53 protein-coding genes and 1 tRNA gene (2 of these 54 running past the window's edge) are annotated in these 57671 nt (G+C 43.7%); 22 read left to right on the forward strand and 32 right to left on the reverse strand.

The annotated features are described in order from the left end of the window. The 4 genes from AC060N_RS15070 to AC060N_RS15085 form a co-directional block, all read right to left on the reverse strand. Positions 1 to 264, reverse strand: partial view of an MATE family efflux transporter gene (locus AC060N_RS15070; protein WP_479524550.1) — the 5' end (the start) only. It extends 1062 nt beyond the left edge of the window; only the first 264 of its 1326 coding nucleotides appear in the window; the start codon lies at positions 262 to 264; its stop codon lies off the left edge, out of view. Between the two features lie 93 nt (positions 265 to 357). Next, positions 358 to 1731 (reverse strand): TolC family protein, encoded by a 1374-nt coding sequence (locus AC060N_RS15075; protein WP_479524551.1) that lies wholly within the window; start codon positions 1729 to 1731, stop codon positions 358 to 360. Between the two features lie 11 nt (positions 1732 to 1742). Further along, the gene (locus AC060N_RS15080; RefSeq protein WP_479524552.1) at positions 1743 to 4901 is read right to left on the reverse strand and encodes an efflux RND transporter permease subunit; all 3159 of its coding nucleotides are present in this window, start codon (positions 4899 to 4901) and stop codon (positions 1743 to 1745) included. 3 nt (positions 4902 to 4904) lie between these two features. Beyond that, positions 4905 to 6023 (reverse strand): efflux RND transporter periplasmic adaptor subunit, encoded by a 1119-nt coding sequence (locus AC060N_RS15085; protein WP_479524553.1) that lies wholly within the window; start codon positions 6021 to 6023, stop codon positions 4905 to 4907. 175 nt (positions 6024 to 6198) lie between these two features. On the opposite strand from AC060N_RS15085, the gene AC060N_RS15090 reads away from it, so the two are divergent. Beyond that, on the forward strand, positions 6199 to 7107 hold the full coding sequence (locus tag AC060N_RS15090; RefSeq protein ID WP_479524554.1) for a helix-turn-helix domain-containing protein: 909 nt from the start codon (positions 6199 to 6201) through the stop codon (positions 7105 to 7107). A 327-nt stretch (positions 7108 to 7434) separates the two neighbouring features. Here AC060N_RS15090 and AC060N_RS15095 read toward each other — a convergent pair whose 3' ends face one another. The 5 genes from AC060N_RS15095 to AC060N_RS15115 all read right to left on the reverse strand — a co-directional run bounded on the left by AC060N_RS15095 (position 7435) and on the right by AC060N_RS15115 (position 10277). After that, positions 7435 to 7719: a helix-turn-helix domain-containing protein gene (locus AC060N_RS15095; RefSeq protein ID WP_479524555.1), complete on the reverse strand. Its 285-nt coding sequence runs from the start codon at positions 7717 to 7719 to the stop codon at positions 7435 to 7437. Between the two features lie 83 nt (positions 7720 to 7802). Further along, positions 7803 to 8183: an RteC domain-containing protein gene (locus tag AC060N_RS15100; protein ID WP_479524556.1), complete on the reverse strand. Its 381-nt coding sequence runs from the start codon at positions 8181 to 8183 to the stop codon at positions 7803 to 7805. Continuing rightward, a complete protein-coding gene (locus tag AC060N_RS15105) occupies positions 8183 to 8428 on the reverse strand; it encodes a hypothetical protein (protein ID WP_479524557.1) in 246 nt (81 codons plus the stop codon). Before AC060N_RS15105 ends, AC060N_RS15100 begins: the two co-directional genes overlap by 1 nt. Positions 8429 to 8730: 302 nt before the next feature. Next, positions 8731 to 9942: an IS256 family transposase gene (locus AC060N_RS15110; RefSeq protein ID WP_479524558.1), complete on the reverse strand. Its 1212-nt coding sequence runs from the start codon at positions 9940 to 9942 to the stop codon at positions 8731 to 8733. Between the two features lie 200 nt (positions 9943 to 10142). Continuing rightward, positions 10143 to 10277, reverse strand: a complete 135-nt coding sequence (locus AC060N_RS15115; RefSeq protein ID WP_479524559.1) for a hypothetical protein — start codon at positions 10275 to 10277, stop codon at positions 10143 to 10145. Between the two features lie 343 nt (positions 10278 to 10620). Here AC060N_RS15115 and AC060N_RS15120 point away from each other — a divergent pair, with 343 nt between their 5' ends. The 3 genes from AC060N_RS15120 to AC060N_RS15130 all read left to right on the forward strand — a co-directional run bounded on the left by AC060N_RS15120 (position 10621) and on the right by AC060N_RS15130 (position 13691). Beyond that, entirely contained in the window at positions 10621 to 10971 is a 351-nt protein-coding gene (locus tag AC060N_RS15120; protein ID WP_479524560.1) for a hypothetical protein, read from the forward strand. Positions 10972 to 10989: 18 nt separating this feature from the next. After that, positions 10990 to 11373 (forward strand): hypothetical protein, encoded by a 384-nt coding sequence (locus tag AC060N_RS15125; protein ID WP_479524561.1) that lies wholly within the window; start codon positions 10990 to 10992, stop codon positions 11371 to 11373. Between the two features lie 716 nt (positions 11374 to 12089). Continuing rightward, the gene (locus tag AC060N_RS15130; protein ID WP_479524562.1) at positions 12090 to 13691 is read left to right on the forward strand and encodes a recombinase family protein; all 1602 of its coding nucleotides are present in this window, start codon (positions 12090 to 12092) and stop codon (positions 13689 to 13691) included. On the opposite strand, the gene AC060N_RS15135 is transcribed toward AC060N_RS15130, so the two are convergent. The 3 genes from AC060N_RS15135 to AC060N_RS15145 form a co-directional block, all read right to left on the reverse strand. Beyond that, a tRNA-Arg gene (locus AC060N_RS15135) sits at positions 13657 to 13730 on the reverse strand. The genes AC060N_RS15130 and AC060N_RS15135 overlap by 35 nt on opposite strands. 116 nt (positions 13731 to 13846) lie before the next feature. Further along, positions 13847 to 14146, reverse strand: a complete 300-nt coding sequence (locus AC060N_RS15140; RefSeq protein WP_479524563.1) for an MTH1187 family thiamine-binding protein — start codon at positions 14144 to 14146, stop codon at positions 13847 to 13849. Next, positions 14130 to 14951 (reverse strand): hypothetical protein, encoded by an 822-nt coding sequence (locus AC060N_RS15145; protein ID WP_479524564.1) that lies wholly within the window; start codon positions 14949 to 14951, stop codon positions 14130 to 14132. Before AC060N_RS15145 ends, AC060N_RS15140 begins: the two co-directional genes overlap by 17 nt. An 87-nt stretch (positions 14952 to 15038) precedes the next feature. Between AC060N_RS15145 and feoB the strand changes: the two genes are divergently transcribed. Both feoB and AC060N_RS15155 read left to right on the forward strand, forming a co-directional pair. Then, on the forward strand, positions 15039 to 17543 hold the full coding sequence (feoB, locus tag AC060N_RS15150; protein WP_479524565.1) for a ferrous iron transport protein B: 2505 nt from the start codon (positions 15039 to 15041) through the stop codon (positions 17541 to 17543). 9 nt (positions 17544 to 17552) lie between these two features. Beyond that, positions 17553 to 17756, forward strand: a complete 204-nt coding sequence (locus tag AC060N_RS15155; RefSeq protein ID WP_479524566.1) for a hypothetical protein — start codon at positions 17553 to 17555, stop codon at positions 17754 to 17756. Positions 17757 to 17811: 55 nt separating this feature from the next. Here AC060N_RS15155 and AC060N_RS15160 read toward each other — a convergent pair whose 3' ends face one another. Next, positions 17812 to 18975, reverse strand: a complete 1164-nt coding sequence (locus tag AC060N_RS15160; RefSeq protein WP_479524567.1) for an iron-containing alcohol dehydrogenase — start codon at positions 18973 to 18975, stop codon at positions 17812 to 17814. 220 nt (positions 18976 to 19195) lie between these two features. Between AC060N_RS15160 and AC060N_RS15165 the strand changes: the two genes are divergently transcribed. Both AC060N_RS15165 and AC060N_RS15170 read left to right on the forward strand, forming a co-directional pair. Then, positions 19196 to 19807, forward strand: a complete 612-nt coding sequence (locus tag AC060N_RS15165; protein ID WP_479524568.1) for a hypothetical protein — start codon at positions 19196 to 19198, stop codon at positions 19805 to 19807. 75 nt (positions 19808 to 19882) lie between these two features. After that, complete coding sequence (locus AC060N_RS15170; protein WP_479524569.1) at positions 19883 to 20617, forward strand: head GIN domain-containing protein; 735 nt, start codon at positions 19883 to 19885, stop codon at positions 20615 to 20617. A gap of 50 nt (positions 20618 to 20667) precedes the next feature. Here the strand turns inward: AC060N_RS15170 and AC060N_RS15175 are convergent, their stop codons facing one another. Then, positions 20668 to 21669, reverse strand: coding sequence for an ornithine carbamoyltransferase (locus tag AC060N_RS15175; RefSeq protein WP_479524570.1), 1002 nt, complete (start codon positions 21667 to 21669; stop codon positions 20668 to 20670). Positions 21670 to 21765: 96 nt separating this feature from the next. Beyond that, a complete protein-coding gene (locus AC060N_RS15180; protein WP_479524571.1) occupies positions 21766 to 22722 on the reverse strand; it encodes a carbamate kinase in 957 nt (318 codons plus the stop codon). A 312-nt stretch (positions 22723 to 23034) separates the two neighbouring features. Here AC060N_RS15180 and AC060N_RS15185 point away from each other — a divergent pair, with 312 nt between their 5' ends. Next, a complete protein-coding gene (locus tag AC060N_RS15185; RefSeq protein WP_479524572.1) occupies positions 23035 to 25479 on the forward strand; it encodes an FtsK/SpoIIIE family DNA translocase in 2445 nt (814 codons plus the stop codon). 42 nt (positions 25480 to 25521) lie between these two features. Continuing rightward, entirely contained in the window at positions 25522 to 26172 is a 651-nt protein-coding gene (gene lolA1, locus AC060N_RS15190) for an outer membrane lipoprotein periplasmic chaperone LolA1 (protein ID WP_170108897.1), read from the forward strand. A 79-nt stretch (positions 26173 to 26251) separates the two neighbouring features. Here the strand turns inward: lolA1 and pyk are convergent, their stop codons facing one another. Continuing rightward, entirely contained in the window at positions 26252 to 27697 is a 1446-nt protein-coding gene (pyk, locus tag AC060N_RS15195) for a pyruvate kinase (protein WP_479524573.1), read from the reverse strand. A gap of 205 nt (positions 27698 to 27902) precedes the next feature. After that, positions 27903 to 28319: a type II 3-dehydroquinate dehydratase gene (aroQ, locus tag AC060N_RS15200; protein ID WP_479524574.1), complete on the reverse strand. Its 417-nt coding sequence runs from the start codon at positions 28317 to 28319 to the stop codon at positions 27903 to 27905. A 164-nt stretch (positions 28320 to 28483) separates the two neighbouring features. On the opposite strand from aroQ, the gene xerD reads away from it, so the two are divergent. Both xerD and pckA read left to right on the forward strand, forming a co-directional pair. After that, the gene (xerD, locus tag AC060N_RS15205) at positions 28484 to 29383 is read left to right on the forward strand and encodes a site-specific tyrosine recombinase XerD (RefSeq protein ID WP_106541707.1); all 900 of its coding nucleotides are present in this window, start codon (positions 28484 to 28486) and stop codon (positions 29381 to 29383) included. A 274-nt stretch (positions 29384 to 29657) separates the two neighbouring features. Beyond that, positions 29658 to 31277, forward strand: coding sequence for a phosphoenolpyruvate carboxykinase (ATP) (gene pckA / locus AC060N_RS15210; RefSeq protein WP_153639905.1), 1620 nt, complete (start codon positions 29658 to 29660; stop codon positions 31275 to 31277). Between the two features lie 51 nt (positions 31278 to 31328). Here pckA and AC060N_RS15215 read toward each other — a convergent pair whose 3' ends face one another. After that, positions 31329 to 32195 carry a TIGR01777 family oxidoreductase gene (locus tag AC060N_RS15215; protein WP_106541709.1) on the reverse strand — a complete coding sequence of 289 codons (867 nt, stop codon included), beginning with the start codon at positions 32193 to 32195 and terminating at the stop codon, positions 31329 to 31331. A gap of 234 nt (positions 32196 to 32429) precedes the next feature. On the opposite strand from AC060N_RS15215, the gene AC060N_RS15220 reads away from it, so the two are divergent. Beyond that, on the forward strand, positions 32430 to 34871 hold the full coding sequence (locus AC060N_RS15220; protein ID WP_479524575.1) for a penicillin-binding protein 1A: 2442 nt from the start codon (positions 32430 to 32432) through the stop codon (positions 34869 to 34871). 263 nt (positions 34872 to 35134) lie between these two features. Here AC060N_RS15220 and AC060N_RS15225 read toward each other — a convergent pair whose 3' ends face one another. From AC060N_RS15225 to folP, 4 genes are all read right to left on the reverse strand, one after another. Then, on the reverse strand, positions 35135 to 36568 hold the full coding sequence (locus AC060N_RS15225) for a glycoside hydrolase family 125 protein (RefSeq protein ID WP_479524576.1): 1434 nt from the start codon (positions 36566 to 36568) through the stop codon (positions 35135 to 35137). A gap of 98 nt (positions 36569 to 36666) precedes the next feature. Further along, the gene (locus tag AC060N_RS15230) at positions 36667 to 37791 is read right to left on the reverse strand and encodes a mechanosensitive ion channel family protein (protein WP_463228524.1); all 1125 of its coding nucleotides are present in this window, start codon (positions 37789 to 37791) and stop codon (positions 36667 to 36669) included. Further along, positions 37781 to 38563, reverse strand: a complete 783-nt coding sequence (cdaA, locus tag AC060N_RS15235; RefSeq protein WP_106541714.1) for a diadenylate cyclase CdaA — start codon at positions 38561 to 38563, stop codon at positions 37781 to 37783. The genes AC060N_RS15230 and cdaA overlap by 11 nt, the downstream gene beginning before the upstream one ends. After that, positions 38560 to 39438: a dihydropteroate synthase gene (gene folP, locus AC060N_RS15240; protein WP_479524577.1), complete on the reverse strand. Its 879-nt coding sequence runs from the start codon at positions 39436 to 39438 to the stop codon at positions 38560 to 38562. The genes cdaA and folP overlap by 4 nt, the downstream gene beginning before the upstream one ends. Before the next feature lie 144 nt (positions 39439 to 39582). Here folP and AC060N_RS15245 point away from each other — a divergent pair, with 144 nt between their 5' ends. The 5 genes from AC060N_RS15245 (at position 39583) to prmA (ending at position 45911) form a co-directional block, all read left to right on the forward strand. After that, entirely contained in the window at positions 39583 to 40125 is a 543-nt protein-coding gene (locus AC060N_RS15245; RefSeq protein WP_479524578.1) for a DUF1599 domain-containing protein, read from the forward strand. Then, positions 40122 to 41282 (forward strand): BT_3928 family protein, encoded by a 1161-nt coding sequence (locus AC060N_RS15250; RefSeq protein ID WP_479524579.1) that lies wholly within the window; start codon positions 40122 to 40124, stop codon positions 41280 to 41282. Before AC060N_RS15245 ends, AC060N_RS15250 begins: the two co-directional genes overlap by 4 nt. Positions 41283 to 41381: 99 nt before the next feature. Beyond that, positions 41382 to 42140, forward strand: a complete 759-nt coding sequence (tpiA, locus tag AC060N_RS15255; protein WP_479524580.1) for a triose-phosphate isomerase — start codon at positions 41382 to 41384, stop codon at positions 42138 to 42140. Positions 42141 to 42306: 166 nt separating this feature from the next. Further along, positions 42307 to 45024, forward strand: coding sequence for a DUF5686 and carboxypeptidase regulatory-like domain-containing protein (locus AC060N_RS15260; RefSeq protein WP_479524581.1), 2718 nt, complete (start codon positions 42307 to 42309; stop codon positions 45022 to 45024). 50 nt (positions 45025 to 45074) lie between these two features. Further along, the gene (gene prmA / locus AC060N_RS15265; protein WP_479524582.1) at positions 45075 to 45911 is read left to right on the forward strand and encodes a 50S ribosomal protein L11 methyltransferase; all 837 of its coding nucleotides are present in this window, start codon (positions 45075 to 45077) and stop codon (positions 45909 to 45911) included. Here prmA and AC060N_RS15270 read toward each other — a convergent pair. Together AC060N_RS15270 and AC060N_RS15275 are read right to left on the reverse strand one after the other, a co-directional pair. Next, positions 45901 to 46410, reverse strand: a complete 510-nt coding sequence (locus AC060N_RS15270) for a metallophosphoesterase family protein (protein ID WP_479524583.1) — start codon at positions 46408 to 46410, stop codon at positions 45901 to 45903. The two genes, prmA and AC060N_RS15270, sit on opposite strands and share 11 nt — an antisense overlap. Positions 46411 to 46443: 33 nt before the next feature. Then, positions 46444 to 46860 (reverse strand): hypothetical protein, encoded by a 417-nt coding sequence (locus AC060N_RS15275; RefSeq protein WP_479524584.1) that lies wholly within the window; start codon positions 46858 to 46860, stop codon positions 46444 to 46446. A gap of 332 nt (positions 46861 to 47192) precedes the next feature. On the opposite strand from AC060N_RS15275, the gene AC060N_RS15280 reads away from it, so the two are divergent. Genes AC060N_RS15280 through AC060N_RS15290 form a run of 3 tightly spaced genes read left to right on the forward strand, consistent with a single transcriptional unit; the run spans position 47193 to position 49112 of the window. Beyond that, positions 47193 to 47690 (forward strand): SixA phosphatase family protein, encoded by a 498-nt coding sequence (locus tag AC060N_RS15280; protein WP_479524585.1) that lies wholly within the window; start codon positions 47193 to 47195, stop codon positions 47688 to 47690. A 31-nt stretch (positions 47691 to 47721) separates the two neighbouring features. Beyond that, complete coding sequence (locus AC060N_RS15285; protein WP_479524586.1) at positions 47722 to 48429, forward strand: 16S rRNA (uracil(1498)-N(3))-methyltransferase; 708 nt, start codon at positions 47722 to 47724, stop codon at positions 48427 to 48429. A 2-nt stretch (positions 48430 to 48431) separates the two neighbouring features. Further along, complete coding sequence (locus AC060N_RS15290; protein WP_479524587.1) at positions 48432 to 49112, forward strand: DUF4159 domain-containing protein; 681 nt, start codon at positions 48432 to 48434, stop codon at positions 49110 to 49112. A 35-nt stretch (positions 49113 to 49147) separates the two neighbouring features. Here AC060N_RS15290 and AC060N_RS15295 read toward each other — a convergent pair whose 3' ends face one another. From AC060N_RS15295 to AC060N_RS15330, 8 genes are all read right to left on the reverse strand, one after another. Further along, positions 49148 to 49750, reverse strand: a complete 603-nt coding sequence (locus AC060N_RS15295) for an NAD(P)H-dependent oxidoreductase (protein WP_479524588.1) — start codon at positions 49748 to 49750, stop codon at positions 49148 to 49150. A gap of 208 nt (positions 49751 to 49958) precedes the next feature. Beyond that, positions 49959 to 50414 carry a hypothetical protein gene (locus AC060N_RS15300; RefSeq protein ID WP_479524589.1) on the reverse strand — a complete coding sequence of 152 codons (456 nt, stop codon included), beginning with the start codon at positions 50412 to 50414 and terminating at the stop codon, positions 49959 to 49961. Positions 50415 to 50755: 341 nt separating this feature from the next. Further along, positions 50756 to 52414 (reverse strand): diphosphate--fructose-6-phosphate 1-phosphotransferase, encoded by a 1659-nt coding sequence (locus AC060N_RS15305; protein WP_463237454.1) that lies wholly within the window; start codon positions 52412 to 52414, stop codon positions 50756 to 50758. Positions 52415 to 52601: 187 nt separating this feature from the next. Continuing rightward, positions 52602 to 52811, reverse strand: a complete 210-nt coding sequence (locus AC060N_RS15310; RefSeq protein ID WP_463237456.1) for a zinc ribbon domain-containing protein — start codon at positions 52809 to 52811, stop codon at positions 52602 to 52604. After that, entirely contained in the window at positions 52798 to 53001 is a 204-nt protein-coding gene (locus tag AC060N_RS15315) for a type II toxin-antitoxin system antitoxin (protein ID WP_106541730.1), read from the reverse strand. The genes AC060N_RS15310 and AC060N_RS15315 overlap by 14 nt, the downstream gene beginning before the upstream one ends. Positions 53002 to 53010: 9 nt before the next feature. Beyond that, positions 53011 to 53856: an SPFH domain-containing protein gene (locus AC060N_RS15320; RefSeq protein ID WP_106541731.1), complete on the reverse strand. Its 846-nt coding sequence runs from the start codon at positions 53854 to 53856 to the stop codon at positions 53011 to 53013. A gap of 115 nt (positions 53857 to 53971) precedes the next feature. Next, complete coding sequence (locus tag AC060N_RS15325; RefSeq protein ID WP_479524590.1) at positions 53972 to 54208, reverse strand: hypothetical protein; 237 nt, start codon at positions 54206 to 54208, stop codon at positions 53972 to 53974. Between the two features lie 106 nt (positions 54209 to 54314). Then, on the reverse strand, positions 54315 to 54908 hold the full coding sequence (locus tag AC060N_RS15330) for an RNA polymerase sigma factor (RefSeq protein ID WP_106541733.1): 594 nt from the start codon (positions 54906 to 54908) through the stop codon (positions 54315 to 54317). Positions 54909 to 55069: 161 nt separating this feature from the next. On the opposite strand from AC060N_RS15330, the gene uvrA reads away from it, so the two are divergent. After that, on the forward strand, positions 55070 to 57671 hold the 5' portion of the coding sequence (uvrA, locus tag AC060N_RS15335) for an excinuclease ABC subunit UvrA (protein ID WP_479524591.1). The gene runs 203 nt beyond the window's last position; the window shows 2602 of its 2805 coding nt (coding positions 1–2602); the start codon lies at positions 55070 to 55072; its stop codon lies off the right edge, out of view.

Below are 57671 nucleotides of genomic sequence, written 5' to 3' on the forward strand. Positions count from 1 at the left end.
GGGGCGAGATTCACCTAAATATTTTGAGATTAAAACTCCTGTTCCACTGCCAAACAAGACGATGAAACCAAATTGAAAAAGAAACACCGGAAAAGTTAATGTCACCGCCGCTATACCCTCTGCTCCTACAAATTGCCCCACAAAAATACGGTCGACAATATTATAAAGCGCATTTATTAAAAGACCAAGAACTGCCGGTCCTGCATATACTAAAAGTAGCTTAGGAATAGAACTTTCCTTTAGGGAATATTGCATGGTACTCATGACTTACTGATTTTTACTAAGGCAATCATCCGTTTTCCCCTGAGTGAAGGAAACGGATGATTGACTTTTAACTAACTAACTGAATTAAAATATTTATTCTCTACCTCCACCCAATGCCTGGTACAATTTGATAATGGATTGAACCTGATCATACCAATCGTTTGTTTCAGATAATTGTGCATCCAGCAAATCTTCCTGAGCTGTTAGTACTTCCAAATATGTTGATGATGCTAGTTGAAATAACTCACGTGTATAGAGCACCGAACGTTCGAGCGCTTCCAGTTGTTTGCTACGATCTTCCTGTTTCTGTATAGCTGTAGAATATTGAAACAGAGCATTGCTCACTTCGCTCCCGGCATTCAACAGGCTCTGCTTAAAATCAAGTAAAGCTTCCTCCTGAAGAGACTTTGCTATTTTTAAATTTGCCTTATTTACCCCTTGATTAAGAATTGGAGCCGTTAACGAACCTATGGCACTGGATAAAATCTTCCGGGGATTGGCAATGATTCCGCCATTACTATTGGTCCACCCCGCAGAAGCACTTATAGTAATATTGGGGTAAAAAGCTGATCGCGCTACGTTGGTGTTATAGAAAGCTGTGGCTAAGGCCATTTCGTACTGTTTTATATCAGGGCGATTCGCTAACATTTGTAAAGGAACACCAACCGATATCTGCTCTGGAAGCTTTATGGTTTGCCACTCGCCCCGTTTTATAGCCTGAGGTGTTTGGCCTAAGGTGATGGAAAGGGCATTCTCCGTTTCACGTATCGACTGTTGTAAGTCGGAATAGTAGATTTTTAAGTCATAATAACTTGCTTCACTTTGCGAAATGGAAGCTTCGTTGGTCATGCCTACTTCTTTTAAAGCTCGCATTGATTCAATTCTGTCTTCCCAGCTTAAGATTGTTTTATCGGTAATATCCAGTTGCTTGTCGAGCATCAATAGGTAATAGTAACTATCTGCTATGCTGGCAATCAATTGAGTTTGGACGGCTTGTTTGTACGCCTGCCTTTGTTCCAAAGTCGTTTCCGCTCCTTTTTTCGTATTGCGTAAACCGCCAAACAAAGGGATCTGCCAGCTTGATGTGAGCGGCGATTCATAAGATTTTGTTGTGGATCCACCCTGATTGGATAATGTTCCTGTTGCCGAAAATGATAAATCGGGAGTATAAGCTAAGCGAGCCGAAGAAAGTGATGCCTCAGCTTGCTCTATACGAAGCAATGCCGTTTGTAAATCTACATTGGCTTCCAGGCCCTGTTCAATAAGCGCTTGTAATTGAGGGTCAGTAAATAGTTCCCGCCAGGGTAGGTTTCCTAAATTCACGCTATCCTCAGGCAATACAGCATCAACGGAACTTGTGTCGCGAAAGAGATTTTCTGTTGATACTTCTGGTGTTTCGAAGGTTTTATAGACCGAACAACTGCTTAGCAGTACGATGCTGATAAAAAATATGATTATCTTTTTCATTTTGTTTTTTCTTATTGTGTGATACTTGCGTTCCCTGTATCAGTTTGGCTAAATCCCTCATTCACAGGTTTAACTTTTTCCTGAATTTTTTGGAAGATTACAAACAAAGCAGGTGTGATAAATATTTGACAGATCATACCAATAAGCATTCCCCCAATAACACCTGTACCTAAAGAGCTATTTCCGTTGGCACCAACTCCACTTGCAAACATCATGGGTAATAATCCAACGATCAGCGTAAGCGAAGTCATCATAATAGGACGAAGACGAGCTGCTGCTGCTTCAATAGCGGCTTGCATAATCGATAATCCCTGTTGACGGCGTTCAATGGCATATTCCACAATTAAGATGGAGTTTTTAGCAATTAATCCAATCAACATGATAAGCGCTACTTGCAGATAAATGTTATTATCGACTCCCATTATATTGGCAAACAATAAACTTCCTGCTAATCCCATAGGAACGGAAAGTATGATAATGATGGGGAGTATGTAACTTTCGTATTGCATACTCAACAAAAGGTAGATAAACAGAAATACCAGACCCAAAACGTAGGCAGTAGAATTTGCACCGGTACTACTTTCTTCACGTGTCATTCCTGAAAATTCATAGCTGTAACCAGTGGGTAGCTCTTTTGCCAGTTCTTTGATAGCACTAATGGCTTCTCCAGAGCTGTAGTCACCGTCAGGCGAACCTGTTATACCAATTGAGGTGTACATATTAAAGCGGTTAATGTTATCAGGGCCATACGCTTTTCGAAGCGTTACAAATTGTGATATGGGCGCCATTTCCGTTCCGTTACGCACCATAATGTTATTCAAACTTTCGGTATTGGTACGATAATCCGGACTTGCCTGTATCATCACACGGTATAGTTTACCAAATCGGTTGAAATTAGAAGCATAAATACCACCATAATAACCTTCCAATGTAGATAAAATGACATCCGGACTGATTCCGGCGATTTTACATTTTTCCACATCCACATCGACCATATACTGCGGTGTCGATGCACTAAAAGAAGTACGTGCACTCTCTATTTCAGGACGTTCATTCAATTGTTGTATAAAATCCTTAGCGACCGTTTCAAAATCGGTTAAATCACCACCTGTTTTATCCTGTAACTTCAATTCAAAGCCATTGGTTACGCTATATCCTGCTACCATAGGAGGTGCTAAATACATCATGTTCCCATTTTTAACCACTTTGGCTGTTTCTCTGTATAGCTGGGCAATAATCTCATCTACACTTTCTCCATCGCCTCGTAAGTCCCAGTCTTTAAGTTTACACATTAAATTTCCATAGGTATTGCCGGAACCATCAAGAAGGCTATAACCATTACTTATGGAATACGATTCGATGGCAGGAATACCTTGTACTATCTCCGATATCTTTGCCATTTCTTTTGTAGTCTCTTCCAATGACGTTCCAACAGGCATTGCAAGAGCACCAAAAATAGTTCCCTGATCTTCGTTGGGAATTAAGCCGGTTGGAGTGGTCCGCAATAAAATCACAAAAGCAATAATTACGATGCCAACAAGCGATCCACTCATCAGTTTGTGAGCGGTAAAGAAGCCTACTCCTTTTTTATATTTATTCGTTAAACGTCTAAAGTTATCGTTAAAAGCGGTGTGAAAGCGTTGTGCAAAAGAAGTCTTCTTTTCGCCATCTTTACTCGTAGGTTTTAGCAATAGGGCACACAACGCAGGACTTAAGGTTAGTGCATTTATCCCCGAAATACCAATAGCAAAAGCCATGGTTAATCCCATCTGTTTAAAGAAAATACCTGTTGTTCCGCCCGTAAAGCTAACAGGGATAAAAATAGCCATCATCACTAAAGTGGATGTAACAACAGCACCGGATATCTCGCCCATTGCATCAATAGAAGCCTGACGCGCCGAGGTGTAGCCGGCATCTATTTTCGCCTGAACCGCTTCCACCACAATAATGGCATCATCGACCACCGTACCAATGGCAAGTACCATGGCACATAAGGTAAGCAAGTTAATACTAAAGCCGAATACCCACATCAGGAAAAACGAACCCACTAAGGCAACCGGAATGGCAATGGTAGGAATAAGTGTGGAACGGGTATTTTGCAGGAAGACATACGTGACCAGGATAACCAATAGAAAAGCTTCGAGCAGTGTTTTTACCACTTCCCAAATCGAAGCGTATAAAAAGTCGTTGGTATTCAACATGATAGCCGATTTTACACCATCGGGGAAATCTGCTTCTGCCTCTTTTAAGAAACTTGCAATACTATTGTTAATATCCATCGCATTGGAACCCGATGTTTGGAAAACCATACCAGTGACACCAGGATGTCCGTTTATATTGGACGTAACACTACTTGATAAACGTCCCAATTCTATGTTGGCAACATCTTTTAGATGAAGTACCTCCCCATCTTTGGTAGCCGAAATAACAATGTTTTCGAAATCTTCTTCACTTTGCAAACGACCTTTATACTTTAACACATACTGGAATGTTTGATTGCCTTGTTCGCCTAATTGTCCGGGAGCTGCTTCAATGTTTTGCTCGTCGAGTGCTGCTGTTATGTCGCTGGGCATAAGGTGATATTGTGCCATTACATCGGGCTTCAACCAGATACGCATGGAGTAGTTTGATCCTGTAATGAAAACATCACTAACGCCACTAATCCGTTTGATTTGTGGAATTAAATTGATATCGGCATAGTTCTCTAAAAACGAATAATCATATTGATCATTTTCGCTATAAAGACCAAAACCCATCAACATACTCGATTGACGTTTGCTGGTAGTTACCCCAATTTTGGTGACTTCAGAAGGTAATGATCCTTCAGCCTGGCTTACCTTATTTTGCACATTTATAGCGGCCATATCAGGATCGGTGCCCAGCTCAAAATAGACCAATATTGAGGCAGTTCCGGTATTGGTTGCCGTAGAGGTCATATAGGACATATTCTCTACACCATTGATTTCCTCCTCTAAAGGCGCAACCACGCTATTGAGCACGGTTTGCGCATTGGCTCCTGTATAAGTGGCCGATACCTGTATAGTTGGTGGTGCAATACTGGGATATTGGGTAATAGGTAGGGAAAATAAACCCAGCACCCCTAAAATGACAATGAAAACAGATATTGCTGAAGATAAAACAGGCCGAGTTATAAATTTATCAAATTTCATGATTTATAATGTATCAGATTTTATTTGAATAGTTGAACCACTGCTTAAGGAATTGATACCTTCAATTACGATTTTATCTCCTGCCGATAATCCTTTTGTTACAGCATACTGACTACCGTTGTTAAGTGGATAGATTTCAATTTCGATACTTGATACTTTCGAATTCTCATCTACGGTGTACACGAATATTTTGTCCTGAATCTCATAAGTGGCATTTTGTGGAATTAACAAGCAGCTATCGAGAGCATAAGGCAGAATAATAGAAGCTGTACCACCGCTACGTAAAATTCCATCTTCGTTGGGAAAGGCTGCCCGAATACTGGCAGCACCTGTCGTCTCATCAATGGTTCCGCTAATGGTTTCAATCGTTCCTAAATATCTGTAAATAACTCCATCGCTCATCTTCAATTGTACCTTAGGAAGACTTTTGATGATATTTACAGTTAAGTTATTCTCTTTAGCCAGAGTAAGAAGTTTTTTCTCTGTAAGAGAAAAGTTGGCATACATGGTCGTGAATTCCGAAACTGTTGTCATAGCATCAGACATTGTTGGGCTTACCAGGGCTCCAACACGATATGATATCTTCCCAATAACACCATCCGTAGGACTCGTTATGCGTGTGTAGGACAGATCTTTTTGAGCACTCACTAGTTCCGCCTTTGCTAAAGCGAGTTGAGCATTACAACTACCCAATTCGTTTTGTGCAAGCTCAAGTTCATAAGCGCTTATAATATTTCGTTCTGCTAAGGCTTTTTTATTTGCAGCTGTTAGCTTAGCTGTTGCTACATCAGCTTCTGCAACGGCAACATTGGCTTTCGCTACGTTTACAGCCTCTTCATATTGCACTTGATCGATCTGAAACAAAACCTGACCTTTCTTTACAACTGATCCTTCATCCACATTTACTTTAGTGATGAAACCCGTTATTTGCGGCCGAATATCAATGTCTTGCTTACCTTCAAGGGTCGCCGAAAAAGATTCGTAGAACTCCTGAGTACTTGCCTTAACTTCCATTACCGATAGTTCCGGAGTCTGCATCGCTCCATTATCTTGCTTTTGATTGCACGAAGCGAGTACAATTATGCCTAAACACAGTAAAATGATACCTCTTAATTTTCTCATTGGTGAATTCATATTTTTTGTTTTACCATTCTTATAACCAGGCTTGAATGAGCATGGGTACTTTTCTTATGGGACAAAATTAGCTCATAGAAATGGTAAATTATGAATTGTAAATTGGGTAAAAAAGATTACTATTTAGGTTTTTGCATTATATTTGAAAAAAGTTGGAGAGAAAATGAAGATATACGACAACATAAAGGGCTACTTTTTAAATATGGACAATGGATGTAACGATTATTCGAATCGCTTTTATATCCGCTCACTAAAAGAGGACAGCAGTAAAGGCCTGGAGCCTGATGAAATCTATTTTGAACCTCATAAAAGAGATTTTTTTGAAATAGGCGTTTTACTTCATAATACTGTGGAGATAAAAATTGGGGAACAAACCTTGCAAAAAATGAACAATAGTTTGGCTATTGTTTCACCTTATCAGACCATTAATTACGGAAAGAAACCACAAAAAGATGATGACGAAGGGTATATCATCCATTTTAAAGCTTCGTTATTTGAAACATTAAATAATTCGTACGATGTGCAAAATGAATACCCTTTTTTCAAGATTCACACACTGCCTTTATACCAATTGACAGATGATGATTTTGCCGAAATTTTAAGCATAACTAAAGAGATCTATCACGAGTCAAGAGCTGATAAAATGCATGATCTCGAAATAGTTCGATCTCTACTACTGATTCTATTGTATAAAATAAAACGAATCACCCGGAATAATGAAGGCATCATCAGTATGAACCGCTACGATGCGATTATGGCTAAATTCGAACAAGTTATTCATGCTAATAACTATACCTTCCTTGCAGTAAATGAATATGCGTCACGAATGAATATTAGCCCTATCTATTTGAGCGAATGTGTGAAAAAAGCGACAGGCAAGAGTGCGCAAAAAGTAATTATTGATTATAAAATTTTGTCAGCCAAAGCATTGCTTCACCAGAAAAATAGCTCGATAGCTGAAGTAGCTGATATTTTAGGTTTTAATGAAGTACCTAATTTCAATCAATTTTTTAAACGCAATACAGGAATCACTGCTACACAATTTCGTAAGAAACAAAAAATTGAATTGTAATGGTTTGTCTTTTTGCTATTGAAAAGCACGAACAAAATATTTTATAGAATAGATGAGTGAAAAAACAATCATTGCGAACGATTCATAAAAACTAAAAGCTTAAGCTTTTGAGAGAAGAATAGCTGGCCACGAACGCTCAAGGACTGGGCAAGCTTTTTACCGCCCATACCACCCTTGTTACAACTACGTTATCGAGCTCATAACTTGGTTCGACAAGATCAACCAACAGCGCCACATCCGGCTTTACTTTCAGCTAATATTACAAAATATGCTGTAAATACGATGAACAAGGAGTTTCAAAGAACATTAATTATAAATTAGTGCCCACTATTTGGTATAATCATCACTATCCTTTATAAAGTCATTTACCTGCTCCACCGTATAAAATGTTTTGCCACCAATTCTCAAATATTTCAAAATGCCTTTTGAGCGGTAGCGCTGAAGTGTGCGTTTATTGATATTCAGCAACTGACATAGGTCCTGGTTATCCATTAGTTTTAATTCTTTGCCCTTTGGGTCGGTCATAAACTTGTCCGTCTTTTGATGGAGCAATTCTATTTGCTCCAATATACGTTCCATGTAACTTTCAAAATTGTCCCTGTCAATATTCATGATTTGCGAGTTTTTGATTTTTCATTTCTCAAATTTGAATACTGTTGAAAAAACTAATGGGATACTTGCCGGCAAGTACCCCATTAATTTTCATCCAGAAGTTCCAGTTTATGATTAAATTCTGTCACCAGTTCATTCAGGAAAAAGGAGCGGGATTCCAAATGAATTACATTCGCCGACCTGGCAGTCAGCTTTTTAATTGTAGAATGGTAACCCGGAAGGGGGATGTTAAATGTATGGCTGAAAAAACCAACCAATTCTTTTATGGAAATCCTTCCATGGTTGATACTCATAGTAAGGTACAAGGCGTATATTAGCTCAAGAAGTGCCCGTTTGCTGGCAGTCCAGGTAAGAGGTACACCTTTGTAAATATTCAGGTTGTTGGTATTTATTCTATCCCCTTTCCTTAATTTTGTACATTCAATTTCCACTTCTACATAGTGTATAAGGTGGTCCAAGAACATTAATAGATCAGGAGCGGGCTTTTTTTTTCAACAATCACAGTTTCCTTAATCCATTCAACCGATAATTTAAGACGGCACCACTCCCGGTATTCTTCTGTCTGACTTCTGCCTGGTTGGCGAAAACATTCTATTAATCCTTCCCATTTGTCAATTAATTTTTCCATTTTCTGTGGCCGTACATCTTCTTTCTGAACAATTAAATCTACAACTTCATTTAAAAATAATTTTAGGGATTTGGTTTTCATGGTTTTGTATTTATAGGTTTTCATTAAGTTCACGGGGTATAAACTTTGCAGAATCATCAATGTTGTAGTTTTTTTAGTTAAATACAAAAAGCGTGCTAAACTTCTAATCCATGAAGTTTAATAAAAGGAGGTAGCTTTTAACATTATTGAAAGGTCATGTTAAATACTGTGGTATTGTATCTTTTGCACCTGCCATTGCCTGCGACAGCTTCACTCGGGTCTGTTCAATTAAGTGTGTCACTCCATAATTTTTCTTTTTCAAGGCCCTCCCAAAATCATAAGGGTTTTGGAAAAGAAAAATTTTATCTGGTGAATCGTTCATTAAAAATAATCGAAAATTGTGACTGAATGGGTCTCCATGCGAATATTGGTTTCTGCCAGTTGTCTTCCACGAACCGTTTTTGAATCAGGTACAATAACTTCATTAATGCCATGTCACTACTGAATACCCGCTTTGACTTTGTTACTTTTCTTAATCGTCCATGGAAGTTTTCAATGATATTCGTTGTATAAATAAGCGTTCTTATTTCAGGAGGATAGTGATAGAAATTGGATAATCGTTCCCAATTGACACGCCAGCTTTTGGTGCTGTAGGGATATTTATTTTCCCAACGTGCACAAAACTCTTCCAGGGCCTGTTGCGAAGCCTCTTTGCTGGGAGCTTTGTAAATCTTTTTCATATCACTGACTACTGCTCTGCTTTCCTTGTAAGGCACAAATCGCATGGTGTTTCGTACCTGGTGGATGACACAAAGCTGGACATCGGTCTGGGGAAAACTGGCTTCAATGGCTTCAGCAAATCCCTTTAAGTTGTCAATACAGGAAATAAAAATATCCTCAATGCCACGTGCCCGTAAATCAGATAATACGCCCAACCAGAAAGCTGAACCTTCACTCTGCCCCAAATACATGCCCAGAATGTCCTTAAATCCATCTCGGTTGGCACCAATGACACAATAGACTGCCTTGTTCTGAATGCGACCTTCATCCTTTGCTTTGAAATGAATGGCGTCAAGCCATACAATCGGATAAACCGGTTCCAGTGGTCTTTGCTGCCATTGATTGACATCCTCAATCACACGGTCTGTCACTGAGGTTATGGTCGCTTCCGAGGTCTCCAGTCCGTAGATCTCCTGGATGTGTTTACGGATATCGCTATAGCTTAGCCCTAACCCGTACATCGAGATAATTTTACGGTCCAACTCTTCATTTAAAACACGCTGCCGTTTTCTGACGATTTGAGGTGTGAAACTCCCGTTCCGATCTCGAGGAGTATGAATATCAACATTGCCCAGGCTCGTCTTTAACCGTTTTCCTATCTTGCCATTACGACGGTTCGCTTCCACTTCCTGTTCCAGGTGATGGTCCAGTTCTCCTTCAAGACTCGATTCAAGAATCCGCCTGATCAGTGGAGTAAATATGCCGCCTTCTCCAGAAAGAGGAGCGCCTGCCCGTAACCTTTCTACAGCATCTTTCTCGAACTCTTCAAAATTGAATGAATCATTTTCTTTCATGTTGTCAAATTATAATTTAATTCTAATCTGACACACTTAAATAAACAGTCTCCTTCACTCCGGTCTTTCGTCCCTCTTTCCCTTCATTCAACAGTTTCGGCATCCCGCGCAAGAGGGGCTCAGGTAATCGCCCCACTTGCTTTTTTCCTTCGCTTTATAATGTTTGATAAGGGCCAACCTGTGCCTTCGATAGCTTTATTTCAGGTATCTCTCCGATAATCATCGGAGTATTCCTTGCATTCAGCACTCTCCGGCACCCCACACAAGAGTAGCGGCTTCACTTCACTTTGGTCACCCCGCATCCTGACGGACTTCTCTTCGTTATGTTCTGCCACTACACTTGTTTTTACCGTCCCGCGCGAAGTAATTTTTCGGTAATGTTTCCTGGAATTTGCCAGGTGAATGTTTTATTCCATTCATTTTTTTAATTCTTTTTCCGACAGTAAAATTTAAACTTCCGCCTTTCCGTCGGTCATTGTCATTCCGGTGGCAAAGGTAACCCGTGTGCAGGGGCATACAAGTTCTGGCCTCCGGTTTTGCAAAAAATCTCCACCCGCCAACTGGCGGGTAGTATTTCCCGCAAAAAACTTGCATGCCCCCACACACTTACCTTTTTACGCCACCAAAACAACAACGACCGACACGATGGAAAGACGCATAACTTTAAATAACAGTACTATGAAAAAGAAAAATGGAAATAATTGTTTTGAAAATCCAACTAATGAAAAACAAAACTCCCTCTCCTCCAAAATCCGCATAGGTTTGGGTGGAGGTTCTCCGACATTTAAACATCAATTTGTGAAAATTAATGAGGCTGAATATGCCACCGATTTTGAGTTTTTCATACGGAACCAGGTTCATGTGGTACACCACATGGATAGGACAACATCCATTTGCAGTTGTTTGGAAAACCGGTGTTTCAAAAAGGACAACACTTCTCCTTTAGATGATGAGACCATTATGAATAGCCTGAACCAGGTTCATAGCGACATTATTGCTCTTAAATACGGCGGTGAACTTGTTTATTAACCATTTAATCCAATTATTATGATGTTACTCAAAGATTTACCGAAAGAATTCAGGGAAAACCATATCTTCAGGTACACCTGTGGAAATGTTGAGTACCAGTGTAAAGCCACCTACCTGCCCTTTGGTTTTCGCGAGGTATCCAAATATCAAGGAATGAAACTGGAAGAAATTTATACTCCCATTATACATCTTGAATGGGAAGCAAATAATACGGAGAAATCAATTTACCAGTCACATTTTATTATGGCGCATTCGGTGATTTGGTGGTTCAACAACCGGGACAGGACTGCATACGATGAAATGATAAACTATTCCGCTTTAGAGACCGGTTATCTAAACCGGGTAAAAGAGGAAAACCAGCGGCTAAACAGAGGTGTGCAGTTAAATATATTCAGTCATTGAGAAACCTTTAATCATGAAGAAGATACTTTATAACAGGATGTTGAGGATATGGGCTATAAGACTTTTCATAGTTTTTGCAGCTTCGCAGATAACAGGATTAGGGGTATGGTGTTGTTTTGCCGGGTATTTTGTTTTGATGTTTCTGTTTGAATTCTTTGTAAGGTTGGTATTTTCTTTTGCCGGACTTCTACTTATGATGATGTTATTGCTGACTTTCTTTATTGGATTACTGACACTTTAAGATATCATGTGAAGCGGGCTGTTGCCCGCTACTTTTTTCATGAGCCTGTGCGGGAAAAAAGTAGCAAAAAACCTTTGGGGAGTATCATTAAATGTAAAAAAAACAGCATCATCGTATAGACAAATGGGGACAAGGTTTGACATGTTAACACTTAATCTTCAGCGAGGTAGGATTATAAATAGGTTTGCCAGAGCTGGTATAAAAGCCGGTCTTGCAAGCCTATGCAGAAATCGGAAAACAGGAATATTGAAGAAGCAACCCAAAGGGTCAAAGAAAAGATGCCTTTGGAAAAAATCCGGCGCATAACCAAATACAGGGACTTGTCGCCTGAAGGCTATGAGCAGCTTATCAAAAATGCCGAAACCATTGCTTTGTTAATTCTCAGGACTCTCTTTTCAAAAAATAAAGAGCCGGAATAGCACAATTTTTGCTAACTTTCTTCATCCTTGATTTTATATATTCAATAATTGCCATCATGAACGATTTAAATCTGTTTAAGCAGTTTGCGCCACAAGTGCCAGATTCTTTTAAGGAAGGGAACAATGCAGTTATATATACACGGGTTTCATCGGCAGACCAGGAAGACAACACCAGCCTTGCATCTCAAAAAAAACATTGTGAGATGTATGCCAACAGGCGGGGACTGAACGTGGTGGGTTATTTTGGCGGCACTTACGAATCGGCCAAAACCGATGACCGCAAGGAGTTTAACCGGATGTTGACTTTTGTGAAACGTTCAAAAAACATAAACTATGTAATCGTTTATTCCTATGAACGTTTTTCGCGTTCAGGGATTAACGGGGCTTCGATTGCAGATGACCTGCTAAAACAATATGGTGTTATTACGTTGGCGACCACACAGGAACTTGACCCTACTACACCTTCTGGTTCATTTCAGCAAAAAATATTGTTCCTTTTTGGGCAGATGGATAATGAATTAAGACGAGACAAGGTGGTTACGGGAATGCGGGAATTGCTTATGAAAGGCTATTGGGTGTGGGCTGCTCCACGCGGTTACAATGATTTAAATAAAGGGAGGGCAACAGAGCGAAAACTTGTTGTTAATGAAGAAGGGAAAATTCTCAAAAAAGCCTTTGAATGGAAAGCTTATAATAAATTCTCTAATGTCGAAATAACAAGGCGTTTAAAAAAAATGGGGGTTGATATGTCCGAAAAGCGGTTAAATACTTTGTTTTTAAATACTTTCTATTGTGGCATTATCACCAGCAAGATGCTTCCCGGGCAGATAATTGAGGGGAAGCATGAACCGTTAATTTCAAGGGAATTGTTTCTGGCAGTTCATAATATTCGACAGGAAAACAGAAATCAGGGTTTTGTACACGATAAGGATAATGAAAACCTGCCGTTGAAAGTATTCACTAAATGCGATAGGTGCGGCAGCTATTTAACAGGTTACCTTGTGAAAAAGAAGGGGCTGTATTATTATAAATGTAATACCAAGGGATGTAAAGTCAACCGCAGTGCCAAAGCAATGCACGATATATTCGGGGCACTGTTGAAAACTTATAAAATCGGCATAGAAGAATTTGAACTCATAAAGCTTCAATTAGAGGAGCAAATGGCGGTCTTTTTTAAATCCCGGATAGAAGAAGCAAAATCGTTAAAAATCAAGTTGACAGAGACTCAAAGAAAATTGGAAGCCATTGAAGAACGTTTTGTTATTGGGGAAATTGACCGCAGCCTTTATGAAAAATTCCGTCCCAAATACGAAAAGGAATGCTTTGAGATTGAACAGGAACTTGGGAGAACAGGCGGATATAAATCGAACCTCGAAAAAGTGGTGAATTTTGCTGCGAAAGTATGTCTTAATCCATTGATAATATGGGAGAAATCAAATTTGACGGGAAAGAGGGTATTCCAGAATCTACTGTTTCCTGAAGGAATTATCTATAACCGTGAATTGGACCATTATCGAACCCCCAGGGTAAACTCATTTTTCTCCCCAATCCCACAATTGGCAAGGGGTTTGACAGTAAACAAAAAAGGGGATTTTATCAAAACTGACAAAATCCCCGCTTGGGTGAACCCGGAGGGATTCGAACCCCCAACCTCCTGATCCGTAGTCAGGTGCTCTATCCAGTTAAGCTACGGGTCCTTTTGTTTTTGAAAGCGGTGCAAATATAAAGAGTTTTCAATAAACACCGTTACTTTCGGAAGGCTTTTTTCGAAAAAAATCGCACTAATTCCGGTAGCCTTCCGAGGCTCAAAACTTTATGCACCGTCGTATTTGGCCATTTTGTCTTCTATCGTGACCGGTGTTTCGGCATTGCTTTGGATTTTCACGTACGCCAGCATATTTTCCGCACCAGCGGCATAGCAAGCCTCGTGTACTTTTTTAACGACATCCATCAATTGGTCGAAATCACCCTCCATAACCGTTTCGAACGGACAAACCCGGTATTTTACGCCCGATTCTTCAATAATTCGTATCGCTTCGTCCACCAGCGCGTAAGTATCTTTGTCCTCTGCCCGCGGCAATACCTGCAGAGCTAAGTTAATCTGCTTGTTCATTATCTTCTTCTTTAAGAATTTTATTTTCCAGAATATTCCTCAATTCATCGGCACTGAATTGCTTGACATTGGTGATAAGCATATCGGTACGGAGGAACCCGCCAATTTGATTACATTCCATGATGATATCGCGAAAGATATTTCGCAGCGGTTCCCGAATCGGAATCATCGCCGTAAGTGCAACAAATCCTGTATGAAATTCGATTGATTCGAGTTCCGAGTCATAATGATCGAGCGCGAACAGAATTTCTTTTTCGAGCAGTTCTTTCTGCCAGTCGGTAAAAGGTTGGTCTTCCAAAGCGAACAACGCTCCAAAATAACGGAACTTGTGCCCTCTTCCTCCCAAACCGGAAGAAATAAATACCGGACGTTCGCCCAGCAATGAGCTTTCGAGCCGAATGCGACTTTCCTGGAAAGCCAGTTCAGTCCAATCGGTCAAAACGTTTTTATTCTCCTCTTTAAAGCGCTCGATCAATCGCAATGCGTCAATTCGCTCGAGAGAAGCCAGCTGTACCAACAACTTCTGCTTTTGATCAACCGGTGTCGTATCAGCAAATAAATTTTCAGCCTGGTCCAATACTTCAGTCGCATCGAGTCCTTCCTTCGCTTCCCGCGATTGGCGGAAATATTCCTTCTGAAGTTCTATATCGATTTTCTTTTCCAGAATCCGGATATTATCCGGCACCTGGTGAAGCGCGTCCTGAATTTTTTCATAAAAACTCTCAAATTCCATTAGTCGACGATTCAGGTTCGGCGCGAAGTTGCAAAATATTCGCATATCCACCTCGAATATTACGGTTCTCATTCAGCTTTTTAACAAATAAGAAATATCTTTGCCATTATTTTTATTTGTACTAATTACAAAGTAACCGCGTAAAAATTAGCATCTTACATGCGTCTCTCAGAAGTCAGTGAAAACCATACTGTCGTTATTTCCAAGGTGATGGGTCACGGCGCTTTCCGCCGCAGGATAACGGAGATGGGTTTCGTGCGTGGAAAAGAGGTGAAAGTTTTAAAAAATGCTCCTCTTCGCGATCCGGTTGAATATGAGGTGATGGGATATCATGTTTCGCTTCGGCGTGAAGAAGCGCGGTTGATCGAAGTAGTGTCCCGCGAAGAAGCACTCCATTATATTGAACCGACCTATGATGGCACCATTGATTTGGAAACTCTGAAAACATCGGCTGGTGTTAAAGGAAAAGAAATAAACATTGCCTTAGCAGGAAATCCCAATTGCGGAAAAACATCGCTTTTCAACCGGGCTTCAGGAGCCAAAGAACATGTTGGGAACTATAGCGGAGTGACCATCGATGCAGCCAAAGCCAACCTGCACTGGAAAGGTTATTCACTTACCCTGATTGACCTTCCGGGAACGTACTCGCTGACTGCTTACACACCGGAAGAATTATATTCCCGTAAATACATCATCGACGAAACGCCGGACATCGTCGTTAACGTGGTGGACGCCTCCAACCTGGAGCGCAATCTCTATCTCACCACCCAGCTCATCGATATGGATATCAAAGTCGTGCTGGCATTGAACATGTACGACGAGCTGGAAGCCGGGGGCGCCAAACTGAAAATAGAAAGACTGGCCAAACTCCTCGGAATCCCCATTATTCCGACCATGGCCAACAAAGGCATCGGGATCGACAAGTTGCTCAACAAGGTGATTGACGTGTACGAAGAACGCGATCCCATTGTGCGGCATATCCATATTAATTACGGCGCTGAAATGGAGAAATCCATCAAAGCGTTGCAGAAGATCATTCGTGAAGGGAAGCCAGCACCGGCCCGGGCATCATCACGTTATTTGTCGTTGCGGCTTCTCGACAAAGATCCGGAAACCGCCAAAATCATCGACGATTTTCCGAATGCTGAACAAATAAATGCTACCGCGAAGAAAGAAATCGAGCGACTGGAAGAACGCATGGACGATGACAGTTCGCACCTGATTACCGATGCCAAATACGGTTTCATAGCCGGGGCATTAAAGGAAAGTTACAGTGAAGGGGTCCGAAGGCGCCATGCCATTACGGAACAGATAGACAAACTGGTTACACACAAATTCTACGGCTTTCCACTTTTCATGCTGTTCATGCTCGCCACTTTTACAGCTACCTTTACCCTGGGAGCTTACCCCATGGACTGGATTGACGCCGGTGTTTCGTGGCTTGGCGACCTGATTAGAAACGGGATGGCCAATGGAATGCTGAAAGATTTGCTCATCAACGGAATTATCAATGGTGTGGGCAGCGTGGTTGTCTTTCTGCCGAACATCCTTATTCTGTTCTTTTTTCTTTCCTTCATGGAAGACACGGGCTACATGGCCCGGGCAGCTTTCATCATGGACAAGCTGATGCACAAAATAGGCCTGCACGGACGTTCCTTCATTCCCATGGTCATGGGATTCGGCTGCAATGTCCCGGCCATCATGGCTACCCGAACACTTCGTAACCGGAATGACCGTTTGCTCACGATGCTGATCATTCCCTTCATGTCATGCTCAGCCCGGCTACCGGTATATATTGTACTCATCTCTGCCTTCTTTGGAAAATATCCGGGACTGGTCCTGATGGGACTTTATTTCCTGGGAATTCTGTTGGCGGTCGGAACAGCGAAACTTTTCAACCGGACCATTTTCAAACGAAAGGAGACACCTTTTGTCATGGAACTTCCTCCCTACCGGATGCCCACGCTAAAAAATACGTTGTTGCACATGTGGGAAAAGGGAAGTCAGTACCTGCGAAAAATCGGAGGCACCATTCTGGTCGCCGTGATTGCTATCTGGGCGCTGGAATATTTTCCCCGAACGAGTCCACAGGCGGAACACTTTGTCCAGCAAAAACAAGAGGCAACTCAGCTATACCAATCAAGGGTTGAAGCTAATCCCGAACAGAAAGATTTCCTGCTCAGTGAGCGAGACTCTGTTTTGCATCACCTGACTTTGGCCGAAGAATCATCGCGCATCGAGAATTCTTATATCGGCAGAATGGGGAAAGCCATCGAGCCGGCTATCCGACCACTGGGGTTTGACTGGCGAATGGGTGTGAGCTTGCTGGCCGGACTTCCTGCTAAAGAAATTGTCGTGAGTACCATGGCCATTCTGTTCCAGGTGAACGATGATCCGGAAAACACACATCTTTTGCAGGAAAAGTTGCAAACGGAAAGGTATACCTCTGGCCCAAAAACTGGAAAACCACTTTTTACTCCTCTTGTGGCCCTTTCGTTCCTGGTTTTTGTGCTGATTTATTTTCCGTGCATCGCTGTTATTGCAACGATCCGGAGAGAATCGGGAAGCTGGAAGTGGGCTATTCTTACCGTTGTCTACACAACAGGTGTGGCATGGTTTATGGCATTTATCGTGTATCAGTTGGGAACATTAATCACAGGATAAACAACACGTATGGCTCAAACACTGATAACCATCGTCATTATTGCAATTGCTGCTTATTTCATCATTAAAAAAGCAATTGAAACCATCCGCTATTTCCGAAAACCGGCACCCTGCCGGGGATGTGGAGGTTCCTGTAACACCTGTCCCATTACCGAATTTCCACATTCAGGCCACAATAAAAAGTCGTCATCAAAAAACCCGAAGAAAAAATAGAGCCGGAAACACAACTGCTCCCGGCCATAAATATTTTGAAGAAATAATCGTCTTTTTATAACTGGTGTTCCAGAATCTCAGCAACCTGGTCAGGTGAAATATCACCATGCTCACCGATTCCCATCATCCCACGATGTAAAAAGCGAGTTTTCACTTTCGTGATGAAATTGGCGTCAATATCGTAATCGCTCAAGCGAGTTTTGATACCTACCGATTCGAAGAACTTAACCGTCGCAGCTATGATTTGGTCGATTCGTTCGTCTTCGGTTCCTTCTGTAATGTTCCATACGCGGGCACCATACTGAAGAATTTTATCCTTCTTGTTACTTCGCTTGATGTGCATCAATCCCGGTAGGACAACCGCCAGGGTGCGGGCATGATCGACTCCGTGGAAAGCGGTAATTTCATGTCCGATGGCATGTGTCGCCCAATCCTGGGGAACGCCAACGCCAATCAGTCCGTTCAGCGCCATGGTTGCCGCCCACATGAAATTGGCTGCTGCGTTATAGTCGTTACGGTTCGCCAACACTTTCGGACCTTCTTCAATCAATGTCGTCAGAATAGATTCAGCAAAACGATCCTGAATCGGAGCATCGACCGGATAAGTCAGATACTGCTCCATCACATGCACAAACGCATCGACAACGCCATTTGCCACCTGTCGGTCGGGCAATGAGAAAACAACAGTCGGATCGAGGATGGAAAATTGCGGCATCACCAACGGCGAACCAAATGCCAGTTTTTCCTGTGTCTCAACTCTTGTCACAACCGAGTTTCCGTTCATTTCGGAACCGGTTGCCGGAAGCGTTAGAACAGAACCTAACGGTAGAGCTTTTAACAGAGGGAAGTCAGTTTTTCCTGTTAAGATTTCCCATGGATCTTCTCCCGGCCAAAGTGCACCGGCAGCAATAAATTTGGTTCCATCAAGAACAGAGCCACCGCCAACAGCCAACAGAAAATCAACTTTCTCCTTCTGCACAATTTCGATGGCTTTCATCAGGGTCTCGTAGTGTGGATTGGGCTCAATTCCACCAAATTCAATCACGTCCACTCCCTGAAGAGCTTCCTTCACCTGATCGTATACGCCATTCTTTTTAATGCTGCCTCCGCCGTATGTGAGCATCACCTTTTTGTCTTTGGGAACCAGTCCTTTGAGAGCACTTATCTCACCTTTACCAAAGACAATCCTCACCGGATTATAGAATTCAAAATTGTTCATAGTAATTTATTTAGTATTCGATATACTTATACATTGATTCGCGTAAGCGCAACAAAATTAATAATTGTGGGAAATCCATTTAAGTAATTATTACTTTCCCGCAGAAGTTTGATAGAAGAAGAACGAAGCTTTCTTTATCATTGCACTGTTTTTGATGTAAATTGCATAACAGAATGCTAGTCCAACAGTAACAAAAAACATTACATCATAAGGAAAGTTTATGCTGAAAACTGATAAAGTATTTGATCCCGAAAAAGTTGATTTCACCGAAAAAATGGCTGGTTTGTCCGACCATGAACTGATAATTGCTTTGCGTAAAAGGAATGACTATCACCCAAAAGCTGCAAAAGCGGCCATCACTGAGGCCATGCAACGCGGGATTATAAAAAGCGAAGATGATTTGGAAAGCGAAGAGTTCAAACCGATTCCCTTTAAGCGTTTTGGATTATTTGTGCGTGCAGAAAGTCAGAAGCAGGCAAGAGGAATTCTTTCGAGCCTGATTTTAATTTTATACGTTTTCTCACTGATTCCCTTCTTGTACGGCGGAATCGATATTGCTTCGGGCGACTACCTAATGGCTGCCAAGAGTGCCATTCTAGGAGCCTTTACTTTGTATTTCGCATACCGGACCTCGAAGACGGAGCAACCGGCCGATGCCGTGAAGTTGATCATTGCGTCAACACTAACCGCACTTTTCAGCATTTACCACTTCTGGTCGCAGCTGAGTGCGTTTGGCTACATGGAGATACTGGTCATTGTCGTGATTCTCGGACTCGTGCTATTTACCTCCATCAATGTCTGGCAGCTAACCAAACGACTTCGTTCGATGTAAATGCAAATTTATTTTTCGGTTACCCGGAAAACTTTATTTGACAGACTAAATATGAAACCATTAAAACCCAGACCAATGAAAAAAGAACTATTGTTTTTTCTCTTCCTGATCTTTTCACTCGCGTTTACCACCTCATGCAGCGCAGGTAAGCATGATAAAAACCCGGAGGACGGGAAAACACTCAACGTACAGGAGTTCAACTCCATTTCACTTAGAGGAGGTTTTACCGTAAGCCTTTCTCAGGGTGATAAGTCTGGCATTTCAGTTGAAGCACCCAACGCCTTGATGAACGAATTAAGAGTGACAGTCGATGATGGAGAACTGAAAATTGTCGACACCCGTTTTGAGCGCGGTGAGCACCACGACGACTGGGAAAACATGGCCAGAAGGATTCACCTCAACATCACCATAAAAAGTCTGGAGAATTTGAGAATCAGCGGCTACGTCAGTCTCAAGACAAAAGAGCCCTTGATGACAGACAATCTGAACATTGATATTGAAGGCGGTGGCCGGTTAAAGATGGATTTGGTAACCGAGAAACTGGGAATTGATATTGAAGGTGGCGTAAGTATGGAACTGGGAGGACAGGCGCGCTACCTGACAAGTCACATTGAAGGCGCCGGCAAGATTTCGGCCTATGATATGAAAGTGAACCGGGCAGACATTTCGATTAACGGAGCCGGTTATGCTTCGGTGAATGTAAGTGACCACTTGAAAGTAGACATGGATGGCGTTGGATGGGTTCGGTACAAAGGAGACCCAATGGTCGAAAAAAATGTAGATGGTGTAGGATTTGTCTCTAAAGAATAAAAAAAGCCGGGATATCTCCCGGCTTTTACTTTTAGCTTTCCACAAACATATTACTGACCCAGCGTTGCAACCATTATAGCTTTAATGGTATGCATCCGGTTTTCAGCCTCATCAAATACAATGGAAGCAGAACTTTCGAAAACGTCCTCGGTTACCTCCATTGCTTCTAATCCGAATTTCTGATAAATATCTTCACCTACTTTGGTTTCGCGGTTATGGAACGCCGGCAGACAGTGCAGGAATTTCACATTCGGGTTACCTGTCATCTTCAGCACTTCGCTGTTAACCTGGTAAGGTTTCAACAATTCAATCCGCTCTGCCCAAACTTCTTCGGGCTCACCCATCGATACCCAAACATCGGTGTACAGGAAGTCGCAATCTTTTACCGCTTCGGCAACATTGTCGGTTACGGTAATTTTCGCTCCTGTTTCCTTCGCTATTTCGCGGCAAACGTTCTGCAATTCCTCCGACGGTTGACTTGCTGCAGGCGCTGCCGCGCGGAAATCCATTCCCATTTTGGCAGCACCTACCATCAGTGAGTTTCCCATATTATTCCGGGCGTCACCGAGGTAAGCAAATTTCACTTGCGAAAGCGGCTTATCGCTATGCTCCATCATGGTCAGAAAATCAGCCAAAATCTGCGTCGGGTGAAATTCATTGGTCAAACCGTTCCAAACCGGTACGCCAGCGTATTTTCCCAACTCCTCAACGATATCCTGTCCGAAACCACGATATTCAATTCCGTCGTACATACGTCCCAACACTCGGGCAGTATCTTTCATCGACTCCTTGTGCCCAATCTGAGATCCGCTTGGGCCTAAATAAGTAACATTGGCTCCCTGATCGTGTGCAGCCACCTCGAAAGCACACCGCGTGCGGGTTGACGATTTTTCAAAAATGAGCGCAATGTTTTTCCCTTTCATGCGGGGCTGTTCGGTACCTGCATACTTGGCAGCTTTCAAGTCAGCCGACAATTTCAACAGATGCTTTATTTCTTCCGGAGTGAAATCGAGTAATTTCAGAAAATTCCGGTTACGTAAATTGAATGCCATTTTCTTGATGTTTTTATGATGCTATTAATGATTTACAAAATTGATAATTCTCGGCCGGTCCACCTAACTTTTATTTTTCGGTTAACCGGAAAAAGTTTAATCATCGTAGTGCATGGTAATTTTTGAACCGTATGATTTATCGGCCAACTTCTTTGCTTCTGTAATCACGGATTTTTTTCCGCCATTCTCCACGAAATTCAACGCAGCTCTGATTTTGGGAGCCATATTTCCCTCACCAAAGGTACCAGCTTCGAGATATTTCAACGTATCGGCGTGATCCAAAAATTCCAGTTTTTCCTGCGTGGGTAACCCGAAATCTTTGTATATGAAAGAAACATCGGTCAAGATGTACAACTCATCGGCACCAATACTGGAAGCCAGTGTAGCTGAAGCCAAATCTTTATCTACGACGGCATCAACCGTACGGCAATCCTTGTTCTCATCGAAATAAACCGGGATACCGCCACCACCGGCTGCAATCACAATATTTCCCTGTCGTGCCAGTGATTCGATCACCTCCTTATTCATTACCTGCTTGGGAAACGGCGATGATACCACACGGCGCCAACCGCCTTCTTTTTTCGGGCTCGGTTTGAATGCCCAACCTTTTTCTTCCTGCAGTTTTTTCGCCTGCTCTTCAGTATAAATCATGCCGACCCGCTTGGTTGGATCCTGAAACGCCGGATCATCCTTGTCCACTTCCACCATGCTAATCATGGAAATAATATTTCGCTGTATTCCATGTTTATTCAGCAAGTTTCTGAACATCCTTTCAATCATGTAACCTATTCCGCCCTGCGAATCCGCCACGCATACGTCCAATGGCATGGGAGCAACACCATACATTTGCTCTCCGGCGTCGTTCCGCAACAGGATATTTCCCACCTGCGGTCCGTTACCATGGGAAATTACCAGGTCGTACCCTTCCTTTAACAGGAAAACAAGATTCTCCAGCGTATCCATCGTATTGGCTTCCTGCTGCTCGATGGTACCTTTTTCATCTCCGCGGAGTAAGGCATTGCCACCCAGGGCCACCACTGCCAGTTTATTCATAGTTTTATGTTATTAATTTTTCTGAATTTTGCCCTAAATTAGTGAGTCGAAGCTCCTGTTCTCTCTACTAAGTTCATGCTTTGCAGCAACATTTGACAGTTTGAACGATTAAGAATCGGGGAAGCTACAAATCACAACATTCGGCACTGTAATTGCTTGCAAAAAGAAAGAAATTTAAACAGCGGGGAAAGATGATTTTCGTCACACTCCTTATTTGTTGTTCCGAAGAGGGCATATCACGCGTTAAAAATTTGGTTAAATTTGCAGAGCATTAGCATATTTTTCATTCAGATTTAAACCTTTATCAGGTAAATGGCCAGGAAAAAGACCTCAAATACTTCCAGAAAAAAAAATCAAAAATCCAACTTCAGGAACCGTCTGAGCAAACTCAGCAGCTGGGAACGAGTCGGTGGAATTCTCTCCATCGGACTGTTTTTCTTTGCGCTTTATTTGCTCATATCACTCATTTCCTTTCTCCTGTCGGGAGGAGCTGACCAAAGTCAGTTGAGCCTAACAGCCCGGGAAATTTTGACTAATCCCAATTTGAAAATTGAGAATGTAGGTGGAAAATGGGGAGCCAACATGGCCGACTGGTTCATTAACCGCGGTATTGGCCTCGCCTCTTTTGGCGTTGTCTACCTGCTGTTGATACTTGCCATCAAGCTGGGACGAATCCATAAAGTTTCGCTGTCGAGAAACTTTGGCTACGGAATATTTCTCATCATCTGGACATCGGTAGCTCTGGGTTATTTCATGGCGCCACTCTATGAGCAGTCGTACCTCTATCCGGGTGGTGCTTACGGTTTTTTCATCAGTCAATGGTTTAATTCCGTTATCGGGAATGTGGGAACCTTCTTCCTGTTGATGGCTACCATGTTAATCTGCATTATCATCGCTTTCGAGAATGCATGGCCGGTGATGCGCAAATGGATGACACGCGTGAAAAAGCAGCCGGCAACCGACGCCCCGCTCTCGGATGAGGAAGTTTATTCAGAGCCCAAGGCTCCCGTTATCAACGAAAAAGACGATGCCTTCGCTAAAGTTGTCGAAGAAGACGACGAAGTGGAGGTCGTGTATGCCGATGACAATAACAAAAAAGGAGATATTGAAATAGAGCTCGAACCTGAACCAGAAGAAGATTCGCAGCAGCAAAAAACAGAAGATAACAAGGAAGAAGGTCCGAAAGATCCAGAACTGGAAGTAGAGAAACGGAAAGAGGACGATGTGGTGGATTCCATTCAGCAGGATCTGTCAGAAGATTACGACCCGACACTCGATCTTTCCCGTTATGAGTTCCCTTCACTTGATTTACTGAAAGAGTGGTCGACCGGAAATCCACAGGTAACCAATGAAGAGTTGATTGCCAACAAAAACCGGATCGTTGAGACGCTGAAAAATTACAACATCGAGATCGTCAAAATCAAGGCAACCTCCGGTCCGACAATTACGTTGTACGAGATTGTTCCGGCTCCGGGAATCAGGATTTCCAAAATCAAAAACCTGGAGGATGACATTGCTCTGAGTCTGGCGGCACTGGGAATCCGCATTATTGCGCCTATTCCAGGAAAGGGAACCGTGGGTATTGAAGTTCCGAACCGGAAACCGGAAATTGTTTCCATGCGCTCCATTATCGCGTCGCGTACTTTCCAGGAATCGGAATACGAACTGCCTATCGCGTTAGGTAAAACCATCTCGAATGAAACCTATGCGGTTGATTTAACCAAGATGCCGCACATCCTGGTGGCAGGTGCTACCGGTCAGGGTAAATCGGTTGGTTTGAACGCTATCATTACTTCGCTGGTATACAAAAAACATCCGTCGCAGTTGAAGTTTGTTTTTGTCGACCCGAAAAAGGTGGAGTTGAACCTGTACTCGGTGATGGAGAAACATTACCTCGCGAAAATGCCGGGTGAAGATGATCCGATCATCACGGATGTACAGAAAGTGAAAAACACGCTGAACTCCCTGAATTTGGAAATGGATAACCGATACGACTTGTTGAAAAAAGCCCATGCCCGTAACATCAAGGAGTACAACCAAAAATTTATTTCGAGAAGATTAAACCCGGAAAAAGGTTTCCGGTACCTGCCCTATATTGTGGTCGTCATCGATGAGTTTGCCGATCTGATTATGACGGCCGGCAAAGAGATTGAATTGCCTATAGCACGGATTGCCCAATTGGCCCGGGCCGTTGGTATTCATATGATCATCGCAACGCAGCGGCCTTCGACCAATATTATTACCGGTGTCATCAAAGCCAACTTCCCGGCAAGGATTGCTTTCCGGGTAGCCTCGATGGTTGACTCCAGAACTATTCTCGATTCGCCCGGAGCCAACCAGCTGATCGGAAAAGGTGATATGCTGGTTTCTACCGGAAGCAGCCTCACACGTGTGCAGTGTGCTTTCGTTGATACCCCGGAGGTGGAATCGATTGTACATTTCATTGGTGAGCAGCCAGGTTATCCTACTGCCTTCCTGCTGCCGGAATACATGGATGAAAGTTCTGATGAACCGGGCGCAGTCGACTTAAAAAACCGCGATGATTTGTTCGATGAAGCCGCCAGGTTGGTCGTTTTGAACCAAACTGGCTCCACTTCGGCTATTCAACGGAAATTTTCTATTGGTTACAACCGGGCAGGCCGAATTATGGACCAACTGGAGGCTGCCGGCGTTGTAGGTCCCAACGAAGGAAGCAAAGCACGACAGGTATTATTACAGGACGAATATTCTTTGGAACAATTATTGAATAACCTTTAAAAAATAAAGCCCTTGTTAAGCGGGAGTACAAACATGAGTAGAATGAAAAATTTTACATTAACCGTCTTGCTCGTCATGACAACCAGCCTGCTGTTTGCTCAGCAGGATAACAAAGCGAAAGAAATCCTCGATAAGCTTTCGGCAACAACAAAAAGCTATAAGACCATTCAGATCGATTTTTCCTTTACCCTGGAAAACCAGCAGGAAGACATCAAAGAAACGAACAGTGGCTGGGTAGCTTTGAAAGGTGACAAATACCGGTTACATATGCCGGCTTTAGGTATGGATGTTTACTCGGATGGAAAAACCAACTGGAGTTACCTTCCGGATGCCGGTGAAGTAAATGTAACGGACAATACGCCCGGACAGAATAATTCACTTAATCCGGCCAACCTTTTCACTATTTATGAAAAAGGTTTCAAATACCGGTACATTGGTGAAAAAAAGGTGGATGGCAAAAATGCATATGTGATTGACCTTTATCCGAAAGATTTAAATAAAGATTTCACGCGGGTTAAGCTGTACGTTGACGCAGCCAAATACCACATCATTAAGGCAATTACTTATAGTAAGGATGGTAACATTTACACGGTTGCATTGAAGAATATGAAAACCAACGTGGATTTACCTGACAGTTATTTCAAATTCGATACTTCGAAACATCCGGACGTGGATGTTATTGACATGCGGTAATTCCAGAAGTAAAAGACACAAAAAATGCTGACCCGTTTTTCGAGCCAGCATTTTTTTATATCGAAATTTCCTGTATTTCTTATTTATTCTTGGCGCCGGAATCTGATTTATTCTTCCGGGTCAATTGGCCTACTTCGGCAATTTCCATAAACGACGTTCCGCCGCCTACACCAAAGCTTCCGCCTACATAAACCACTTTGTCTTCCTCAGCCAGGCAACCTTCTTCTACCAAGCCGCGGAGAGCGTGTTTTACCAGCTTATCTTTGTTCTTTTTCACGACAATTTCACTGGCGTGAATACCGTACGAAAGTGCAAGCTCCCTCTTCACTTGCCCGGTGTGGCACTTGGCGTATACCGGACGACCACTACGGAATGCGGCCAGGTAACGTGCTGTTCTTCCCGTTAGGGTATCGGTAACAATTGCTTTTACGTCTAGTTCTTCAGCGGCCATCACAGCAGCTTCCGACAAGAATGCAGGTACCTCACCATCGAGACGCGGTACCGGCAGATCGTTACGCCTATCCTTACTTTTCTCCACTTCCATCGCAATGCGCGTCATGGTTTCAACCGCTTCAATCGGATAACTTCCGTAAGCTGTTTCACCTGAAAGCATAATTGCATCCGTACGGGCGTAAATAGCATTAGCCACATCACTTACCTCGGCGCGGGTTGGCCTTGGATTCTGAATCATGGTATGCAACATCTGCGTAGCAATAATTACGGGCTTTTTCCGCTGCACGCATCGGCGGATAATGTGTCGCTGAACTCCCGGAATTTTCTCGGCAGGAATTTCAATTCCCAAATCACCGCGGGCAACCATAATACCATATGCATAATCCAAAATCTCGTCGACGTTATTAACACCGTCCAGATTCTCAATTTTTGCTATGATTTTAATTTTACTTCCCTTACGGTCGAGAATCTCCTGAACAGCGAGTACATCCTCTTTATTACGCACAAATGAGTGAGCAATGAAATCCAAATCATTATCGACAGCCCATTCGATGAACATTTCATCTTTCGGTGAAATAGCCGGCAGTGAGAATGAAACTCCCGGAACATTGATACTCTTCCGGTTTTTGATTTCGCCATCGTTCACAACCACGGCTTCCAGCGCGTCGTCTTTTACGCCCTCCACTTTCAGCTCCAGTTCTCCATCGTCAATTAAGACCGAACGGTCAACTGACACGTCATTGGCAAAACCGGGATAATCTACGTAAAGAACTTCTTTACTTGATTCTCCTTCGCCACCTTTAATCAAAAGGCGATCGCCCTTCTTCACAACGATGGGCTCAGCAATATTTTTAGTCCTGACTTCAGGTCCTTTGGTATCGAGTAAAATAGCCAGAGAATCGGATACAGCCCGGACATCATTTACCAGTTGCAATGCAGTCTCGGGGGTTTGGTGCGCCGTATTGATTCGGACAACATTCATCCCCGCGTCGTACAATTTTGAAATAAATTCCGGATTACTGGTTTTGTCGGAAAGCGTTGCGACAATCTTGGTGTGCTTGTTTCGATTCATCTTGATAGAAAGATATTTTAATATAGTAATTGGCCGCGAAATTAAGTGATTTCAGCGAATGCCAGCTCTTTTCACCTTTCTAACAGCAGGAAATAAGATTTGTTTAATATGCCGGGAACGCCAAATACATATAACCCACTGATTTCATTATAGATAAATAAAAACTTAATCTATCGGGGTGCCATAACATTAAAATTACATTCCGTCAGGCAAGAAAACTCTCAACCGCCAACCGGTATGAATCAAGACCAAATCCCATGATACTTCCTTTGCAAACCGGCCCAATCAGCGATTCATGCCGAAAACTTTCGCGCGTCAGAATATTGGAAATATGAACTTCGACCACTGTTGAATTAATTCCGGAAATCGCGTCACGAATGGCAACCGACGTATGCGTGTACGCTCCGGCATTAATAATAATTCCCTCAGCCGAAAAACCAACTTCATGCAACTTGTTGACAATCTCTCCTTCTACATTCGATTGAAAATAATCAAACTCGATTTGAGGAAACCGTTCTTTCAATTTTACGTAATATTCATCAAAGGACTGATTTCCATAGATGGTCTTCTCTCTAACGCCCAAAAGATTAAGGTTTGGGCCATTTATTAAAATAATTTTCATTTAACTCAGATAATTCTTATATTTAACTAGATGTCAAAAAGAAAACATCATATTATTTCAAAACCTTTTCTTGCATCCCCCCTGGCATTTTTAACAATAATAAATGTTTTCTTAAACCAAATTTATTTAAAATTGTTACAAGTTAAAACTAAAATTGCTTCATTATGAATTGGGTTGAGAGCAAAAAGGGATACGAATCGTTTTTGAGACTTGAGAAATCGCTTTCTCAAAACTCAATTAGCGCCTACATTAACGATATCAATAAATTGATTTCGTTTTTGGAGGGTAAATTTAAAGAACTTCCGCCAGACAAGGTAAAACTCCAACATCTTCGTGAATTTGTTGAATGGATGAACCAGAAAGGTGTAAGTCCGCGTACGCAAGCCCGGACCATTTCGGGTATTAAGTCGTTCTATAAGTACTTACTCATGGAAGGTGTGATTGAAAACGACCCGACGACTTTGCTCGAATCGCCCAAAATCGGAAGGAAGTTGCCGGATATACTCAGTGACCAGGAAATTAACGATCTGATTAATGCGATTGATTTAAGCAAACCGGAAGGACAGCGGAATAAAGCCATGATTGAAACCCTTTACAGTTGCGGTCTCCGTGTCTCTGAACTGGTCAACCTGAAATTAAGCAATCTGCACTTCGATCAGGAATTCATAAAAATTGAAGGAAAAGGCGATAAAGAACGTCTGGTCCCAATCAGCAAGCAAGCAATTGAAGATATCAACAAATATTTAATTGGTTACCGCAAACGTCTGAAAGTGGATAAGGACAGCGAAAATATCCTATTCCTGAACCGTCGGGGTAAGCAACTCAGCCGTGTGATGATTTTTACCATCATCAAAAATCTGGCACAAAAAATCAACCTGAAGAAGAACATTAGTCCTCATACCTTCCGTCATTCATTTGCCTCGCAGCTGATTGATGGCGGTGCTGATTTAAGGGCTGTGCAGGAGATGCTGGGACATGAATCCATTCTTACGACTGAGATTTATACACACCTCGATAAAGACTATCTGAAGGATACCGTTAATCGTCATCATCCCAGATCCTGATAGGAAATTTTTATTTAAATTAAATAACAATATTACTAGAGAAGGTAGGCAAATTCTATGATTTGTTAATACCTTCTCTTATTTTTTATCATTTTATCACACCTCTCTATTACAGACCATTACGCACGCCACAAGACCATATCGGAAGCTTCTTTTTAGAATCAATATGCTTTACAGCAATAATATGTTTTAGAGCATAGAATTTTCAATTATTCGTTTATCTTTGACCACTGCGAAACTACGAGCATTAAAACCTTTATCAAATTATCTCATTATGAAAAATTTAGATTTGTCTGTTTACGGAATTGACAACGTAACAGAGATCGTCTACAACCCTTCTTATGAGCAGCTGTTCGAAGAAGAAACTAAACCTGGTCTGGATGGTTATGAGAAAGGTGTTGTAACTGAATTAGGTGCAGTGAATGTAATGACAGGTGTTTTCACCGGACGTTCGCCTAAGGACAAGTACATCGTCAAGGATGAAACCACCGAAAATACGATGTGGTGGACAACTGCACACTCTCCTAACGACAATAAACCGATTTCACCCAATGTATGGAAGCAACTGAAAGAAGTTGTTACTGACCAACTTTCAGGTAAGCGTCTCTTCGTAATGGATACCTACAGCGGAGCCAACGAAGATACCCGCATGAAAATCCGTTTCATTACGGAAGTTGCATGGCAGGCGCATTTTGTAAAAAATATGTTCATTCGCCCCACAGAGGAGGAACTGGCCAACTATGGTGAACCTGACTTTGTCGTGTTAAACGGCTCGAAAGCGACCAACCCCAACTGGAAAGAGCAGGGATTGAACTCTGATGTATTCACCGTATTCAACCTGACTGAAAAAATGCAGGTAATTGGCGGTACCTGGTATGGTGGTGAAATGAAGAAAGGTATGTTCGCCATGATGAACTACTACCTGCCTCTCCGTGGTATTGCAGCAATGCACTGCTCGGCAAACGTTGGTAAAGATGGCGATACAGCTATTTTCTTTGGTCTTTCCGGAACAGGAAAAACTACATTATCGACAGATCCGAAACGTCAGCTGATTGGTGACGATGAGCACGGATGGGACGACCAGGGTGTATTTAACTTCGAAGGCGGTTGCTATGCAAAAACTATCCGTTTGGATAAAGATAGCGAGCCTGATATTTTCAATGCCATCAGGCGCGATGCGCTTCTCGAAAACGTTACGGTTGACGAAAATGGCAAAGTTGATTTCAACGATGGTTCGGTAACTGAGAACACCCGTGTTTCTTATCCGATCTACCACATCGAAAATATCGTAAAACCAGTATCGAAAGCAGGACATGCGAAGAAAGTTATCTTCCTGACGGCTGATGCATTTGGTGTATTGCCTCCTGTCTCTAAATTGACAAAAGAGCAAACCAAATATCACTTCCTTTCAGGATTTACGGCAAAACTGGCCGGAACCGAGCGTGGTGTCACTTCACCGCAGCCTACATTCTCTGCTTGTTTTGGTGAGGCTTTCCTGTCTCTTCACCCGACCAAATACGGTCAGGAGTTGGTTAAACGAATGGAAGCTGCCGGTGCTGAAGCTTACCTGGTTAACACCGGATGGAACGGAACCGGAAAACGTATCTCGATCAAAGATACACGTGCTATCATCGACCGCATTTTGGACGGCTCGATTGAAAAAGCAGAAACTAAAATGGTTCCGATCTTCAATCTGGAAGTTCCGACTGCACTCGAAAATGTTGACACCAACATACTCGATCCGCGTAACACCTACGCTGATGCAGCAGAATGGGAAAACAAAGCCAAAGACCTGGCTGAACGTTTCATCAAGAACTTCGAGAAATATACCGACAACGAAGAAGGAAAAGCATTGGTTGCTGCCGGTCCACAACTCGAACATTCGAAAATTTAATACCCACTTCTTTACATACAAATCCCGGGAAATTGAGTTTCCCGGGATTTTTTATGGCTTAATTAAATCATCAAGTGCCGAATCGATATCCGGAAATTGGAACTTGTAGCCGGCTTCCGATAATTTCCGGGGTAGAACAGTAGGTCCATGACTGAGCGCTGTTGCTCCTTCTGAGAACACTAATTTTAGCGCAAAGGCAGGAACCGCCATAAACGAAGGTCTTCCCAGCTTCCGGGCCAACTTTCGGGTAAATGTTTCATTATTCACCGGATAAGGAGCTGTAAAATTGAACACACCTTTTAATTCTTTTTTGGCCAAAAGAAACTGAACCGCGCCCACTACATCGTCCAAATGGATGAAAGAGAAGCCTTGCTTGCCGCTGGCCACAGTACCCCCAAGTCCCATTCTGAAAATGGGCAATAATCTTCCGAACATGCCGCCATCTTTTCCAAGAACGAGCCCCATCCGCATAATCACCAACCGAACACCCAACGCTTCCACTTCCGATGCCGCACCTTCCCATCGCGTGGCTACTTCTCCCAGAAAATCGTGTCCGTATTCAAACACTTCTTCATCGTGCGTGCCCGAATTAGCATAGATACCGATAGCCGAAGCCGATAAAAACATCTCCGGCCGATCATCAGTAGACATCGCTTTTAATGCGCCAACCAGCTGACGGGTCACCTTAATCCGGCTCTCCATAATTTCCTGCTTGTAGGCCTGTGTCCAGCGCTTCACGATGGGAGCACCAGCCAGGTTGATAATTCCGTCAACGCCAGTTAAAAGCTGAACGAGATAGTTCTCGCCGCGCTTAAAATCAGCTCTTAGCAACGGAACCACTTCAATGCCGGAGCTGACAAATGCCTCGCGCAATGCTCCGCCAATGAATCCTGTACTTCCTGATATGGCAATTTTCATTCTGACGTATTTTTTCTGTTTAGGTTTATAATATTTATTCGTTTTCGGTGCCAGCCTGCTTCATGGTTAACACCGACATCTCTTTGTTCTGAAAAGTTTCAGAAGAAAATAACTCCGAAAACCGGAAAGAATCGCGTCATTTTAAATCTGTCCGGGCATAAGGAAAACTCTTTACAATAAAATTACCTGTTTTCGCTAAAACAACTTTATTTTGTATCGGACAAAGACAGATTCATGGTCAATAAAAAGAATACATCCTCCACACGCGGAAAAAGAAAACGTATACCTGTTAAAAAGAACAGTAAGTTTCATATCCCCAAACAAATTACAAAGCAAAGAGTTTGGCGATGGGCGCTCAATATCTCGCTGTTTGGAATCTTTCTGCTGGGAGCCCTTTTTGTTTTGGTTTACATCGGTGCTTTCGGGCCCTTGCCTACGACACAAGAGTTGAAAGATGTGAGAAACCCGGTTGCTTCCGAAGTATATTCTTCTGATGGGCACCTTCTGGGACGCTATTACATCCAGAACCGAAGCAATGTGACTTTTGACCAAATTTCGCCGAACGTCATTCACGCGCTAGTGGCCACCGAGGATGCCCGTTTTTATGAACATCGTGGAATTGATGAGTGGGCTTTGCTGCGGGTCTTTGTCAAGTCCATTTTGTTGCAGGACCGAAGTGCGGGCGGCGGCTCCACCCTTTCGCAACAAATTGCTAAAAACATTTTCGGCCGCGATAACTACGGGCCACTTTCCATGCCGGTCAACAAACTCAGGGAAGCTATTATTGCTTATCGTTTGGAGAAGATTTACACCAAAAACGAAATTCTAACCCTGTATCTCAACACGGTTCCGTTCAGTGAAAATACGTACGGAATCGAAACCGCATCGGAGCGTTTCTTCGATAAGAAGCCTGCTGATTTAACAGTTCCGGAAGCGGCAACACTCGTGGGAACACTAAAAGCCAGCAATGCTTATAATCCACGCCTTCACCCAAAAAGATCGAAAGAGCGCCGTGATCTCGTCATCAGCCTCATGGTTAAGAACAATTACCTAGCGGAAGAGGAGGGCGAAAAGTATAAAAAAACACCTTTAACGCTTCACTATAACTACCTGGTATATAACACCGGACCGGCTGCTTATTTGCGTGAACACATCCGGTTGGAAATGGAAGACTGGTGCAGCCATGTGACCAAACCCAACGGCACCCCGTATGATTTATACACCGATGGTTTGAAGATTTACACGACCATCAATTATAAAATGCAGGAATATGCCGAAGACGCGATGCAGGAACAGATGAAGAGTCTGCAGGACATATTCGACAAGCATTGGCATAACCGGCAGCCCTGGGGACATGACGAGGATGTGTTGAAAAGAGCGGTGCAGCGCTCCGACCGATATATCCGGATGAAAGATGCCGGAAAAACAGAAAAAGAAATCAGTGCAGCCTTTCATCAATTAATACCGATGAAAGTGTTTAGCTGGGGCGATATAAAAACGGTTGAAATGACGCCTATCGACTCGGTGAAACATTCGCTGCGTACCCTGCGGAGTGCTTTTCTGGCCCTTTCCCCGAAAGATGGTGCTGTAAAGGTTTGGATTGGCGGCAACGACTTCCGCTTTTACCAGTACGACCAGGTGACCGCCAGCCGGCAGGTGGGCTCTACCTTCAAACCGATTGTGTATGCTGCTGCATTGGAAAACGGAGTTGAGCCGGACAAATATTACGCCAACGAAGAGGTTACGTACCCGGAATACGACGACTGGACACCGCATAATGCTGAAGATGAATACGGCGGCTATTATTCGCTCGAGGGAGCGTTGAGCGAATCGATCAATACAGTATCGGTACAGGTGTTACTTGATGCCGGAATGGCCAATGCAGTGCGACTGGCGCACCGGATGGGCATTGATGTCGATTTGCCTGAAGTTCCTTCTCTCGCGCTGGGAGTGGCCGATATTCCGCTCGAAGAGATGGTTACTGCGTATGCACCATTTGCCAATGGCGGGAAAAGCGTAAAACCGTATTATCTCCTTCGTGTAGAAGACTCGAAAGGGCATGTGCTGAAAACGTTCCATAAGGATGAAGATTCCGATGAAGAACAGGTTATTTCGGCACAGACGGCTCACATTATGACCCATTACCTGGAAGCGGTGGTGGACAGTGGAACCGGCCGCGCCATTCGTACCCGGTTTGGTATCCGTAGCGACTTTGCCGGAAAGACCGGAACCACGCAAAACCACGCCGATGGTTGGTTTATTGGCTACACGCCCGATTTGGTAACCGGTTGCTGGGTCGGTGCCGAAGATCCGGCGGTTCATTTCCGCACGCTCTATTACGGACAAGGAGCTCGAATGGCTTTGCCTGTTGTGGGTGATTTCTTCCACAAACTCTACCGCGATCGTTCCTTTGCATCCATGCGCTATCACAGCTTCGATATGGGAGACGACCAGCGTTTACTGGCCTCACTCGATATTCCCCACTACCGTGATGAGCTTCCCCACAAGAAATTCATTGATTTTGGCTGGTTATTCGGTCGCCATAAAGACAAGGCTGCAAAAGATAAGAAACAACTGCAGCAACAGGAAGACAGTACGCAGTCGCCCGCCGATCAGGAGAAAAAGCATTCCAGCATTTGGGAAAAAATCAAAAACGCTTTTCGCAAGAAGAATTAAAGCTGTTACAGCACAGCGGAAAGAAAAATACGTGTGTATCTCTCATGCCCTGGCTTCAGGGGACTAAAAATACGCGTGTATTTCTTATGACCGGACTTCAGGAGAACAGAAATATGTGGGTATTTCTCATGCCGGCGCTTCAGTGGAAGGAAAAATCACGCGACATTTTGCTGCCACACTACACTTTCTGAATAAAAACGAAAAAAGGATGTCGCCCGATCGCCGGATGACATCCTTTTAAAACTCTTCCATCAAGCCTCCAATCAGGCGTAATTCCGTTTAAGCAACTCCGGATGTTCTTTATCGACTTTCATTAGCAGTTCGCCAAACAAAGTGTTGGCCCAGGCAAACCACTTTCGTGTGAAGTCTTCCGGATTGTCTTTATTAAAGCTTTCGTGCATAAAGCCGGTACCAGCATCGGTGTTGCGCAGCATTTTAATGCAATGTGCAATCTCTTCTTTATCGTTGCTGGTCATAGCCCGCATGATAATCGCCATGGGCCAAACGTAGTGCAAGCCCACGTGAGGTCCACCAATACCTTCGGCTGCTTTTCCCTTCCAGAACCACGGATTGTCCTCGCTTAACACAAAATTCCGGGTACGGTGATACAATGGATCATCCGGTTTGAACGCTTCCAGGTAAGGAAGTGCCAGCAAACTCGGCACATTGGCATCATCCATAAAGTTGGTATTACCAAAACCATCCACTTCGAACGACAAAATTTTGCCATGCTTTTCGTGCTCGAATACAGCATGCTCTTTCAATGCCTGCTCCACTTCATCTGCGAAAGCGTTGCACTTTTCAGCGAATGCGTTATCGTGATAAATTGCTTTGCTCATTTCGGCCAGTTGACGAAGCGAAACCATCGCGAAATAGTTCGACGGTACCAGGAAAAGGTAGGTCGTCGCATCATCGGACGGACGGAAGCCGGAACAAATCAATCCGTTGGGACGAATGGGATTTCCCCATCCGCGTCCGGGCATGGTATCAGTTGAAATGAATGTTTCGCGCATGAAATAGTATGGACCACGTCCCTCTTTTCGCTGCTGAACCCGGAAAGTTTTCACCACCAGCTCCATCGCCTTCTTCCATTCGTTGCCAAAGGGCGATGAATCACCGGAGTGTTTCCAGTAATGGTAACTGAGCCGGATGGGATAGCAGAGCGAATCAATTTCCCATTTGCGCTCGTGCAGCTCGGGTTTCATGTCCGTTTTGTCAGTCATCCACTCGCTGTGACCTTTGCCATCGTTAAACGCATTGGCGTACGGGTCAATCAGGATACACCCGGCTTGCCGGTTAATCAGTCCCGCCACCATGTTTTTCAGCTTCTTATCTTCGTTAATCAACGGAAGATAAGGCCACACCTGTGCTGACGAATCGCGCAGCCACATGGCATGAATGTCACCGGTAATTACAAAGGTATCCGGCTTGCCGTTTTTTTCCCGGTAGGTAACCGTGGTATCGATTGTATTCGGGAAACAGTTGGAAAACATCCAGGCCAGTTTTGGGTCCTTAATTTTTCCGTTCATCTCTTCGATGACCCGCTCGACAGCTTCGCTGGTAAAATTGCGCTCAGCCGGCGCCGGACGCTTCGAATGATACTCAGCGACAGCTCTATTCCCAAAGGATATCGACGGTGCAGTCAATCCTACCCCGATAGCTCCGCATGTTTTCACAAATTCGCGACGATTTTTCATTCTTCTGATATTTGGTTTACGGTTCCTAAAATATTCAAGAACCGCCCATATCTCCAAAAATTTGTGAAAGGAATGCTGAAAAATATCGGCAGAGTGAACTACTCGGAAGGTTCGTTGCGAATAATGATGGGATTTTTGAAATGGACATCGCGCTGCGGAAACGGAATATTCACGTTATTCTGGCGAAACAAATCGTCGATAGCAAAGCGCAGTTCACTCTTCAGGTTTTCGACGTAAAAACTGTTAGCCGTCCAGAAGTAAAGCTGAAAATCGAGCGAAGAGTTGCCAAAATCGTTGAAGCGCACAAAGGGTTTGGGATTGGCGCTGATATCGTCGTGTCCGTTGGCCGCTTCAAGCAAGAGTCTTTCTACCAACCGAACGTCTGAACCATAAGCCACCCCCACACTCACCTGAAAACGGGTGTTCGCTTCATTGTGGCTCCAGTTGACGATGGTATCATGAGTAAATTTCGAATTCGGTACAATCAGTACCTGGTTATTGCGGGTCAGAATTTTGGAAGCCCGAAGATTGATTTCGAGCACCTGCCCCACTGTTCCGTCTGTCAACTCAACGATATCATAAACTTCCAGTGAGCGATCGAACAAAATGATTAGCCCGGATACGAAATCGCTGAAGATATTTTGCAGACCAAATCCAATACCTGCCAGAAACGCTGCCGAAGAGGCGACAACAAACGTCAATTTCAATCCGAGTGCCTGAAGGGAAAGCAGGATGGCCATAAACCAGACGAGGTATTGAACGATGGTGTAAATGGACCGCCCACGCCCCCGGTCGAACCGCTTTTGCTTAATCTTGTTATCGAAATGATATTCAATCAGGTTCAGAATAAACCGGGTGATAAACAAAATGGCAAGTACAACCAGCAGATGTGTAACTGTAAACTTAACCTTGTCCGTCTCAAAAAGTTGAAAAGCCAGTACCTGACTGATTTTGAAGCCCAACATACTCAGTGAGCCCAGAACAGCTCCCAGGAAAAATATCAATCGAATGATGCGAATAAAGGAGCGCCACCGTTTCATACCCAGTTTTTCGGCGATGGATAGATGAGTCATCCACTTGCGGAAAAAGCGGAAAATAAAATAGGCTCCAGCCAGAATCAGCACGACTGCAACAATGCGAAAAATCGAGATCTTCAGACTACCCGAGGTGTAAATGGAATAGTTGAGCAACTCCCATAAGTTCATTTTGTGGTCAGGCTGCATGATTTTCCTCCAATTTTTTGAAGAGATTATCTACTGTCAGATTTTCTTCCAGCTGTCCGTTATGTGCCACCGAAATACGGCCGGTTTCTTCGCTCACCGTCACCACATACGCATCGGTCTGTTCCGACATTCCCATCGCGGCCCGGTGCCTCAACCCCAGCGACGGACGCAGGTTCTTCTTCGCCGAAACAGGCAAAATACAACGCGCTGCCCGAATCCGGTTTCCAACAATAATAACGGCTCCGTCATGCAATGGTGCATTTTTATAAAAGATACTCTTCAGCAGTTCAGCTGTGATGCCGGCATCGATAATCTCTCCCGTCTCGGCAAATTCCCTCAACTCGGTGCTGCGAGCAATGACAATCAAAGCGCCCGTCTTTGTCCGTGACATATCCTGACAAGCATCCACAATAGCACGAAGACTCGACTCGGTGGTCGATTTGAAATGTTGCGGGAAAAGATTTTCGAACGACAGTTTATTGTTTGCCTGGTAACGACTTCCCAACAATAGCAAAAATTTACGAATTTCCTGCTGAAAGACCACAATCAGGGCCAGCACTCCAACGCCGAACAACTGTCCCAGGATGGTACTGACCAGCTCCATATTCAACGCCTTCACCACGAGCCAAACGAGGTAAACAATAAATATTCCCATGAAAATGTTGAAAGCGACCGTCCCCCTTATCAACATATAAAGTTGATAAAGCAGATAGGCTACCAGCAACACATCCAGAAAATCGAGAAATCGTATGGTAATGAATAACTCCGTCATTTGACCATGCTTTTCAGCTTGCTGTAAATTTTTATGGTTTCCACTGCTTCTCTCACATCGTGTACCCGCAGAATATCAGCTCCACCCATCAGCGCCAGGGTATTTAACACCGTCGTCGCATTCAGACTTTCTTCCGCCGATGTTCCGAGATATTTCCATATCATCGACTTGCGCGAAACTCCTACCAAAAGCGGAAACTGAAACAATCCAAAAGAATCGAGCCGGTTCATCAAATCGAAATTATGATCGATCGATTTTCCGAAGCCAAATCCGGGATCTAATATAACGTCTTTTACTCCCAGTAGTTTTAGTTGCTGAACCCTTTCAGCAAAAAACATCAGAATTTCCTGTACCACATCGTCGTAATGCGGATTTTTTTGCATGGTTTGCGGAGTACCCTGAATGTGCATCATGATGTACGGAACGCCCAGTTCGGCCACCGTTTCAAACATCTTGTCATCCATGGTCCCGCCGGAAATATCGTTGATAATGCATGGCCCTTCTTCGTTGATGACTTCACGGGCTACCGAAGCCCGAAACGTATCGATGGAAATGATGGCTCCCGGAAATTCTTTGCGAACCAGGCCGACGGCCGATTTCAACTTGCTGGCTTCTTCGGGCGCTGGTACATCCATCGCACCGGGACGCGTCGAATAAGCGCCAATGTCGATAATTTCGCCTCCTTCTTCCAGTATCTTCTCCGCCCTTTTCAGGATAGCTCTGTGACTCACATATTTCCCGCCGTCGAAAAAGGAATCGGGCGTTACGTTCAGAATGCCCATTACCATCGGATGATCGATTTCAATCAACCGCCCATCGAGTGTGATGGTTTTCTTCCGGGAATAGAATGGTTCTTTTTTACGCGTAAACAGCATAGAATTTCTTTTCAAACGGTGCTTTCCTAACTCTTTCTGCGAATGCAAAAGCAGGTTCGGAGCACCTTTCTACAAAAGTAAAAATAAATTGGCACGCCGATTTTCATATTTTTATACTTTTATAGTTCATTTCAAGAGGAAACTATGGAGAAGACGGCTCAGCAATTCGATCATATTATCAGCATTTGCCACGATTTGTTTGTCAAGAAGATGCGCGATTATGGAACCGCATGGCGTATTCTGCGCCCCCGCTCGATGACGGACCAGATTTATATCAAAGCACAGCGAATCCGAAGCATCGAGGAGAAAGGAGTTTCCAAAATCAATGAAGACGAACGCGCCGAGTTCATTGGCATCATCAACTACTGCTCCATGGCGCTTATCCAACTCGAACTCGGCCCCTCGGAAGAAGAGCTGCCGGCCGATATTACAGAACGGATGTTTCTGGAAAACCTGGAAAAAGCCAAAACGCTGATGCTCGACAAAAATCACGATTACGGTGAAGCCTGGCGGCAGATGCGCATCAGTTCGTTTACCGATCTCATCCTGATGAAACTGAAACGAACCAAGCAGATTGAAGACAACCAGGGAAAAACGCTGGTATCGGAAGGCATTGAAGCCAACTACCTCGACATTATTAACTACGCCATTTTTGCGATGGTGAAACTCGAATTTGGCGAAGAATGATGAAGTGGCTCCGGAATATCAGCAGAATCCTGGTGGGCCTGGTTTTTATTTTTTCGGGCTTCGTCAAAGGAATCGATCCGTGGGGAGGGACGTATAAAATCACCGATTACTTCTACGCTTTCCATCTCGATTTCCTGGTTCCACTTGCACTGCCACTTTCTTTTATTCTTTCATTTGCTGAATTTGCCATCGGGGTTGGACTTTTGAGCGGAAGATTTCTCCGCTTTTTCTCCTGGCTGGCACTCATTTTCATGAGCTTTTTCACGCCGCTGACCCTTTATCTGGCGTTAACCAACCCGGTAACCGATTGCGGCTGCTTCGGCGACGCACTCGTGATAACCAACTGGCAAACGTTTTATAAAAATATTGTCCTCATCACCCTGGCGATTATTCTCTTCGCCGGAAGGCGGAAAGCTGACCACCCGGTAAAAAGAAAACCGGGCCGGGTAATTTTCTCCGGGCTTATCCTTACTTATATCGTTTTGGTCACCTGGTCGTACAATCACTTGCCGATTATCGATTTCAGGCCGTACAAAGTGGGCGTAAATATTACGAAAGCCATGGAAATCCCGCCCGATGCGCCGCACGATGTTTACGAAAACAACTTCTACTACAAGAATAAAAAGACCGGTGAAGTCAAAAAGTTCTCGGAGAAAAATATTCCGTGGCGCGATTCACTTACGTGGGAATTTCAATCGATGGACCAACCGGTTCTCGTGAAAAGAGGATATGTTCCGCCCATTCACGATTTTTCTATCCAAACGCCACAGGGCGACGACGTAACCGATTACTTTCTGAAAGACGACAACTACACTTTTATGCTGGTAGCATACGACCTGCAAAAATCGTCGACCAAAAATCAGGAACGCATCAATGCACTGTCCAAATGGGCGGAGGCAAAAGGATACAACTTTATTTGCCTCACCGCTTCGCTGGAAAGCGAACAACAAACATTCATCGGGGAAACCGGGGCTACCTATCCGTTTCTCTCGACCGATGAAATTACCCTCAAAACCATGATCCGTTCCAACCCGGGACTCATCCTGACGTACAAAGGAACCATTCTGGGCAAATGGCATTACAACGACATCCCTGATTCTAGTGCCTTTCGGGAAGATATTCTACCGGAAATGAATAAAAAGTTAAATAAGAACTAAGCGGTTTCAGGTATTTTCAACTTCGGTGGGATGTTTTTATCTTTGTCGTCAGTTTAATAAACTGAATAGCAACCATTCATCATTTTAAATAAAACCACAATGAGAAAGAAGATTGTAGCCGGAAACTGGAAATGTAATACCAACCTGCAAGAAGGTGTTGAACTGGCCAAAGCCGTTAACGAACTGGTCGTTAGCAAAGGCGATAAAGACGTAGTAGTCGTACTGGGAACTCCCTTTACTCATCTTACCAAAGTAGTTGAAAATGTTGATGCCAGCCGCGTCGGTGTTTCTGCACAAAACTGTGCAGCCGAAGCCAAAGGTGCCTTCACTGGTGAAGTTTCTGCCGAAATGGTAAAATCAACCGGTGCAACTTACGTGATTCTCGGACACTCTGAGCGTCGTGAATATTACAACGAAACCAGCGAAATCCTCAACAAAAAAGTAGCGCTGACACTGGAAAACGGTTTGACTCCGATTTATTGCTGCGGTGAGCCGCTGGAAATCCGCGAAGCTGAAACGCAGAACGATTTCGTGAAGAAACAGCTGGACGAAACCGTCTTCCAACTTCCGGTTGACGAATTCAAAAAACTGGTTATCGCTTACGAACCTATCTGGGCTATCGGTACCGGAAAAACGGCTTCAACCGAGCAAGCACAAGATATGCTGGCTTATATTCGCAGCCTGATTGCTGACAAATTCGGTAAAGATGTTGCTGAAGAAATTTCCATCCTTTACGGTGGTTCATGCAAAGCAAGCAACGCTCCTGAACTCTTCTCTCAGCCTGACATCGACGGTGGTTTGATTGGCGGTGCTTCGCTGAAAGCTGAAGAATTCCTCGGAATTATCAATGCATATTAAGAAATAACAGCTGCGATAATTATCGTAACTGATTTTTCTTCAGGATATAAAGGTGATTGAAACATATGTTTCGGTCGCCTTTTTTATTTTATGAGCATTTTGGCTAAAGAATTGTTATTATTCAACGAATAGCTATTAAATTGCATCTAAGTAGATATATGAGCTTATGAGCAAACCTGTTTTCATACCAACATTCATTCGTCTGCTTCTGTTCTCGGTTATTCTTTTTCTGCCAGATATAGCTAATTCACAACAACTGAAAGGAAAAATTACCGACGAGAAAGGAGCGCCTATTCCCTACGCGACCGTTTTTATCAAGGAACTTGCGCAGGGAACGACCAGCAATGTTGACGGGAAATATGGCATCGACGTCCCCGAAGGAACTTATACCGTTATATACCGAAGCCTGGGATATGCACCGCAAAATATCAGGGTGAAGGTCAGCACGAAGTCGGTTACAAAAGATATCACGATGGTCGACCAGGTTCATCAACTCCGAGAAATCAGGGTTTATGGAAATGGCGAAGATCCGGCCTATTCGATTATGCGACATGTTATCGGGCTATCCAACTTCCACAAAAATCAGGTCGAATCGTACAAAGCCGATGTTTACCTGAGAGGTACTGTCCATTTTCAAAAGGTATCGCGGATTATCCGTAATCAACTGCGCAAACAAAAAGTGGAAGTGAAGTCGGGCGACACATTCGTCGACGAAACATACAGCACCATCACCTTTGATGCGCCTAACCATTATAAACAGGTAATTAAGTCGGTCAATTCTACTTTTCCGGATATTGTTGATTTTCCGGTCATGAAATTCTTTGCTGCCAGTCTGTACGATGATAATATCGATATCCTGATTTCGCCATTGGGACGCAACGCCTTTAACCACTACAAATACGTTTACGAAGGTTTTAGTTACGAAGGCGATTATACCATCGACAAAATTAAAGTCATTCCGCGAAGGCGCAGTAAACAGCTTTTTTCCGGGTACATCTACATCATCGATGGCTTGTGGTGCCTGCACAGCGCCGATTTGAATTTCGATACGCCTTTCGGCGAAGTGAATGTCCGTCAGGTTTTCGACGAAGTGAAACCGGGAGTATGGATGCCGGTAGGTCACAATTATGCTTTCGAAGGCGGCGTTTTGGGTGTAAAAGGCAGTGTTCATTTCGGCGGTTCGGTAAAATACCGCGACGTTGTCTTGAATCCGCGGCTCATTGCTGTCAACCCGATAAATACGATGCCGCAGTTCGCTGAAAAAGCTAAAGCCGAAGCCGAAAACAAAACTGAAGCCAGACCCGAAACGGACAAAGAAGATTCGGTCGAAGAAACGAAGAATGAGCCGTTGGGGCACGAAGTGAAAGACGGAAAGCGTGTGGCAAAAATGGCGGAGATACTGAACAAGGAGAATATCACCAACCGCGACATGAACAAACTCTCGCGGCTGATGTCGCGGGAAGCGAAAATTGCCAATGACGATGAAGAACAATCGCTCGAGCTAAAAGATAAAAATCAAAAGGTAATCGTTTCAGGAGCCGCCGATAAAGATTCGTCGTACTGGAACGAAATCAGGCCGATTCCGTTGACCGAAAACGAAAAAGAGAGTTTTGAGAAACGTGACTCACTGGAAAATTCTCCCCGGAAAAAACTATTTGGGTCATCAAAAAAAGGGAACAAGTTACTTTCGGGATATCTCGGCCCGCTTTTCACTGGCAAGCGATGGACGAACCGCGATACCAGCTTTCACGTCTCCTATCCGGGAATCCTCAATTTGAAATCGGTTGGTTTTAATGCAGTCGACGGATGGAAAATTCACCAGGAAATTACATTTAATAAAACCGGCCGCCCCGGTCATGCATTTTGGTTTACTCCGTGGGGAACGTGGGCCATCAACCGAAAGGCTGTTTTATGGGGTGGAAAAACGGCCCTGACCTATGCCCCTATGCACCGCGCCATTGCCAATCTCGATTTTGGCCGGAAAACCAAAGATTTCAACAGTCTTTATGCAGTCGATCCGTTTATCAACGCGGTAGCTTCGCTTTTTGCCAAAGAAAACTATGCCCGCTATTACGAAAACCGTTTTGTCAATTTTCGTAACCGGATAGATTTGGCCAATGGCTTGGTCTTTTACACCGGATTTAGCTGGAATGACCGGCGCCGGTTGGAGAACTCCACTAATTATTCCTTTTTCAGAACGGATGTTGATTACATGAACAATCTTCCGCACAATCACGTGGTAACCGATGCAAATCTGAATAGCCAAATCAACACGGTACTGAAACTGAAAGTAGAGTACACGCCACGCTATTATTACCGGGTTAAAGATGGAGTGAAAGAGATGGCCCATTCCGATTTCCCAACATTCTGGTTTCAGTACAATAAGGGCATCAAAGGGTTGTTCAACAGCACGGCCGATTTCGATTACCTGGAGGCAGGACTTACGCAAGGCATCCACCTAAATTCGGCGACCAGCTTCACGTATGAAATACGAGGAGGTTGGTTCCCAAATAACGAGCACATCCATTTCGCCGATTTCTCGCAAACCAACAGCCAGCCCTCGCCGGTACTGTTCAAGGAATTCAGGCACGGATTCTTTACTCCGGGCTATTACGAACTGAGGACAGATGATCGATTTGTCGAAGCACACGTTTCGTACAAAGCACCCTATATCTTATTGAAATACCTACCGGGAATCAGTAATACACTTTGGCGCGAACTGGTATGGGCAGGCTATTACAAGATGCCTAATCACCCTCAGTATACCGAAGTTGGTTACTCGTTAATTGAAGTATTATTCAACGGAAATATAGGCGTGTTTGCCGGATTCGACGACTGGCATTACAGCCGCATCGGCATGAACCTGGTGATTCGCATTTATTAATACCGTTATTCCAACGAAATTCGCATCTTTGACAGCTAAATTTTATCGCAATGGAATACACCAAAGTCAGTTGTTTTCCGGAACCGGATTCCGAAACCAACCGTGAAATATTAATGGCTCAATTGGGCGAACTGGGCTTCGAAAGTTTCAGCGAAACAGAAGATGCCGTTGAAGCATTCATCCCTTCCTCAGCCTACCGTGAAGAGTTGCTGCAAGATGAGAGTCTGGTCAACAATCCATTGTTTAAAGTGCAGTTTCAAACCGAAATTATCCCCGACCAAAACTGGAATGAGGTTTGGGAGAAAAACTATTTCCAACCCTTGCTGGTAGAAAACCGTTGTCTGATCAGAGCTCCATTCCATAAAGATACACCGAGGGCTGAATATGAAATTGTGATTGACCCGCGCATGGCATTTGGTACCGGTAATCATGAAACCACTTACCTCATGATTTCGGCTATTCTGCAACAGGATTTACAAGGCAAACAAGTACTCGATATGGGATGCGGAACCGGCATTCTGGGCATTTTGGCCTCCATGCGAGGCGCTGATATGGTGAAAGCCATCGATATCGATGAGTGGTCTTACAACAACACGCTCGAGAATGCCGAGATCAACAACATCACGAATATCGATGTGGCGCAGGGCGATGCGAGCCTGTTGGGAAAACTCAAATTCGATGTGATTTACGCGAACATTCAGCGGAATATTCTGCTTCAGGATTTACCGGTATATGCCTCTGTAATGTGCAAAGATGCTGAAATCATCATGAGCGGATTCTATCGGGAAGACTTGCCGGCCATTTCCGCGAAAGCGGAAGAAGTAGGGCTAAAACCTGCCGGATACGAGGAACGGAACAACTGGGTGGCTGCCCGATTTATTCGCTAAAATTTCCGCGACGCCCCATTTCCACTACTTCCAAATCGAAAATGCGGGAACCTTCGATGGAAAAGCGCACCAGGGTCCGGACCTGGTGAAAGCCCTGCACTCCTGCTGCTCCGGGATTGATGTGCAACAAACCTAGTTTGGGATCATTTATCACTTTCAATATATGGGAATGACCGGAGATGAATAGTTTCGGTGGATGGTGGTAGATTTCTGGTGTCACGTATCGTTCGTACCTTCCGGGATAACCGCCGATGTGCGTCATCCAGACATCCACTTCTTCGCACATAAACCGTTGGTGCAACGGATATTCCTGCCTGATTTGATTGCCGTCGATATTTCCGTAGACCGCCCGCAATGGCTTTAGGGCAGCTAACCTATCAACCACTTCCAGGTTACCGATGTCACCGGCGTGCCAAATTTCGTCGCATTCCGAGAAATAGTTCAGGATGGCATCATCCATATATCCGTGCGTATCCGATAGCAGACCGATTCGTTTCATGAGAAAAATTTGCGTGTAAAGATAGTGCGAGATTTACGGCTTTGAAAATGAAGAAGGCGTTATATCGGGGCCGGCGGTAAGTTGTTCTCCCTGATAGATTGCGACCACGAAGATGAATTTATCGACTCCTTTATCGATGAGATAGGCACGGTAGCGCATGGCATCTTCGAAGCTAAAAAACCGGCCAACAGCATAGCGGTTAAATCCATCGCTACGGCTGATATAAAAGGGACCAGGCACTTGGGTTCTCCGCGTTAAGATACGTGCATCCTTTACCGGTTTTCGCAGGGCACAAATCTGAATCCGGTACATGATCCGGTTGTCTAAGTTTCCCGAAGCTTTCAGAGCCACACCCTTTGCTGTTTCGCCCGGCGATGCCTGCGTGGTTGCATCTGAAGGGGAGGCGAAAGCAACACAGATACCGATAAAAAGGATTAGTAAACGTATCAATTAGCTGCAAGCTTTGGTTTTCACTAATTTAACTTATTATTGAAATTTCCGCAAAATTCCATCAGCCAAATTATCTGGTGGTTATCTATTACTGCCCAGACTGTTGGTTATTGTTGTTCCCTTCGAAATAAATATTCATCTCATCATCTATATATGAGAAACTTAACGAGGTTGAAAATGAAGTTATCTCATCGACCCTTTTTCTGCAAAAAAATGAAAACCAGCTTTCAAACTGCTTGAATTCCTCCCGGTTTTCCCTTATTATTGATGAAAACATCAGAGAAATATCCCGCAGAACGGAATATTATGCTTCTCATTTAAAATGATATCTCATGAAATTAGTTGTTCTTGTCCGTCACGGAAAAGCCGAACATACCGATGAGCCAAAACCCGATTATCGACGCGATTTAACTACCCGGGGCGAAGTGGATGCCACCAGAATCGCTGAAGAAATCAAGCCGATGCTCCCGCAGCCGCTTCATTTTATATCGAGCCCGGCCAACAGAGCTAAACAAACGGCCACTTTCTTTGCCTCCGGATTGGGATATCCCGAGGAAGCTATCCGGGAGGAAGAAGATCTGTATGATGGATTAACCACGACCGAATTTTTGGAGATGCTGGCGAAAGTACCGGAAGAATCCAATTGTGTTTTGGTTTTCGGACATAACCCGACGCAAACCATTTTAGCCGACCGGATGCTCGAATATTTTGGCCGCATTCTTCCTACCGCCGGTGCTGTTGCCATTCGCTTTGAGGTACAATCGTGGGCCGATATTGAACCCCGCAGCGGAGAACAGGCTTTCTATAAATATCCAAAAATGTTTCGTTAAGTTTGTCGCAGAATAACAATTCCGCGTGATTATGCATCTTTTCTATACCCCCGATATCAAGGGGAATCAATATACATTGGATGAAACCGAGTCGAAGCATTGTGTCCGGGTTCTTCGTCTGAAAGAGGGCGACAAAATCCAGTTGGTAGATGGTAAGGGAAGTTTCTATGAAGCAGTTATCAGTCATGCGCATCCCAAAGCTTGCCAGGTGGAAGTGACCGATGCACAGCACGAAGTGGGCAAACGCGAATTTCGGTTACACATCGCCATCGGCCCAACCAAAAGTATCGACCGTTTTGAGTGGTTCCTGGAAAAATCGACAGAGATTGGAATTGATGAAATCACACCGCTTTTGTGCCGCTATTCCGAAAGGAAAAGCATTAAGCCGGCAAGGCTTGAGAACATTATCACTTCGGCCATGAAACAATCGCTGAAAGCTTACCGGCCGGTTTTGAATGAAATGACCAGCTTCAAGGATTTTATTTCACAGGAATTTGATGGAGAGAAGTACATTGCCCACTGTGAGCCGACCGAACGAAAACTGTTCAGCCATATCCTTCCGAAAGGGAAAAATGCATTAATCCTGATTGGTCCGGAAGGCGATTTTTCCCCCGAAGAAATTGAGTTAGCGCTCGAGAACGGTTTTCAGCCGGTTTCATTGGGAGAATCGAGACTGCGGACCGAAACAGCAGGTGTAGTGGCCTGCCATACCGTTAACCTCATTAACGAGTTGAAATAACAATGAATTGGCGAAGAATATACAGAAGCTTTTGGGGCCTCATGGTGTTTATCACTTTGGCCGTTTCTGCCAATGCGCAATCGAAAACCTCGGTGAAGATTGCCTTGCTGAAGTATGGTGGTGGCGGCGACTGGTATGCCAATCCAACCTCGCTGGGGGATCTCATTCAATACTGCAATAAAAACATTGGCACCAATATCGATCCGGAGCCTGCAACTGTTGACGTAGGTAGCCCGGAGATTTTCAATTACCCGTTTTTGGATATGACCGGACATGGGAACGTTTTTTTTACGGATGCCGAGGTAAAGAATCTGCGAAAATACCTGGAGTCGGGAGGCTTTCTACATGCAGATGACAATTACGGAATGGATAAATATATCCGCAGAGAAATAAAGAAAGTTTTTCCGGAAAGCGAACTGGTCGAGCTGCCGTTTTCACATCCTATTTACCATCAGAAATACGATTTCCCAAATGGATTACCCAAAATTCATGAGCACGATGGGAAACCGCCGCAGGGATTTGGCATCTTCTATAAAGGAAGACTGGTTTTCTTTTACACCTACGAATGTGATTTAGGAGATGGTTGGGAAAATCCGGCTGTTCATCACGATCCGTGGTCACTTCGGGAAAAAGCGTTGCAAATGGGCGCCAATATTATTTCCTACGTATTCGACCATCCGTAAATAAAAAAGCCAGACGGTTGGTCTGGCGATGATTTTTAAAACGTTGCCTCGACCGGCAGATGCTTCGATATGGTTTTCCTGACTTCTTCGATGTAACCAATCCTCACCGTCTTGTCACGGGTTGTTGCATTTCCAAAAAGCAAATGCTCCACTGTTTCAATCCCGCAAAACCCGAACACGCCGGAACGAATAAAATTCATAATGGAATCAGTCATGCCACTGGCATCGGCATGTTTACGCGAGTCTCCCATATTATTTACAACCAGCGCTTTTTTGCCTTCCAGTAATTTTAACAACCCTTTTTCAGGATGATAATCGAATGCAAAACCACGGGTAAATACGCGATCGAAATACCCCTTCATAATGGCCGGCATGCTCCCCCACCAAACCGGATAAATCAAGCTAATCAAGTCAGCTTTTCGCAAATATTCCTGTTCCGTTAAAATCTCTTCCGGGTACTCGCCTTTGCGCGATTTTTCAAAATCGGCAGCATAATCAACCGGCTTGAAGTGCATTTGGTATAAATCTCTGACAATGACATCGTGGTGGTTCGCCCTGGTCTGTTCCTTCATCACTTCCAGGTAAGCATGGCTCAGCGAATTTGGATTGGGGTGGGCATATATAATTAAATGATTCATTACGTGAACTATCGATTCTATTTTTATTTATTCTAATTAACTGTCAAAAGTAACGAATGCCCTGCACGCATCCAAGCTGGACCGCGAAAGGTAAATTTGAGTTAACAAACAAGAAAGGCTGCAACCTCACGGTGCAGCCTTCACTCTGAAAAAACTGTGCATAATGCAACTAAACCTAATTATGAACTATTTGCGTTGGAAATTCTCGTTATTTAACTCCCCAGTATTCGTTCGAGGACATCCAGTTTTCGATTGCCAGGGTATCGTCTTTTTCTCGGTGCCCACCGGTCCAGAAGATATCGGATGACATCCACTTCTCTACTGTCAGCGGGCTGTCGGAAAAATCGGCTTGTTCCTTAACGCCCCAGTAATTTTCACTGCTCATCCAATCTTCTACTTGCAGTTGTCCGTCCTGTTCATTTACTCTCCAGTAGTTATCGCTGCTCATCCAGTCTTCTACTTTCAGTTCGCTATCGTTTAGCTCTTCGTTTACCAAGACCGCCATCTTTTCAACGTTAGTGCTGTTTATTCCATTTACCGGTGAAAGCATGGCTACAAAACCTGAGGTTCCCTGAGCGTTGGCAATGTTCATTACACTTACTGTCAGAACTATCATGAAGGTTACGATGACCTTTTTTACTGTGTTGTTTACTTGTGCTTTCATGACGCTATCTCCTATTTTTTAATCTTTTATTTTTTGTCCGTTTGACCAGCTTAATACAGGAAATGTGCCAAAAACCATAATCTACTAAACATCAAGACCATACACATACACAACGTCGAATTTTGAAATATTGGAGAGTCAAAAAATTGAACGGTAAAGAACAAGGCATGTTCGATTTCGCACACTATTAAAGAAAGAAACCTTGAAGGACAAAAATTCTGAAATAACGCCACCTAAAAACACGCTATAATTCCAAGTTTATCAGACTATTAATATTAATCAAGCAAAAAAAAGAGGCTGTCCGGATTTGGGACAGCCTCTGCAGAATATTCTGTTTTCGATTATTTACTTTGCTCGAGCTCCAGTGTTTTGGTTGTAGCATCACAAACTTCGGTAGGACCAAAATACTGGATGGGACCCGGATACACATAGCTGGTTTCAACAGCCCATTTTTCGCGGTTTTCCGCCAATTTCAGGAATGGGGCAGCATCCAGTTCAACCAGCGCTTTCTGAATCACTGGCTTCATGTGTCCGTGACGACGCTCCATGTTCATCATCATGGTAATCGGAACACCACCGGCAATCCACTCATCAGCCGGTTTCGTTGTATTTCGTACGGAAGACATGTAGCCTGTCTTACCGTTTCCAATCAGAACGGATGCGGTTGAACCGAGTGAGTAGCAATAATCAGCGTCAAAATTCGACGGTGCTGCGCAACGGCCTTCGTAACCGAAGAAGTGGTTCTGAGCAGAGAAACTGCCTTTGTAGAAACCTTCTTTCTTCATTTCTGCCAGACGAACATCTACCATCTCAATCAACAGCTTTTCCGTCTCAATTTTCGAAACCTGTACGTTTCCGTGCGGGTCACGATCGAGTGTCAACTGCTTGGCAATTCCTTCCGGAAGTGAGGCAAACACTTTCGATGAAGCTTCACTCAATTTGCCAATAACGTACTCGCGTTTCTCTGCGTCGGTAGCCAGCGCTTTGAAATCGTTGGCTGATTGTTGTCCTTCGGCGAGCAAATCATTCAGTTCGGTAATCAGGGTTTTCATTTCCGGAATGAACTCAATCAATCCTTCCGGAACCAGGACAACACCGAAATTGTGATCGTCTTCAGCGCGACGGGCAATCACTTTGGCAATGTAATCAACGATTTCGGCCAGGGTCTGCTCTTTTTCTGCCACTTCTTCCGAAACCAGGGCAATATTCGGCTGTGTCTGCAACGCACACTCCAATGCGATGTGTGAAGCAGAACGTCCCATCAATTTGATAAAGTGCCAGTATTTTTTTGCTGAATTGGCATCGCGCATGATGTTACCGATAAGCTCGGAATATACTTTAACAGCTGTATCGAAACCAAACGAGGTCTCAATCATCTCATTTTTCAGGTCACCATCAATGGTCTTCGGACAACCAATCACCTGGATTCCGGTTTCCTTCTGCAAGTAATATTCAGCCAATACACAGGCGTTGGTGTTGGAGTCATCGCCTCCAATTACAACCAGCGCGTTAATGTTCAACTGCTTGCAAATCTCAACACCTTTATCGAACTGAGACTCTTCTTCGAGTTTGGTACGACCGGAACCAATGATATCGAAACCTCCTGTGTTACGATACTCGTCAATAATTTCGTCGGTCAGTTCCATGTATTTGTGGTCAACCAATCCGCCGGGACCACCCAGAAAACCATATAATTTGTTTTCAGGATTCAGTTTTTTCAAACCGTCATAAAGACCAGAAATTACATTGTGCCCGCCGGGAGCCTGACCACCGGAAAGAATAACTCCGACATTCATCACCGGAAGGGAACCGGCGTCACCACCTTCTTCAAAGGTAATAAGCGGCATGCCGTAAGTATTCGGGAAGAGTTTCTGAATCTCTTCCTGATCGGCAACCGATTCGGTTTTCTTTCCTTCGACCACTTTTACTGGTCCTTGTAAAGCTTTGGGTAACTTGGGAGCGTATTTTGATCGCTCAAATTGTAAAGCACTTATAGCCATCCTACTTGATTATTTAGTAACAGGTTAATACTATCCAAAAAAGCAGCGTAAAATTAACGGATTATCGCTAGTACACCAAAGTCTGGGCCTGAATTATAGGAAATTTAAAGTTTAGTTTTCATACCAAACAAAACAAGAGACCTGAACCAGACCTCTTGTTTAGAATCACTATTTTTTATCCGAAAAATCAGTTGGTAAAGAAATCGAAAACGTTACCTAATTTACTGCTGGGAACACCATAAAATTCGGTGTAAGAACATTTGCTACAGGTGACCGAAGTAAACTTCCGGCCTTGTACATCAAATATTTTTGACCAGAAACCGCCGGCTACCCGAATTTCACCTACATCGTAGTAACGGTTTCCACATTTTGGGCATACATATTTATTCCTGCTCATTATTCTTTTGATTATCGGTTAATGTTTGATTATTCTTTTTGGCAGGACTTCTGCCTGCCTTTCTCAATTCGTGATGTAAAAGGTATTCGATCTGTGCGTTGGTGCTACGAAATTCATCCGATGCCCATTTTTCCAACGCATCGTAAGTCTCCGGATCAATCCTGAGCACGAATGATTTTTTCTTAGCCATACAAATTTTTTAATACAACGAGCCTGCATTCAGTACCGGCTGTGCTGCTTCATCTGAACAGAGCACAACCATCAGGTTACTCACCATACTCGCCTTTCGTTCGTCATCCAATTCAATAATGTCTTTTTCTTTTAGCTCATCCAATGCCAGCTTCACCATCCCCACAGCGCCCTCAACTACCTTGGTTCGCGCAGCCACAATTGCTGTTGCCTGCTGGCGACGCAGCATGGCTCCGGCAATTTCGGAAGCATAAGCCAGGTAATTAATCCGCGCTTCATGGATTTTAATTCCGGCTATGGAAAGGCGTTCCATCAGCTCCTGCTCCAGCAAATCATTCACTTCTTCGCCTCCTCCTCTCAGTGTGATTTCGGCATCCTCATCTTCGAAGTTATCATACGGATAATAACCAGCCAGTTTTCGTATGGCGGCCTCGCTCTGAATATCAACAAACTGTTCATAATTATCAACTTCAAAAGCAGCTTTGTAGGTATTTTCAACTTTCCAAACCACCACAACTCCAATCATCACCGGATTTCCAATTTTATCATTCACTTTTATCGGATCCGAATCAATATTTCTTGCCCTCAGCGAAATCTTCTCTTTTGTAAAAAACGGATTTGCCCACCAAAAGCCATTCGCTTTAACGGTTCCTTTATAAGCACCAAAAAGTACAAGAACAGCGCTCTCGTTAGGAGCAACAATCAGGAAGCCGGGCATTATCAGTATGAATAACACGATACCAATAATTCCGGGAACCAGCATCAGTCTCGTAAAAGAGAAAACCGACAACGCTAGTATAACCAGGGCGAGGAAGAGATAAAGGTACCCCGACATGGGCTTAAATGATTTTTCCATGATTTTAAGATTTGATTTATGATATCATAAAGATATCACTTTTATTTCACTTTAAATATGAAAAGGGCAAAAAAAAGTCCACCGAAGCGGACTTTTAAATCGTTTAAAGCGAGATTTAATTAAGGTTCAGTTCTACCTGTGTATCACCTGAACTCAAAACTGTGTATTGCTTAGCAAAGCTTAAAATATTGTCGACGGTTTCCTGGGAAGGGCTGTACTTACAAGATTCTTCTTCGCTTTTTAGATTTTCTTGTTTCATTTCCTTATGCCCTTCAACCTCCGTTTTTTCCTTTGATTCACCTAAATCTGTTTCAAAAAGGAAATCAAAATAAAGAGTAAAAATTTCGTCCATAGGCAAATTATGAGTGTTTAATATTATGATTGCTTTGTCTTTAAAACGAAAGGGGATGACATTTTATTGCCATCCCCTTTGAATTTTTTTCTTCTTTTTTTAATCATTACGAAAGTGTCAAATTCAACTGTCGTTCTTCAATCAGTTTTCTTAGGTTAATCAAAGCGTAGCGCATCCTTCCGAGTGCTGTATTTATTGACACTCCACTGTGCTCCGCAATTTCCCGGAAGCTGAATCCAAGATAGTGACGCATGATGACAACCTGCCGCTGATCGTCAGGCAATTCATCAATTAAGTGACGAACTTCGCGAAAAATTTGTTCGCTTACCAGGTCATCCTCGATGTTCATGTCGGAGAATTTCGGGCTATTGAAAATATCCACTTCTGACTCGTCATTTGATACCGTACTCAGGTGCTTCTCTTTCCTGAAGTAATCGATAATCAAATTGTGAGCAATACGGATAGCCCAGGATACGAATTTACCGTTTTCGGTATACCGTCCTTTTTTTAGCGATTGAATAACTTTGATGAAAGTGTCCTGGAAGATGTCTTCAGCAACCGCATGATTCTTCACGATCATAAAAATGTACGTGTAAATCCGGTTCTTGTGACGTGTAATCAGGATTTCGAGACATTCGTGTTCGCCATCTACAAATTTCTGAACGAGCGCATGGTCGTCCAATTGCTTTATTTCTACCATAACAATATAGGGTTGGTTCTCAGGGTAGAAATATTTCGATAGGCGTGTCTCCTTTTTTAAATTGGTTAATGACTAATTATTAACTTTGCAGACGTCAAATATAAATTATTTTTTACAAATATTAACATTAGACGATTTTTTTTTCACTTTTTTTCATTCCAATGATCTCAGAACCTACTGAATACATCGAAATAAAAGGCGCTCGCGTCCACAATTTAAAGAACATAGATTTAAAAATTCCCCGCGGTCGGTTCATTGTCATCACCGGACTTTCCGGTTCCGGGAAATCGTCGCTGGCATTCGACACGCTGTACGCGGAAGGTCAGCGAAGGTATGTTGAGAGCCTCTCCAGTTACGCACGGCAATTCCTGGGACGTATCGATAAACCCGAGGTTGATTACATCAAAGGAATACCACCGGCCATTGCCATCGAGCAAAAAGTAAATACGCGAAATCCGCGTTCAACAGTTGGTACGTCTACCGAGATATACGATTACCTGAAACTGCTCTTTGCCCGTGTGGGAAAAACCATTTCACCCGTTTCCGGGAAAGAAGTTTCAAGGCATCAGGTCACCGATGTGGTCGATTTTATTTTATCGTACCCGGAAAAAACCCGCGTGCTGATATTGTCGCCGCTCCACGTTAAAAAAGACAGATCGCTGGAAACCGAAGCTGATTTGCTCCGGCAACAAGGATTCACACGTCTGGAAATTGACGGCGAAATTACCCGGATTGATGACCTCCTGAATGATCCGAAAAAACTAAAGACAAAAAATGATATTCATATTGTGATTGACCGGATTGCGGTTTCCCGAGACGAAGACACACAAAGCCGGGCCGCGGATTCGGTGCAAACTGCTTTTTACGAAGGCAAGGGCGAATGTGTCATCAAAGTGCTGGTCGATGAGAAAACCGTTACCGAGCATTTCTCGAATCGGTTCGAGGCGGATGGAATTGAATTTGAAGAGCCGTCGATGCACATGTTCAGTTTCAATAATCCCATCGGTGCGTGCCCCACGTGCGAAGGATACGGTAAAATCATCGGTATCGATGAGGATTTGGTGATTCCGAACAAGTCGCTGTCCATATACAACGATGCCATTGCCTGCTGGAAAGGCGAGAAAATGAGTGAATGGAAAGAACAACTGCTCTTTAATGCTGAGAAATTTGATTTCCCCATTCACAAACCTTATTACGAGTTAACCGAAGAACAGCGACATCTGCTTTGGACCGGCAACCGCCATTTTCATGGCTTAAACCGGTTCTTTAAATACCTCGAAGAAAAGTCATACAAAATACAGTACAGGGTCATGTTGTCGCGCTACCGCGGAAAAACAATCTGCCCCGATTGCCGCGGAACCCGCTTGAAGAAAGAAGCGTCTTACGTAAAAGTCGCCGGAAAATCCATCCAGGAATTGGTGGTAATGCCGGCTACCGAACTGCAAAAATATTTTTCGGGTATCAAGCTGAAAAAACACGAACAAAATATCGCGGGCCGGTTGCTTACCGAGATCAACAACCGCCTTTCTTTTCTCTGCGATGTTGGCCTTGGTTACCTTACTTTAAACCGCTTGTCCTCTACCCTTTCGGGTGGAGAATCACAACGAATTAACTTAGCTACTTCACTGGGTAGCAGTCTGGTTGGCTCGATGTACATTCTGGATGAGCCGTCCATCGGTCTGCATTCGCGCGACACAACCCGCCTCATCAATGTCCTCAAAAAACTCGAGGAACTGGGTAATACGGTGATTGTGGTCGAACACGATGAAGAAATCATTCGTGCCGCCGACGAGATCGTCGATATCGGTCCGTTGGCCGGAATGCACGGAGGTGAAATTGTTTTCCAGGGAAACCACAAAAAACTGGCCCAAGAAGGAACCAGCCTCACAGCAAAATATCTCACAGGGGAAGAAGAAATTACGATTCCGGCCAAACGACGCTCCTGGAATAATTTCATCGAAATAACCGGCGCCCGCGAAAATAACCTGAAAGGCATTGATGTGAAATTTCCATTGAATACCATGACAGTGGTAACCGGCGTTAGTGGATCCGGAAAATCATCGCTGGTGAAAAATATTCTTTTCCCGGCCCTCGTGAAATATTACGGGGGTTACGGCGAACGAACCGGGGCACACCAAAAAGTTGACGGCGACATGCACTTGCTAACGGGAATTGAGTTTGTCGACCAAAATCCTATCGGGAAGTCGTCACGCTCAAATCCGGTTACGTATTTGAAAGCCTACGACGAAATCCGGAAATTGTTTGCTGACCAACAGGCGTCAAAAATCAACGGATTTAAAGCGTCGCATTTTTCTTTTAACATCGATGGCGGACGTTGCGAGGAATGCCAGGGTGAAGGTGTCATCAAGGTGGAAATGCAGTTCATGGCCGACATCTCGCTGACCTGCGAAAGTTGTGGAGGAAAGCGTTTCAAGCAAGATATCCTGGAAGTTCACTACCGTGACAAGAGTATCTATGACATTCTGGAGATGACCGTTAACCAGGCGATCGACTTTTTCAGTGAAAAGGCTAAAACTGCAGAGAAACGTATCGTGAAAAAACTGCGCCCACTCCAGGATGTGGGACTTGGCTATCTGAAACTGGGACAATCGTCAAGCACCTTATCGGGAGGTGAAAGCCAGCGTATTAAGTTGGCGTCTTTCCTGGCAAAAGAAAAAGATACGCCTACCCTTTTTGTATTTGATGAGCCGACAACCGGACTTCATTTCCATGATATCCGCAAGTTACTCGATGCATTTAATG

The sequence above is a fragment of the Prolixibacter sp. DSM 2831 genome, assembly GCF_056493735.1.

Bases quoted from the DNA above. Each gene is read 5' to 3' on its own strand.
- AC060N_RS15075 (WP_479524551.1), bottom strand. From the start codon at position 1,731: ATGAAAAAGATAATCATATTTTTTATCAGCATCGTACTGCTAAGCAGT.
- AC060N_RS15080 (WP_479524552.1), bottom strand. From the start codon at position 4,901: ATGAAATTTGATAAATTTATAACTCGGCCTGTTTTATCTTCAGCAATA.
- AC060N_RS15085 (WP_479524553.1), bottom strand. From the start codon at position 6,023: ATGAGAAAATTAAGAGGTATCATTTTACTGTGTTTAGGCATAATTGTA.
- AC060N_RS15090 (WP_479524554.1), top strand. From the start codon at position 6,199: ATGAAGATATACGACAACATAAAGGGCTACTTTTTAAATATGGACAAT.
- AC060N_RS15095 (WP_479524555.1), bottom strand. From the start codon at position 7,719: ATGAATATTGACAGGGACAATTTTGAAAGTTACATGGAACGTATATTG.
- AC060N_RS15100 (WP_479524556.1), bottom strand. From the start codon at position 8,183: ATGTTCTTGGACCACCTTATACACTATGTAGAAGTGGAAATTGAATGT.
- AC060N_RS15105 (WP_479524557.1), bottom strand. From the start codon at position 8,428: ATGAAAACCAAATCCCTAAAATTATTTTTAAATGAAGTTGTAGATTTA.
- AC060N_RS15110 (WP_479524558.1), bottom strand. From the start codon at position 9,942: ATGAAAGAAAATGATTCATTCAATTTTGAAGAGTTCGAGAAAGATGCT.
- AC060N_RS15120 (WP_479524560.1), top strand. From the start codon at position 10,621: ATGAAAAAGAAAAATGGAAATAATTGTTTTGAAAATCCAACTAATGAA.
- AC060N_RS15125 (WP_479524561.1), top strand. From the start codon at position 10,990: ATGATGTTACTCAAAGATTTACCGAAAGAATTCAGGGAAAACCATATC.
- AC060N_RS15130 (WP_479524562.1), top strand. From the start codon at position 12,090: ATGAACGATTTAAATCTGTTTAAGCAGTTTGCGCCACAAGTGCCAGAT.
- AC060N_RS15140 (WP_479524563.1), bottom strand. From the start codon at position 14,146: ATGAACAAGCAGATTAACTTAGCTCTGCAGGTATTGCCGCGGGCAGAG.
- AC060N_RS15145 (WP_479524564.1), bottom strand. From the start codon at position 14,951: ATGAGAACCGTAATATTCGAGGTGGATATGCGAATATTTTGCAACTTC.
- feoB (WP_479524565.1), top strand. From the start codon at position 15,039: ATGCGTCTCTCAGAAGTCAGTGAAAACCATACTGTCGTTATTTCCAAG.
- AC060N_RS15155 (WP_479524566.1), top strand. From the start codon at position 17,553: ATGGCTCAAACACTGATAACCATCGTCATTATTGCAATTGCTGCTTAT.
- AC060N_RS15160 (WP_479524567.1), bottom strand. From the start codon at position 18,975: ATGAACAATTTTGAATTCTATAATCCGGTGAGGATTGTCTTTGGTAAA.
- AC060N_RS15165 (WP_479524568.1), top strand. From the start codon at position 19,196: ATGCTGAAAACTGATAAAGTATTTGATCCCGAAAAAGTTGATTTCACC.
- AC060N_RS15170 (WP_479524569.1), top strand. From the start codon at position 19,883: ATGAAAAAAGAACTATTGTTTTTTCTCTTCCTGATCTTTTCACTCGCG.
- AC060N_RS15175 (WP_479524570.1), bottom strand. From the start codon at position 21,669: ATGGCATTCAATTTACGTAACCGGAATTTTCTGAAATTACTCGATTTC.
- AC060N_RS15180 (WP_479524571.1), bottom strand. From the start codon at position 22,722: ATGAATAAACTGGCAGTGGTGGCCCTGGGTGGCAATGCCTTACTCCGC.
- AC060N_RS15185 (WP_479524572.1), top strand. From the start codon at position 23,035: ATGGCCAGGAAAAAGACCTCAAATACTTCCAGAAAAAAAAATCAAAAA.
- lolA1 (WP_170108897.1), top strand. From the start codon at position 25,522: ATGAAAAATTTTACATTAACCGTCTTGCTCGTCATGACAACCAGCCTG.
- pyk (WP_479524573.1), bottom strand. From the start codon at position 27,697: ATGAATCGAAACAAGCACACCAAGATTGTCGCAACGCTTTCCGACAAA.
- aroQ (WP_479524574.1), bottom strand. From the start codon at position 28,319: ATGAAAATTATTTTAATAAATGGCCCAAACCTTAATCTTTTGGGCGTT.
- xerD (WP_106541707.1), top strand. From the start codon at position 28,484: ATGAATTGGGTTGAGAGCAAAAAGGGATACGAATCGTTTTTGAGACTT.
- pckA (WP_153639905.1), top strand. From the start codon at position 29,658: ATGAAAAATTTAGATTTGTCTGTTTACGGAATTGACAACGTAACAGAG.
- AC060N_RS15215 (WP_106541709.1), bottom strand. From the start codon at position 32,195: ATGAAAATTGCCATATCAGGAAGTACAGGATTCATTGGCGGAGCATTG.
- AC060N_RS15220 (WP_479524575.1), top strand. From the start codon at position 32,430: ATGGTCAATAAAAAGAATACATCCTCCACACGCGGAAAAAGAAAACGT.
- AC060N_RS15225 (WP_479524576.1), bottom strand. From the start codon at position 36,568: ATGAAAAATCGTCGCGAATTTGTGAAAACATGCGGAGCTATCGGGGTA.
- AC060N_RS15230 (WP_463228524.1), bottom strand. From the start codon at position 37,791: ATGCAGCCTGACCACAAAATGAACTTATGGGAGTTGCTCAACTATTCC.
- cdaA (WP_106541714.1), bottom strand. From the start codon at position 38,563: ATGACGGAGTTATTCATTACCATACGATTTCTCGATTTTCTGGATGTG.
- folP (WP_479524577.1), bottom strand. From the start codon at position 39,438: ATGCTGTTTACGCGTAAAAAAGAACCATTCTATTCCCGGAAGAAAACC.
- AC060N_RS15245 (WP_479524578.1), top strand. From the start codon at position 39,583: ATGGAGAAGACGGCTCAGCAATTCGATCATATTATCAGCATTTGCCAC.
- AC060N_RS15250 (WP_479524579.1), top strand. From the start codon at position 40,122: ATGATGAAGTGGCTCCGGAATATCAGCAGAATCCTGGTGGGCCTGGTT.
- tpiA (WP_479524580.1), top strand. From the start codon at position 41,382: ATGAGAAAGAAGATTGTAGCCGGAAACTGGAAATGTAATACCAACCTG.
- AC060N_RS15260 (WP_479524581.1), top strand. From the start codon at position 42,307: ATGAGCAAACCTGTTTTCATACCAACATTCATTCGTCTGCTTCTGTTC.
- prmA (WP_479524582.1), top strand. From the start codon at position 45,075: ATGGAATACACCAAAGTCAGTTGTTTTCCGGAACCGGATTCCGAAACC.
- AC060N_RS15270 (WP_479524583.1), bottom strand. From the start codon at position 46,410: ATGAAACGAATCGGTCTGCTATCGGATACGCACGGATATATGGATGAT.
- AC060N_RS15280 (WP_479524585.1), top strand. From the start codon at position 47,193: ATGAAATTAGTTGTTCTTGTCCGTCACGGAAAAGCCGAACATACCGAT.
- AC060N_RS15285 (WP_479524586.1), top strand. From the start codon at position 47,722: ATGCATCTTTTCTATACCCCCGATATCAAGGGGAATCAATATACATTG.
- AC060N_RS15290 (WP_479524587.1), top strand. From the start codon at position 48,432: ATGAATTGGCGAAGAATATACAGAAGCTTTTGGGGCCTCATGGTGTTT.
- AC060N_RS15295 (WP_479524588.1), bottom strand. From the start codon at position 49,750: ATGAATCATTTAATTATATATGCCCACCCCAATCCAAATTCGCTGAGC.
- AC060N_RS15300 (WP_479524589.1), bottom strand. From the start codon at position 50,414: ATGAAAGCACAAGTAAACAACACAGTAAAAAAGGTCATCGTAACCTTC.
- AC060N_RS15305 (WP_463237454.1), bottom strand. From the start codon at position 52,414: ATGGCTATAAGTGCTTTACAATTTGAGCGATCAAAATACGCTCCCAAG.
- AC060N_RS15310 (WP_463237456.1), bottom strand. From the start codon at position 52,811: ATGAGCAGGAATAAATATGTATGCCCAAAATGTGGAAACCGTTACTAC.
- AC060N_RS15315 (WP_106541730.1), bottom strand. From the start codon at position 53,001: ATGGCTAAGAAAAAATCATTCGTGCTCAGGATTGATCCGGAGACTTAC.
- AC060N_RS15320 (WP_106541731.1), bottom strand. From the start codon at position 53,856: ATGGAAAAATCATTTAAGCCCATGTCGGGGTACCTTTATCTCTTCCTC.
- AC060N_RS15325 (WP_479524590.1), bottom strand. From the start codon at position 54,208: ATGGACGAAATTTTTACTCTTTATTTTGATTTCCTTTTTGAAACAGAT.
- AC060N_RS15330 (WP_106541733.1), bottom strand. From the start codon at position 54,908: ATGGTAGAAATAAAGCAATTGGACGACCATGCGCTCGTTCAGAAATTT.